This window comes from Streptomyces xiamenensis (assembly GCF_000993785.3).
Taxonomy (GTDB): Bacteria; Actinomycetota; Actinomycetes; order Streptomycetales; family Streptomycetaceae; genus Streptomyces; species Streptomyces xiamenensis.
In genome coordinates this window covers 3739104-3793238 of sequence record NZ_CP009922.3, presented here as the reverse complement: position 1 = coordinate 3793238, position 54135 = coordinate 3739104, and the positions used below count along the sequence as shown (strand labels likewise).

Annotated in this window: 59 protein-coding genes and 1 pseudogene (2 of these 60 running past the window's edge); 29 read left to right on the top strand and 31 right to left on the bottom strand. The window is 72.1% G+C overall.

The genetic code is table 11. The features are described from left to right. Positions 1-36 carry the 3' end of an ABC transporter permease gene (locus SXIM_RS17635; protein WP_030728526.1) on the top strand. 795 nt of this gene lie to the left of the window's left edge, so 36 of the gene's 831 nt are visible here — the last part of the coding sequence; its start codon lies beyond the left edge, outside the window; the stop codon is at positions 34-36. A 277-nt stretch (positions 37-313) separates the two neighbouring features. Here the strand turns inward: SXIM_RS17635 and greA are convergent, their stop codons facing one another. Then, complete coding sequence (gene greA / locus SXIM_RS17630) at positions 314-811, bottom strand: transcription elongation factor GreA (RefSeq protein ID WP_030728529.1); 498 nt, start codon at positions 809-811, stop codon at positions 314-316. Between the two features lie 210 nt (positions 812-1021). Then, the gene (locus SXIM_RS17625) at positions 1022-1432 is read right to left on the bottom strand and encodes a DUF4307 domain-containing protein (protein ID WP_046724653.1); all 411 of its coding nucleotides are present in this window, start codon (positions 1430-1432) and stop codon (positions 1022-1024) included. Positions 1433-1559: 127 nt separating this feature from the next. On the opposite strand from SXIM_RS17625, the gene mca reads away from it, so the two are divergent. Together mca and SXIM_RS17615 are read left to right on the top strand one after the other, a co-directional pair. Further along, complete coding sequence (gene mca / locus SXIM_RS17620; RefSeq protein ID WP_030728534.1) at positions 1560-2444, top strand: mycothiol conjugate amidase Mca; 885 nt, start codon at positions 1560-1562, stop codon at positions 2442-2444. Next, the gene (locus tag SXIM_RS17615) at positions 2437-2736 is read left to right on the top strand and encodes a hypothetical protein (protein WP_043177049.1); all 300 of its coding nucleotides are present in this window, start codon (positions 2437-2439) and stop codon (positions 2734-2736) included. Before mca ends, SXIM_RS17615 begins: the two co-directional genes overlap by 8 nt. Positions 2737-2892: 156 nt before the next feature. Here SXIM_RS17615 and SXIM_RS17610 read toward each other — a convergent pair whose 3' ends face one another. The 4 genes and pseudogenes from SXIM_RS17610 to ilvA form a co-directional block, all read right to left on the bottom strand. Then, a complete protein-coding gene (locus SXIM_RS17610; protein WP_046724652.1) occupies positions 2893-6204 on the bottom strand; it encodes a tetratricopeptide repeat protein in 3312 nt (1103 codons plus the stop codon). A 167-nt stretch (positions 6205-6371) separates the two neighbouring features. Continuing rightward, on the bottom strand, positions 6372-7238 hold the full coding sequence (locus tag SXIM_RS17605) for an ABC transporter permease (protein WP_030728540.1): 867 nt from the start codon (positions 7236-7238) through the stop codon (positions 6372-6374). 103 nt (positions 7239-7341) lie between these two features. Beyond that, positions 7342-8340: pseudogene (locus tag SXIM_RS17600) on the bottom strand (ATP-binding cassette domain-containing protein); the annotation flags it as partial. Positions 8341-8538: 198 nt separating this feature from the next. Then, a complete protein-coding gene (gene ilvA / locus SXIM_RS17595) occupies positions 8539-9762 on the bottom strand; it encodes a threonine ammonia-lyase (RefSeq protein ID WP_030728546.1) in 1224 nt (407 codons plus the stop codon). A gap of 193 nt (positions 9763-9955) precedes the next feature. On the opposite strand from ilvA, the gene SXIM_RS17590 reads away from it, so the two are divergent. Continuing rightward, positions 9956-10423, top strand: coding sequence for a MarR family winged helix-turn-helix transcriptional regulator (locus SXIM_RS17590; protein ID WP_030728549.1), 468 nt, complete (start codon positions 9956-9958; stop codon positions 10421-10423). Positions 10424-10452: 29 nt separating this feature from the next. Here the strand turns inward: SXIM_RS17590 and SXIM_RS17585 are convergent, their stop codons facing one another. Further along, positions 10453-11607, bottom strand: a complete 1155-nt coding sequence (locus tag SXIM_RS17585) for a cystathionine gamma-synthase (protein WP_030728553.1) — start codon at positions 11605-11607, stop codon at positions 10453-10455. A 100-nt stretch (positions 11608-11707) separates the two neighbouring features. Here SXIM_RS17585 and SXIM_RS17580 point away from each other — a divergent pair, with 100 nt between their 5' ends. After that, positions 11708-12907, top strand: a complete 1200-nt coding sequence (locus SXIM_RS17580; protein WP_030728556.1) for a hypothetical protein — start codon at positions 11708-11710, stop codon at positions 12905-12907. A gap of 14 nt (positions 12908-12921) precedes the next feature. Continuing rightward, on the top strand, positions 12922-13584 hold the full coding sequence (gene msrA, locus SXIM_RS17575) for a peptide-methionine (S)-S-oxide reductase MsrA (RefSeq protein ID WP_046724650.1): 663 nt from the start codon (positions 12922-12924) through the stop codon (positions 13582-13584). Between the two features lie 205 nt (positions 13585-13789). Here the strand turns inward: msrA and SXIM_RS17570 are convergent, their stop codons facing one another. Beyond that, a complete protein-coding gene (locus SXIM_RS17570) occupies positions 13790-14167 on the bottom strand; it encodes a DUF6228 family protein (RefSeq protein WP_234306789.1) in 378 nt (125 codons plus the stop codon). A 347-nt stretch (positions 14168-14514) separates the two neighbouring features. Between SXIM_RS17570 and SXIM_RS17565 the strand changes: the two genes are divergently transcribed. Beyond that, on the top strand, positions 14515-15156 hold the full coding sequence (locus tag SXIM_RS17565) for a ClpP family protease (protein ID WP_046724649.1): 642 nt from the start codon (positions 14515-14517) through the stop codon (positions 15154-15156). Position 15157: 1 nt separating this feature from the next. After that, complete coding sequence (locus SXIM_RS17560; RefSeq protein ID WP_030728567.1) at positions 15158-15775, top strand: ClpP family protease; 618 nt, start codon at positions 15158-15160, stop codon at positions 15773-15775. 12 nt (positions 15776-15787) lie between these two features. Here the strand turns inward: SXIM_RS17560 and SXIM_RS17555 are convergent, their stop codons facing one another. From SXIM_RS17555 to SXIM_RS17545, 3 genes are all read right to left on the bottom strand, one after another. After that, on the bottom strand, positions 15788-16135 hold the full coding sequence (locus SXIM_RS17555; RefSeq protein WP_030728570.1) for a helix-turn-helix domain-containing protein: 348 nt from the start codon (positions 16133-16135) through the stop codon (positions 15788-15790). An 81-nt stretch (positions 16136-16216) separates the two neighbouring features. Then, entirely contained in the window at positions 16217-17494 is a 1278-nt protein-coding gene (locus SXIM_RS17550) for a L,D-transpeptidase (protein ID WP_174864325.1), read from the bottom strand. A 143-nt stretch (positions 17495-17637) separates the two neighbouring features. After that, positions 17638-17967 carry a hypothetical protein gene (locus tag SXIM_RS17545; RefSeq protein ID WP_030728576.1) on the bottom strand — a complete coding sequence of 110 codons (330 nt, stop codon included), beginning with the start codon at positions 17965-17967 and terminating at the stop codon, positions 17638-17640. Positions 17968-18103: 136 nt separating this feature from the next. Between SXIM_RS17545 and SXIM_RS17540 the strand changes: the two genes are divergently transcribed. Next, positions 18104-18283 (top strand): hypothetical protein, encoded by a 180-nt coding sequence (locus tag SXIM_RS17540; protein WP_030728578.1) that lies wholly within the window; start codon positions 18104-18106, stop codon positions 18281-18283. Between the two features lie 13 nt (positions 18284-18296). Here the strand turns inward: SXIM_RS17540 and hutH are convergent, their stop codons facing one another. The 5 genes from hutH to SXIM_RS17515 all read right to left on the bottom strand — a co-directional run bounded on the left by hutH (position 18297) and on the right by SXIM_RS17515 (position 24057). Further along, complete coding sequence (hutH, locus tag SXIM_RS17535; protein WP_078846961.1) at positions 18297-19871, bottom strand: histidine ammonia-lyase; 1575 nt, start codon at positions 19869-19871, stop codon at positions 18297-18299. A 109-nt stretch (positions 19872-19980) separates the two neighbouring features. Continuing rightward, the gene (locus SXIM_RS17530) at positions 19981-21081 is read right to left on the bottom strand and encodes a GGDEF domain-containing protein (protein ID WP_030728582.1); all 1101 of its coding nucleotides are present in this window, start codon (positions 21079-21081) and stop codon (positions 19981-19983) included. Positions 21082-21150: 69 nt separating this feature from the next. Continuing rightward, a complete protein-coding gene (locus SXIM_RS17525; RefSeq protein ID WP_030728584.1) occupies positions 21151-21963 on the bottom strand; it encodes an enoyl-CoA hydratase/isomerase family protein in 813 nt (270 codons plus the stop codon). A gap of 8 nt (positions 21964-21971) precedes the next feature. Continuing rightward, on the bottom strand, positions 21972-23039 hold the full coding sequence (locus SXIM_RS17520) for an adenylate/guanylate cyclase domain-containing protein (RefSeq protein ID WP_046724647.1): 1068 nt from the start codon (positions 23037-23039) through the stop codon (positions 21972-21974). A gap of 160 nt (positions 23040-23199) precedes the next feature. After that, positions 23200-24057 (bottom strand): biotin--[acetyl-CoA-carboxylase] ligase, encoded by an 858-nt coding sequence (locus SXIM_RS17515; protein WP_030728589.1) that lies wholly within the window; start codon positions 24055-24057, stop codon positions 23200-23202. A gap of 180 nt (positions 24058-24237) precedes the next feature. Between SXIM_RS17515 and SXIM_RS17510 the strand changes: the two genes are divergently transcribed. The 3 genes from SXIM_RS17510 to mmpB all read left to right on the top strand — a co-directional run bounded on the left by SXIM_RS17510 (position 24238) and on the right by mmpB (position 26338). Beyond that, positions 24238-25836: an acyl-CoA carboxylase subunit beta gene (locus SXIM_RS17510; RefSeq protein ID WP_030728592.1), complete on the top strand. Its 1599-nt coding sequence runs from the start codon at positions 24238-24240 to the stop codon at positions 25834-25836. Between the two features lie 59 nt (positions 25837-25895). Next, positions 25896-26105, top strand: a complete 210-nt coding sequence (locus tag SXIM_RS17505) for an acyl-CoA carboxylase epsilon subunit (protein WP_030728595.1) — start codon at positions 25896-25898, stop codon at positions 26103-26105. A gap of 89 nt (positions 26106-26194) precedes the next feature. Then, the gene (mmpB, locus tag SXIM_RS27495) at positions 26195-26338 is read left to right on the top strand and encodes a morphogenic membrane protein MmpB (protein ID WP_158707986.1); all 144 of its coding nucleotides are present in this window, start codon (positions 26195-26197) and stop codon (positions 26336-26338) included. A gap of 52 nt (positions 26339-26390) precedes the next feature. Here the strand turns inward: mmpB and SXIM_RS17500 are convergent, their stop codons facing one another. From SXIM_RS17500 to SXIM_RS17490, 3 genes are read right to left on the bottom strand one after another with little or no spacing between them, the layout of a single operon-like run. Continuing rightward, positions 26391-28181, bottom strand: coding sequence for a CotH kinase family protein (locus tag SXIM_RS17500; RefSeq protein WP_046724646.1), 1791 nt, complete (start codon positions 28179-28181; stop codon positions 26391-26393). Then, positions 28181-28858, bottom strand: coding sequence for a DUF4956 domain-containing protein (locus tag SXIM_RS17495; RefSeq protein ID WP_030728601.1), 678 nt, complete (start codon positions 28856-28858; stop codon positions 28181-28183). The genes SXIM_RS17500 and SXIM_RS17495 overlap by 1 nt, the downstream gene beginning before the upstream one ends. Further along, entirely contained in the window at positions 28848-29693 is an 846-nt protein-coding gene (locus tag SXIM_RS17490) for a polyphosphate polymerase domain-containing protein (RefSeq protein WP_046724645.1), read from the bottom strand. Before SXIM_RS17490 ends, SXIM_RS17495 begins: the two co-directional genes overlap by 11 nt. A 239-nt stretch (positions 29694-29932) precedes the next feature. On the opposite strand from SXIM_RS17490, the gene SXIM_RS17485 reads away from it, so the two are divergent. Next, a complete protein-coding gene (locus SXIM_RS17485; RefSeq protein WP_030728606.1) occupies positions 29933-30571 on the top strand; it encodes a Maf family protein in 639 nt (212 codons plus the stop codon). Here the strand turns inward: SXIM_RS17485 and SXIM_RS17480 are convergent. Next, positions 30500-30979 (bottom strand): hypothetical protein, encoded by a 480-nt coding sequence (locus SXIM_RS17480; RefSeq protein ID WP_148236131.1) that lies wholly within the window; start codon positions 30977-30979, stop codon positions 30500-30502. The two genes, SXIM_RS17485 and SXIM_RS17480, sit on opposite strands and share 72 nt — an antisense overlap. 341 nt (positions 30980-31320) lie before the next feature. Between SXIM_RS17480 and SXIM_RS17475 the strand changes: the two genes are divergently transcribed. Then, entirely contained in the window at positions 31321-33099 is a 1779-nt protein-coding gene (locus SXIM_RS17475) for an acetyl/propionyl/methylcrotonyl-CoA carboxylase subunit alpha (RefSeq protein WP_046724644.1), read from the top strand. Between the two features lie 74 nt (positions 33100-33173). Here SXIM_RS17475 and SXIM_RS17470 read toward each other — a convergent pair whose 3' ends face one another. Continuing rightward, complete coding sequence (locus SXIM_RS17470) at positions 33174-33818, bottom strand: TetR/AcrR family transcriptional regulator (protein ID WP_046724643.1); 645 nt, start codon at positions 33816-33818, stop codon at positions 33174-33176. Between the two features lie 99 nt (positions 33819-33917). Here SXIM_RS17470 and SXIM_RS17465 point away from each other — a divergent pair, with 99 nt between their 5' ends. Then, positions 33918-34850 carry a zinc-binding dehydrogenase gene (locus SXIM_RS17465; protein WP_030728618.1) on the top strand — a complete coding sequence of 311 codons (933 nt, stop codon included), beginning with the start codon at positions 33918-33920 and terminating at the stop codon, positions 34848-34850. A gap of 92 nt (positions 34851-34942) precedes the next feature. On the opposite strand, the gene SXIM_RS17460 is transcribed toward SXIM_RS17465, so the two are convergent. Then, positions 34943-35863 (bottom strand): DeoR/GlpR family DNA-binding transcription regulator, encoded by a 921-nt coding sequence (locus SXIM_RS17460; RefSeq protein ID WP_030728620.1) that lies wholly within the window; start codon positions 35861-35863, stop codon positions 34943-34945. A gap of 169 nt (positions 35864-36032) precedes the next feature. Next, a complete protein-coding gene (locus SXIM_RS17455) occupies positions 36033-37463 on the bottom strand; it encodes an NAD(P)H-quinone dehydrogenase (protein ID WP_078846960.1) in 1431 nt (476 codons plus the stop codon). A 131-nt stretch (positions 37464-37594) separates the two neighbouring features. Between SXIM_RS17455 and SXIM_RS17450 the strand changes: the two genes are divergently transcribed. The 3 genes from SXIM_RS17450 to SXIM_RS17440 all read left to right on the top strand — a co-directional run bounded on the left by SXIM_RS17450 (position 37595) and on the right by SXIM_RS17440 (position 40652). After that, positions 37595-38047: a gamma-glutamylcyclotransferase family protein gene (locus tag SXIM_RS17450; RefSeq protein WP_030728623.1), complete on the top strand. Its 453-nt coding sequence runs from the start codon at positions 37595-37597 to the stop codon at positions 38045-38047. Positions 38048-38148: 101 nt separating this feature from the next. After that, a complete protein-coding gene (locus tag SXIM_RS17445; protein WP_030728624.1) occupies positions 38149-38955 on the top strand; it encodes a purine-nucleoside phosphorylase in 807 nt (268 codons plus the stop codon). A 29-nt stretch (positions 38956-38984) separates the two neighbouring features. Then, positions 38985-40652 (top strand): phospho-sugar mutase, encoded by a 1668-nt coding sequence (locus tag SXIM_RS17440; RefSeq protein ID WP_046724641.1) that lies wholly within the window; start codon positions 38985-38987, stop codon positions 40650-40652. A 57-nt stretch (positions 40653-40709) separates the two neighbouring features. Here the strand turns inward: SXIM_RS17440 and SXIM_RS17435 are convergent, their stop codons facing one another. Then, the gene (locus tag SXIM_RS17435) at positions 40710-41159 is read right to left on the bottom strand and encodes a GNAT family N-acetyltransferase (RefSeq protein WP_218941162.1); all 450 of its coding nucleotides are present in this window, start codon (positions 41157-41159) and stop codon (positions 40710-40712) included. A 154-nt stretch (positions 41160-41313) separates the two neighbouring features. Here SXIM_RS17435 and SXIM_RS17430 point away from each other — a divergent pair, with 154 nt between their 5' ends. After that, positions 41314-41988, top strand: coding sequence for a class I SAM-dependent methyltransferase (locus SXIM_RS17430; RefSeq protein ID WP_046724640.1), 675 nt, complete (start codon positions 41314-41316; stop codon positions 41986-41988). A gap of 77 nt (positions 41989-42065) precedes the next feature. Here SXIM_RS17430 and SXIM_RS17425 read toward each other — a convergent pair whose 3' ends face one another. Together SXIM_RS17425 and SXIM_RS17420 are read right to left on the bottom strand one after the other, a co-directional pair. After that, a complete protein-coding gene (locus SXIM_RS17425) occupies positions 42066-42281 on the bottom strand; it encodes a DUF397 domain-containing protein (RefSeq protein ID WP_046724639.1) in 216 nt (71 codons plus the stop codon). Beyond that, positions 42265-43104 (bottom strand): helix-turn-helix domain-containing protein, encoded by an 840-nt coding sequence (locus SXIM_RS17420; protein ID WP_046724638.1) that lies wholly within the window; start codon positions 43102-43104, stop codon positions 42265-42267. Before SXIM_RS17420 ends, SXIM_RS17425 begins: the two co-directional genes overlap by 17 nt. A 143-nt stretch (positions 43105-43247) precedes the next feature. On the opposite strand from SXIM_RS17420, the gene SXIM_RS27490 reads away from it, so the two are divergent. From SXIM_RS27490 to SXIM_RS17410, 3 genes are read left to right on the top strand one after another with little or no spacing between them, the layout of a single operon-like run. Beyond that, positions 43248-43424, top strand: a complete 177-nt coding sequence (locus tag SXIM_RS27490) for a hypothetical protein (protein WP_168222774.1) — start codon at positions 43248-43250, stop codon at positions 43422-43424. Next, the gene (locus tag SXIM_RS17415) at positions 43421-43675 is read left to right on the top strand and encodes a hypothetical protein (RefSeq protein WP_046724637.1); all 255 of its coding nucleotides are present in this window, start codon (positions 43421-43423) and stop codon (positions 43673-43675) included. Before SXIM_RS27490 ends, SXIM_RS17415 begins: the two co-directional genes overlap by 4 nt. Beyond that, positions 43672-44028, top strand: a complete 357-nt coding sequence (locus SXIM_RS17410; RefSeq protein WP_148236130.1) for a hypothetical protein — start codon at positions 43672-43674, stop codon at positions 44026-44028. Before SXIM_RS17415 ends, SXIM_RS17410 begins: the two co-directional genes overlap by 4 nt. Here the strand turns inward: SXIM_RS17410 and SXIM_RS17405 are convergent. Further along, the gene (locus tag SXIM_RS17405) at positions 44020-44904 is read right to left on the bottom strand and encodes an SDR family oxidoreductase (RefSeq protein WP_046724635.1); all 885 of its coding nucleotides are present in this window, start codon (positions 44902-44904) and stop codon (positions 44020-44022) included. The two genes, SXIM_RS17410 and SXIM_RS17405, sit on opposite strands and share 9 nt — an antisense overlap. A 40-nt stretch (positions 44905-44944) precedes the next feature. Then, positions 44945-45340: a winged helix-turn-helix transcriptional regulator gene (locus SXIM_RS17400; RefSeq protein ID WP_046724634.1), complete on the bottom strand. Its 396-nt coding sequence runs from the start codon at positions 45338-45340 to the stop codon at positions 44945-44947. Between the two features lie 108 nt (positions 45341-45448). Between SXIM_RS17400 and SXIM_RS17395 the strand changes: the two genes are divergently transcribed. Then, positions 45449-45814 carry a DoxX family protein gene (locus SXIM_RS17395; protein WP_046724633.1) on the top strand — a complete coding sequence of 122 codons (366 nt, stop codon included), beginning with the start codon at positions 45449-45451 and terminating at the stop codon, positions 45812-45814. Positions 45815-45884: 70 nt separating this feature from the next. Here SXIM_RS17395 and SXIM_RS17390 read toward each other — a convergent pair whose 3' ends face one another. Beyond that, positions 45885-46517, bottom strand: coding sequence for an FMN-dependent NADH-azoreductase (locus SXIM_RS17390; RefSeq protein ID WP_046724632.1), 633 nt, complete (start codon positions 46515-46517; stop codon positions 45885-45887). A gap of 112 nt (positions 46518-46629) precedes the next feature. On the opposite strand from SXIM_RS17390, the gene SXIM_RS17385 reads away from it, so the two are divergent. Then, entirely contained in the window at positions 46630-47247 is a 618-nt protein-coding gene (locus SXIM_RS17385) for a TetR/AcrR family transcriptional regulator (protein ID WP_046724631.1), read from the top strand. Positions 47248-47529: 282 nt separating this feature from the next. Here SXIM_RS17385 and SXIM_RS17380 read toward each other — a convergent pair whose 3' ends face one another. Continuing rightward, positions 47530-48168, bottom strand: coding sequence for a PH domain-containing protein (locus SXIM_RS17380; protein ID WP_046724630.1), 639 nt, complete (start codon positions 48166-48168; stop codon positions 47530-47532). A 263-nt stretch (positions 48169-48431) separates the two neighbouring features. On the opposite strand from SXIM_RS17380, the gene deoC reads away from it, so the two are divergent. From deoC to SXIM_RS17360, 4 genes are read left to right on the top strand one after another with little or no spacing between them, the layout of a single operon-like run. Further along, positions 48432-49382 (top strand): deoxyribose-phosphate aldolase, encoded by a 951-nt coding sequence (gene deoC, locus SXIM_RS17375; RefSeq protein ID WP_030728655.1) that lies wholly within the window; start codon positions 48432-48434, stop codon positions 49380-49382. Between the two features lie 26 nt (positions 49383-49408). Then, on the top strand, positions 49409-50845 hold the full coding sequence (locus SXIM_RS17370; RefSeq protein WP_030728658.1) for an aldehyde dehydrogenase family protein: 1437 nt from the start codon (positions 49409-49411) through the stop codon (positions 50843-50845). Continuing rightward, positions 50838-51749, top strand: coding sequence for an aldehyde dehydrogenase family protein (locus tag SXIM_RS17365; RefSeq protein WP_046724629.1), 912 nt, complete (start codon positions 50838-50840; stop codon positions 51747-51749). Before SXIM_RS17370 ends, SXIM_RS17365 begins: the two co-directional genes overlap by 8 nt. Before the next feature lie 29 nt (positions 51750-51778). Continuing rightward, a complete protein-coding gene (locus tag SXIM_RS17360) occupies positions 51779-52438 on the top strand; it encodes a uridine kinase family protein (RefSeq protein WP_078846959.1) in 660 nt (219 codons plus the stop codon). Between the two features lie 563 nt (positions 52439-53001). Here SXIM_RS17360 and SXIM_RS17350 read toward each other — a convergent pair. Next, positions 53002-53772, bottom strand: coding sequence for a SigE family RNA polymerase sigma factor (locus SXIM_RS17350; RefSeq protein ID WP_030728669.1), 771 nt, complete (start codon positions 53770-53772; stop codon positions 53002-53004). A gap of 172 nt (positions 53773-53944) precedes the next feature. On the opposite strand from SXIM_RS17350, the gene SXIM_RS17345 reads away from it, so the two are divergent. Beyond that, positions 53945-54135: the start of a response regulator transcription factor gene (locus SXIM_RS17345; protein WP_030728672.1), read on the top strand. 487 nt of this gene lie beyond the right edge of the window; 191 of the gene's 678 nt are visible here — the first part of the coding sequence; its start codon is at positions 53945-53947; its stop codon lies off the right edge, out of view.

Genomic DNA, 54135 nt, shown 5'->3' with positions numbered 1-54135 from the left:
CTCGCCGCCTATCTGCTCAAGCGCCGCGACGCCTGACCCACCCTGTCGGGCGGCACCTCCCGGGCCGTGGTGTCCCACCGGACACCACGGCCCGGTGCTCTCGGCCGGCGCGGATGTGCCGCCGCCCCCGCGGTATTCCGGAAAACGCACCGGCACACGGGCGGCGGTGTTAAGGGCCGGGGCGAAAAACCGCCCCGGCGGCACCGCAACGCGCAGCCGCGCCGGTACGTTTCCCGGACGCAGATATGCCCCCGCGCGGCGGGCGCGGAGGCATTCCACGGTGTTCTGCGGGTTTCAGCGGGGCGGGCGGGACTCACGCCTGATAGGGCTTGGCCTCCAGGACCCGCACGGTGGCGACGGAACCGTTCGGCAGCTCGTACTGCGCGTCCTGTCCCACCTTCTTGCCATTGACGCCACTGCCCAGCGGTGACTTCGGCGAATACGTCTCGATGTCCGAGGTGGCGAATTCGCGGGAGGCGAGCAGAAACGTCATGGTGTCGTCCTCGTCGCCGTCGAAGGCGATCGTGACGACCATGCCGGGGGCGACCACGCCGGTGTCCGCCGGAGCCTGTCCGACCTGCGCGCTTTCCAGCAGCTGGGTCAGCTGGCGCACCCGCGCCTCCTGCTTGCCCTGCTCTTCCTTCGCCGCGTGATAACCGGCGTTCTCCTTGAGGTCGCCCTCTTCCCGGGCGGCCTCGATCTTCCTGGCGATCTCGATGCGCGCGGGACCCGACAGATACTCCAGCTCCGTCTTCAGCTGGTCATACGCCTCCTGGGTCAGCCAGGTGACAGTGTCGCTGGTCTGGGTCACAGGTGCTCCTCGGGTACGGGTGATGATGGATACAACGGAGGGTCGATACAAAAACATCGCCCGCCCGGAAGGCAGCGCTCCTGGGTGGGCGAATCAGCGATCGAAACGTCGACCCTAACAACGCCGATCGATTTGCGAAAGGATTTACCCCGTCCGGACGTGGGCAAACCCACACGAGCCGACCCCGGCGGGGACGGGGGTCAGGACCGGTCAGCCCTCGGCGCAGCCCATCAGCTCGGCCGAGGTGGCGAGTTCGGTGGTCCTCAGCACCACGGAACGGTGCACCGAGTCGCTGTTCTCCTCGAAACGGAACTCGGCCCGGCCGACTTCGAGACCGTCGGCGGCCTGCGAGCGCACGGTGCAGACGCCGGTGACGGAGGCGGGCTTGCGCACGGCGATATTCACCGAGACCTCGGTGTCGGAGGTGACCGTGAATCCGGTCACCTCTGCGGTGACCTTCTGCCCGGAGATGTAGGAGACGCCCGCCCAGCCGACGAAGGCGAGCAGCAGCACGCCGAGCACGAGGCCGGTGATCTTCAGCCGCCGGTCGGTGCGAGCGTCGGCGTCGGTGCCGGTCCGGCCGTAGCGCCCCTCGGGCACGCCGTCACGAACGGTAGCCATGGTGCGTCCTCCGGCGGTGGGCGTGGGATCGGCGGGGTGTCTTGGGCGGGACGGACGGGAATATCCCGAGCCGGTCCATCAGTCACTATAGAAGGCGACTCCAGGACCAAGACACGAGGATCGAGCCTTGACCAAGCAGCTGCGGCTCATGGCCGTGCACGCCCACCCCGACGACGAGTCGAGCAAGGGCGCCGCGACGATGGCGAAGTACGTCTCCGAGGGGGTGGACGTCCTCGTCGTCACCTGCACCGGCGGCGAGCGGGGTTCCATCCTCAACCCGAAGCTCCAGGGTGACGCGTACATCGAGGAGAACATTCACGAGGTACGGGCGAAGGAGATGGCCGAGGCCCGGGAGATTCTCGGGGTGCGGCAGGAGTGGCTGGGGTTCGTGGACTCCGGGCTGCCGGAGGGCGATCCGCTGCCGCCGCTGCCCGAGGGGTGCTTCGGGCTCCAGGATGTCGAGGCGGCGGCCGAGCCGCTGGTGGCGCTGATCCGCTCGTTCAAGCCGCACGTGATCACCACGTACGACGAGAACGGCGGTTACCCGCACCCGGACCACATCATGACGCACAAGATCTCGATGGTGGCGTACGAGGCGGCGGGCGACCCGGAGCGCTACCCGGACGCGGGTGAGCCGTGGACGCCGCTGAAGCTGTACTACAACCAGGGCTTCAACCGGCCGCGCACGGTCGCGCTGCACGAGGCGCTGCTGGCGCGCGGGCTGGAGTCGCCGTACGGGGAGTGGCTGGAGCGCTGGGACGAGATGGAGCGGGTGGGGCGCACGCTGACGACGTTCGTGCCCTGCGCGGAGTTCTTCCCGGTGCGGGACAAGGCGCTGATCGCGCACGCCACGCAGATCGACCCGGAGGGCGGCTGGTTCCGGGTGCCGATGGACGTGCAGCAGGAGGTGTGGCCGACGGAGGACTACGAGCTGGCCCAGTCGCGCGTGCAGACCTCCATCCCCGAGTCGGACCTGTTCGCGGGCATCCGCGACAATGACCGGTATGAGTGAGCTGCTTCCCCTGGCCGAGCAGGCCGAAAAGAAACTCACCGAGTACACGGTGACGCCCGGCGTGCTGGGCTTCATCGTGTTCGCGGTGCTGGGGCTGGCTGTCTGGGTGCTGCTGAAGTCGATGAGCCGGCAGCTGGGCAGGATCGACTTCAAGGAGCAGGAACGCGCCCAGCGGGGCGAGGGGACGGACGGCCCGGACGGCGACGGGAACGGTGGCGGCGGTGCCGGGGAGGAGCCGAAGGGCTCCGGCCCGGCCGCCGCCGACCGGGATCCCGCCTCCTCGCGGGCCTGACCCCGGCGTTCCCCGGGGTCCTTCCCGGTCCTCGTTCCGGCTCCCGGCGGTCGGTCGGCGGCGGGCCTCGGGCTGCCGCCGCGACCACGGCGGCCGTCGGCCGGGCCGGGAGCCGCCCGTAGGCCGCGCACCCCGCCCTGCCGGTGGGCCGTACGGTCAGGCCGGCACGCCCAGGACGTCCCGGGCGCCGCGGCGCGGCACCATGCCCATCCGCCACGCGGTCCAGCCCGACTCGGGGCCGTGACCGCGTTCCAGCATCAGGACGTACGAGGAGGCCGCGTCCGTCAGCCGCGGATCGCGCAGCGGATGCTCCGCCTCCAGCAGCTCGCTCAGCTCCTGCTGCGCCACCGCCTCGCCGATCTCGGAGCCGCCCGGTGAGGCGAGCGGCAGCAGCGTGCAGCGCAGGAACTGCGCCCAGTCCGCGCCGCGCCGGTCCGGCTCCCCGTCGCCGTAGCCCTCGGTGAACAGCCGCAGCGCCTCGTCGGCCAGCTCCAGTGCCTGCCCGGCCCGCTCGTTGCCCGCGTCGATCACGGCCAGTTCCAGCGCCGACCACGCCTCGCCGTGCGTCACCCCGGCCCGCTGGAAGTCGCGCCGGGCGTCGGTGAGCAGCTGGCGGGCGAAGCCCGAGTTGCGCAGCGAGCCGGTGCTCTGGGCCCTGATGTCGCGGGTCACCCGGGCCGAGTGGTGCCGGGCCCAGGCCAGCCCGTAGATGTCCCGCATCCGGCTGAACATGGTGCGCGCCTGTTCCAGCGAGCGCAGCGCGCTCTCCGGGTCACCACCCTCCTCCTGCGCCTGCCCCAGGTAGTACAGGCTCCAGGCCTCGCCGCGGGCGTCCTCGGTCTCGCGGTGCTGGGCGAGCGCGGCCCGCAGCTGCTCCTGGGCGGAGGTCGTGTCGCCGTCGTGGAGCCGGGCCAGCCCGAGCTCGGTGGTGGCGAAGGCGACGCCGCGGACGTCCTGGGAGCGTTCGTACAGGTCGAGCGCGGTCCGCAGTTCCTGCTCGGCGTCGGGGATGCGGCCGGCCCACAGCAGGGTCTGGCCGAGCTGGAACCTGGTCCACGCCTCGCCGTGCACCGAGCCGCTGCCCTGGTGCAGGCGCAGGGCCTCGGCCAGCATGCCGCGGGCGGAGCCGAGCCGGCCGCGTTCGCGTTCGACGGCGGCCAGCGCGTGGAGGGTCCAGCCCCGGTCACCGGCCAGTTCGCGCGCCTGCTGGAGGTCGAGTGCCTCGCGCAGCTTGCTCTGCGCCTCGGGCAGCTGGCCCTGGTGCTGGAGGGTGATGCCCAGATCGCGCAGCGCGCGGGCGGTGCCCGCGTTGTTCTGGGCCTCCTGGTAGAGGGTGACCACCGAGGACAGGGTGGAGCGGGCCTTGTCGAGCTCGCCGAGCTGCCGGGCCGCGACGCCGGTGCGCCACTGCACGGAGCGGGTGAGCAGGCCCTGGTTGACGGCCTGGGTGAGTTCGTTCAGCTCGCCGAGCCGGTAGAGGTCGCCGCGCAGCAGGCAGTAGTCGCACAGCGCGCCCAGCAGGTGCTGGACGGCCTGCCGGTCCACGCGTTCGTCGGCGTAGCGCAGGGTGGCGGTGATGAAGCTGGTCTCGTCGTCCAGCCAGCGCAGGGCGGAGTCCAGGGAGCTGAAGCCGTGGCCGCCGGCGGCGGCGGGCAGCAGGTCGGCGCGGGTGGAGGTCTTGCCGTCGACCAGCCGGATCACGGTGTCGGCGAGTTCGGCGTAGCTGCGGATGAGCCGTTCCTGGGCGGCCGAGCGCTCCTCGTGGCTCTCCTCGTCGAAGAGGCGGACGCGGGCGAAGCGGCGCACCAGGTCGTGGAGGCGGTAGCGGCTGCCGCGCACGTTGTGGAGGAACCCGGCCTGGTTGAGTTCCTCCAGGCGCTGGGCGCCCTCGGACTGGCCTACGTCGAGCAGGGCGGCGGCGGCGCGGGCGCCGAGGCTGGCACGGCCGGCCAGCGCGAGGCGGCGCAGCAGGCGGCGGGCCGGCTCGCTGAGGTCGGTGTAGCGGGTGCGCAGGACGCGCTCGGCGGGGTCCTCGCCCGGCCCTTCCGGGGTGGCGGCCTCCAGGGCCTCGATGAGCTGGGCGGGGGTGCGGTGGGTGAGGGCGGAGGCGACCAGCTGGAGCAGCAGGGGGCGGCCGTCGCACAGGTCGGCCAGGCGCAGCCACTCGGACGCGTTCCCGGGTCCGGCGCCGGGGGCCGGGCCGTCCGCCTGCTCTTCGAGCAGGGGGGACCCCAGGCCGACATTGGCGCGCAGGAGTTCCTCGGCGCTGGTGGGGTCCAGGGCCTCCAGCGGGAGCTGGTGCACGGAGGCGGGCAGCTCCGGGTCGAGGTCGAGGGGCTCGGCGGCGGTGACCAGGACGAGGGAGTCGGAGCGTTCGGGGATGAGGGTGCGCACCTGTTCGGCGTCGGTGGCGTCGTCGAGGATGATCACGACGGGGAGCCCGGCGAGGTGCTGGTGGTAGCGCTCGGCGAGGCGGCGCAGCTGTCCGGCGTCGGCCTCGCGGCCGGCGCCCTCGCGGAAGAGCAGCTGGTCGCGGGGGGCGCCGAGGCGGTTCATGAGGTGCAGGATGGCGTCGCGGGTGGGCAGCGGGTCGACGCTTTGGCCGCGCAGGTCGACCAGGCAGGCGCCGCGGAAGAGTTCGCGCAGTTCGTGGGCGGCCCAGCGGGCGAGCATGGTGCGCCCGGAGCCGGAGGGTCCGTGCAGGACGACGACGGTGGGCCGGGTGTCGGTGCGGGCCCGGTCGCGGTTGACCCACTGGGTGATCTGGGTGAGATGGCGGCGGCGCCCGATGAAGGGGTGTCCCGGTTCGGGCAGCCGGCCGAAGGATTTGGTGAGGACGGAGCGGGTGCGGGCGGCGGCGCTGCGGTCGGGCCGGCGCTGCTGCTGGGGGGCGCGGCGCGGGTCGCGCTGTTCGGGGACGGCGCTCTCGCGGTGCGGGGTCAGGGCGCGCTGCTGGTCGAGGTAGGGGCGGATGCCGCGTACCTCGACGGCGGTGAGCCATTCCAGGCGCAGCGCCTCGACGCCGCCGGGCTGGTGCCGGTCGCCCGCGTGCCGCTGGATGGCCCACTGGTGGGCGAAGACGGCGTACAGGGCGTAGCCGAGGAGCCCGGCGGCGATGGTGACGACGGCGTCGAAGAAGGCCACGGAGGTGGCCAGGTCACTGCCGCCGACGAGGATGAGGACGGCGACCGAGGCGGCGACGGTCGCGGCGATGGCACCACCCAGGGCCTGGGGGCGGAAGCGGTCGGACAGCCGGCCCGGGGAGAACTCGTCCTCGGCGCGCCGGTAGACGGCGTACTCCTCCAGGGCCGGCCGGTGGATCTCGTCGATGGTGCTGCGGGCGCGTTGGAGCAGTTGCCTCCCGTCGACGCGGCCGTCGGAGCGCCGCACCTCTTCTTCCGCGGCCCGCACCAGGAGCCGGTCGATCTCCGCCCGGTGCTCCTGGGTCAGTGCCAGTTGTGTCGCCATGTGTCCCCCTCCCGTGGTGTCTGCCTCCAGACACCCGGACGCCTTCCCCGCGCCCGCCGCCTCACGCTGTTATTGGCCGAACCGTGCCGTTCTGCGTGATGAATTGAATACGCAACTTCCCTGTGGGCCAAGGGGGCTTGGACGGGAGTTCGTGCCGCTGGGTGGCGTCAGCCCGTGGCGCGCTGGTACTTGCGCACCGCAAGCGTGCGAAAGATCACGATGATGAGGACGGACCAGAGGATCGACGCGAGGGCCGGATGCTGCATGGGCCACACGTCGGGGGCCTGGTAGCCGGGCGGCAGGTTGCCGAACAGATCGCGCACGGCCAGCACGGTGGCGCTGAAGGGGTTCCACTCGGCGACGGGCTGGAGCCAGCCGGGCATGTTCTCGGAGGGGACGAAGGCGACGGAGATGAAGGTGAGCGGGAACAGCCACACCAGTCCGCCGGAGGTGGCCGCCTCCGGGGTGCGTACGGAGAGCCCGATGAGGGCGCCGATCCAGGTGAAGGCGTAGCCGAGCAGGAGCAGCAGTCCGAAGGCCCCCAGGGCGCTGAGCGGCCCGTGGTGGATGCGCCAGCCGACCAGGAACGCGACGATGGCGAGCACGACCAGGATGACGGCGGTCTGGGCCAGGTCGGCGAAGGTGCGTCCGGTGAGGACGGCGCCGCGGGCCATGGGCAGGGAGCGGAAGCGGTCGATGATGCCTTTCTGCATGTCCTCGGCGATGCCGGCGGCGGCGCCGGCGGTGGCGAAGGTGACGGTCTGGGCGAAGATGCCGCCCATGAGGAACTCGCGGTAGGCGGAGGCGCTGAGCCCGGCGCCGGGGATGCTGATGGAACCGCCGAACACGTAGGCGAACAGCACGACGAACATGATGGGCTGGATGAGCCCGAAGACGACGGTCTCCGGGATGCGCAGCATGCGCAGCAGGTTGCGTTTGGCGACGACCAGGGAGTCGCGCAGGTTCTGCCGCAGGGTGATGCGGCCTCCGGGCGGGGCGGCGGGCGGCGGGGTGCGCAGTGTGTCGGTGGTCATGCGGCACCCTCTTCCCGGTGGTCGTCCGTGCCGCGGCCCCGGTGGCCGGGCGCGCGTTCACCCTCCCCGCGCGGCCCGGGTCGCCGCCCCCACCCGGATCGGTGCCGTCGCCCGTGGGGCCCGCGCCCTTGGCCCGGCCGCCCTCGTTCCCGTTCAGCTCGAACTCGGCGCTGTGCCCGGTGAGGGAGATGAAGACATCGTCGAGCGTGGGGCGGCGCAGCCCGATGTCGTCGATCTCGATGTCCCGTCCGTCGAGTTCGCGGATGACCTCCGCCAGCAGCTTCGCGCCGCCGCTGGCGGGGACGGTCAGCCGGCGGGTGTGCGCCACCAGGCCCGGCTCGCCCTCGCCGAGCCGGCGCAGGATGTCCTGGGCCTCCGGGATGCGTGCGCGGTCGTGCACCACCAGCTCGATGACGTCGCCGCCGCTGCGGGTCTTCAGCTCGTCGGAGGTGCCGCGCGCGATGACCTGGCCGTGGTCGACCACGGCGATGGTGTCGGCGAGGTGGTCCGCCTCCTCCAGGTACTGGGTGGTCAGCAGCAGCGTGGTGCCGCCCGCCACCAGCTCCTTGATGAGCTCCCACAGCGCCTGCCGGTTGTGCGGGTCGAGACCGGTGGTGGGCTCGTCCATGAACATCACCGGCGGGCTGACCACCAGAGAGGCGGCCAGGTCGAGCCGGCGCCGCATGCCGCCGGAGTACGTACGGGCGGTGCGCTCGCCCGCGTCGGCGAGGTTGAACCGCTCCAGCAGCTGCCCGGCCCTGGCCTTCGCGTCGCGCGCGGACAGTTGGTACAGCTGTCCGACCATCTGGAGGTTCTCCCGGCCGGTCAGATAGTCGTCCACGGCGGCGAACTGTCCCGAGAGCCCGATCGCGCGGCGTACCTCGTTGGGCTGTGTCGCGACATCGAGCCCGGCCACCTCGGCCCGTCCGCTGTCCGCCCGCAGCAGCGTGGTGAGCACCCGTACGGCGGTGGTCTTGCCCGCGCCGTTGGGCCCCAGCAGCCCCAGAACGGTGCCTTCGGGTACGTCGAAGTCGACGCCGTCCAGTGCTCTGACGTCGCCGAAGGTCTTCACCAGCCCTTCGGCATAGATCGCGCCCGGCATGTGGTCTCCCCGTGATCGGTGGCCGACGTTCAGCGTCGCCCCGGTGGAGCGACTCCGCCAGTTTTACGGCTGTCGCGATATATCGCAAGCCTTACGCGACAGCCTGTGGAAAACTCCCGATCGATCCACTCTCACCTGGGATAACACCATCGCCGCGAAGACTCGCGACAGATCGCGACGGTGGGCGCGGTGGGCCCCTCAGTCGAGAATCCGGTACCCGGCCTCCCGCAGCCCCGCCGCCACCGCCGCACAGTGCCGGGGCCCCTGCGTCTCCAGGTGCAGCTCCACCTCGGCCTCGCTCACCCCGAGCCGCGGATCGGTCCTGACGTGGTTGACCGCCAGCACATTGGCGTCCGCCGACGACAACTCCCCCAGCAGCGCCGCCAGCACGCCCGGCCGGTCCGGCAGCCGTACCCGCAGCGACAGATAGCGTCCCGCCGCCGCCATCCCGTGCTGCAGTGTCCGCTGCAGCACCAGCGGATCGACGTTCCCGCCCGACAGCACCGCCACCACCGGCCCCTCGAACGCCTCCGGGTCCGACAGCAGCGCCGCCACCGGGCTCGCCCCGGCCGGCTCCACCACCAGCTTCGCCCGCTCCAGGCACAGCAGCAGCGCACTGGAGAGCGCGTCCTCCGACACCGTGCGCACCTCGTCCACCAGCTCCGCGATGATCCGGAACGGCACGTCCCCGGGGCGCCCCACCTTCATCCCGTCCGCCATCGTCGACACCGACTCCAGCGCCACCGGACGCCCGGCCGCCAGCGAGGGCGGATAGGCCGCGGCCCCCGCCGCCTGCACCCCCACCACCTTCACCTCGGGCCGCACCGACTTCACCGCCAGCGCCACCCCCGCCGCCAGTCCGCCGCCCCCGATGCCCACCACCACCGTGCGCACCTCCGGGCACTGCTCCAGAATCTCCAGCCCGATGGTGCCCTGCCCGGCCACCACCGCAGGATGGTCGAAGGGGTGGATGAACACCGCGCCCGTGGCGTCCGCGTACTCCCGCGCCGCCGCCAGCGTCTCGTCCACCACCTGCCCCGCGGTCCGCACCCGCGCCCCGTACTCCCGGGTCGCCGCCACCTTCGGCAACGGCGCGCCCGCCGGCATGAACACCGTGGACCGCACCCCCAGCAGCGCCGCCGCCAGCGCCACCCCCTGCGCGTGGTTGCCCGCGCTCGCCGCCACCACCCCGCGTGCCCGCTCCTCTTCGGAGAGCGCCGCGATGCGCACATAGGCACCGCGCACCTTGAACGAGCCGGTGCGCTGGAGGTTCTCGCACTTGAAGTGAACGGGGGCGCCGACCAGCTGGGTCAGATACCGGCTCCCCTCCATGGCGGTCACCCGCGAAACACCGGACAACACCTTCTGCGCGGCGCGTATGTCATCCAGATTCGGCGCGCCTGCGGGGGGATTTGTGGCCATAGAGCCAGTCTGGCAGGCGTTTGGCGGCCCGGCACGGCCGGTGTCGTACCCCGTTCGGCGACGGGTCTCGGCCACCGGGCTCCGCACCGGCGCCCGGCCGCGTACGCTGTGGCGCGAGCCATCCCCCCCGTACGCCCCCAGGGACGCATCCCGTACGCCGTTCGCCGCTCCCGGCACCGACCTCACACGAGATATGACGCCTGAATCCACCGACCTGTACGACGGGCTCCAGCACGAGGTGGCCGTCTTCGCCCGCCGCGCCGAACAGACCCGCCTCGGCGCCCTCGGCCCCGCCCGCAACTCCATGGACCGGGCCGCCTATCTGCTGCTCAGCAGGCTCGATCAGGAAGGGCCCACCGGAGTGAAGGCCCTCGCCCACGGCATGGGCATCGACTCCTCCACCGTCACCCGGCAGGCCGCGCCGCTGGTGGACGCCGCCCTGGTGCGCCGCACCGCCGACCCCGACGACGGGCGCGCCGTGGTGCTCCAGCTCACCCCGCGCGGCAGCAGCCGCCTGGAGGAGGTCCGTTCCTCACGGCGCGAACTGATGGCGCTGCTGACGCAGGAGTGGACCGAGGGGGAACGCGAGCAGTTCCACACCCTGCTGCACCGCTTCAACCGCGCGATGGGGCAGTGGCAGAGCGGTGGCGGCCCCGCCTGAACCGGCGGGCCCGCCACCTGCGGCCGGCCCTACCCGAGCGCCTGCCGCAGATCCTCCAGCAGGTCGTCGACCGCCTCGATCCCCACCGAGAGACGCACCAGATCGGCGGGCACCTCCAGCGCGGAGCCGGCCACCGAGGCATGCGTCATCCGCCCCGGGTGCTCGATCAGCGACTCCACGCCGCCCAGCGACTCACCGAGGGTGAACACCTTGGTGCGGTCGCACACCGCCACCGCCTCCTCCTCGCCGCCCGCGACCCGGAAGGACACCATCCCGCCGAAGTCCCGCATCTGCTTGGCCGCCGTCTCGTGCCCCGGGTGCGAGGCCAGACCCGGGTAGTACACCTGGGTGACCTTCGGGTGCGCGGACAGCGCCTCCACGATCCGCTGGGCGTTCGCGCTGTGCCGGTCCATCCGCACCGCCAGCGTCTTGATGCCGCGCAGCACCAGCCAGGAGTCGAACGGCCCGGCGATCGCGCCCATCGCGTTCTGATGGAACGCCAGCTCGTCGCCCAGTTCCTCGTCGGCCGTCACCAGCGCACCGCCGACGACGTCCGAGTGGCCGCCCATGTACTTGGTGGTGGAGTGCACGACCACGTCGGCGCCCAGCGCCAGCGGCTGCTGGAGGTAAGGGCTGGCGAAGGTGTTGTCCACCACCAGGCGCGCGCCGGCGCCGCGCGCGATGTCCGCGATCAGGGCGATGTCGGTGATGCCCAGCAGCGGGTTGGAGGGGGTCTCCACCCAGATCACCTTGGTCTGCGGGCGCAGCGCCTCCCGTACGGAGGCGGGGTCGGAGGTGTTGGCCACCGACCACTCCACGCCCCACTTCTCGACGACCTTGGCGATCAGCCGGAAGGTGCCGCCGTACGCGTCGTCCGGGATGACCAGGTGGTCGCCCGGCCTGAGCAGCGTCCGCAGCAGGCAGTCCTCGGCGGCAAGACCGGAGGCGAAGGCGAGGCCGCGCCGGCCGCCCTCCAGCGCCGCGAGGTTCTCCTCAAGAGCGGTACGGGTCGGGTTCGCCGAGCGGCTGTACTCGTAGCCGCCGCGCAGGCCGCCCACCCCGTCCTGCTTGAAGGTGGACACCTGATGGATGGGGGGCACCACCGCGCCGGTGGCGGCGTCCGGCTCCTGCCCCGCGTGGATGGCCAGCGTCTCGAAATGCCGCGTGCTGACGTGCTCATTCATGCGTACACCGTAATGGGCCGTACGGTGGAGAGAGCCCGCGACAGCGGGGGTCATAGGCTGTCCGCACCGTAGAAATCCTTTCCGGGGGAGCCGCGCCGCCATGGAAGCCCTTCTTTTCCTCATCGCCGTCACCGCCATCTTCGGCGTGGTCGTGATGCCCGCCCTGCGCCGCCGCAAGGAGCGCCAGGAGCTGGAACGCGCCGCCCAGCAGACGGCCGGCGGCGCAGGTCCGGGGCCCGGACCCGGTCCCGGCGGCCGGTGGCGCGACGGCGGAGCGGGCGAGGAGCCGTACCACGACACGGGCCTGGTCCCCGTCGATCAGCTCGATCTGCGACTGCCCGGGCCCGACCCGGAGCTGGTGACGACGCTGGAGGAAGTACGCCGCACCCAGAACTGGCGTCCGGCGGGGCAGCTGCTCGCCCTCACGGACGACAGCGAGCTGCGCTGGCAGCGCGTGCAGTCCCTGGCGGGCGCGGCGGCCATGGAACTGGCGCACTGGCGGGCCTCCGGGCAGCCCATGGAGGACGCCCCGGCGCCCGGCGACGGCCGCCTCTCGCTGTCGAAGGAGGCGCCCCGGCACGACGCCGGCTGGCTGCGCCGCTGGCGGCAGGAGGAGCCCGCCGATGTGGGCGGCGCGCAGGTGTACGCGCAGTTCCTGGTGTGGCAGGCGATGTCCGACACCGGCTCCGCCGATCACCGGATCGTGCTGGAGGAGGCCCGGACGGTCGCGGGCGAGGCGGCGCGGCTGGCGCCCTCGGACCCGATCCCGTACATCACGGAGCTGTTCATCGCCCGTGGGCTGAGCTACCGGCGCGCGGACTTCGAATCCCTGTGGGCGAACGTCACCCAGCGTGACCCGCAGCACATGGGGGCACACCTGGCCGCCCTGCCGTACTGGGCGGAGAAGTGGCACGGCTCGCGCCAGGACGCCGAGGGCTTCGCCCGGTCGGCGGCGGGCGCGGCCCCGGCGGGCAGCCTGCTGCCGGCGCTGCCGCTGTTCGCGGTGTACGAGCACCTGCCCGAGGTGCAGCTGTCGGCCGGCATGTACCAGGGCGCGGTGATCAAGGACGCGATCGAGGCCGCGCAGTTCGCGGTGAACAACGTGCGCCCGGGGCACCCGGTGGAGGCGCACGTGCGGCATCTGCTGCTGTGTTTCCTGGTGCGGGCCGAGAGGTACGCGGAGGCGGCGGAACAGGTGCGGGCCGTCGACGGTTATGTGGGGGCGATCCCCTGGGTGGACGGGCAGCACCCGGCACAGGAGTACGCGGCGTACCGCGCGCTGGCGATCACCCGTCAGTAGGAGAGAAGAGAAAGATGACGCTGAACAGTTTCAAGACCCGTCTCCCGGGCCCCGAGGACGCGCTCCGGGGCCGTTCCGAGCCGATCTGGCCCAACCCGGGACGGCACACCGTCCTGGAGACCCCGCTGGCCCCGCCGTACCCGGAGCACCTGGAGGTGGCGGACTTCGCGCTGGGCTGCTTCTGGGGCGCCGAGCGGCGCTTCTGGCAGACCGAGGGAGTCTGGACGACGCTGGTCGGCTACCAGGGCGGGATCACCCCGAACCCGACGTACGAGGAGGTGTGCAGCGGGCTGACCGGGCACACCGAGACGGTGCGGGTCGTCTTCGACCCGTCGCGGGTCTCGTACGCGGAGCTGCTGAAGGTCTTCTGGGAGTCGCACGACCCGACCCAGGGCTTCCGCCAGGGCAATGACGTGGGCACCCAGTACCGCTCGGCGATCCACACCCACTCACAGGCGCAGCGGGACACGGCCGAGGAGTCACGGGCCGCGTACCAGCAGGTCCTGGAGTCCTCGGGCTACGGCGCGATCACCACCGAGATCCTCCCGGCGGCCGACCGCCCGTTCTACGTGGCGGAGGAGTACCACCAGCAGTACCTGGACAAGAACCCGGCCGGCTACTGCGGCCTGGGCGGCACGGGCCTGTCCTGCCCGATCGGGGTGGCGAAGGCCGGCTGAGCCGTCCGACGCGTACCGGCCGCCCCGGCGGACGGGCGGCCACGACATCCCCCGGCGGGCACGGAGCCTCCGGGGGACTGTTCTGTCCGGACCTCGGCGGGGCGACAGGCGACACGGGCGTCCGCTCCCGGCGGCCGGTCAGTGGCTGTCCGAGTGTGCTCCTGGCGAGCCGGCAGGTACGGCGGGTCGGTGGGGGTGTGCCCGGTTATGGGGCGACGCTTGTGAGGAAGGTGTGGATCTCGGCGGCGAGGGTCCGCATCTCCTCGCCGGCGGCGTGCACGGTGGTGGCCTCGAACTGCCACCCCTCGTCCCAGGGCCGGTCGCAGATGCTCCACGTCAGGTGGACATGGCCGCCCGAGTGGTGCTCGGCGGAGATGCTGAGGGCATGATCCAGGCAGCGCCACGTGCGCGCCCCCTCCCACCCTCGGAAGTCTTCGGCCAGCGAGGAGAAAAAGTCGTCGAGGCCATCGCCGCCCCACGTCCCCACCGACGTCTCCACGCTCACCCCGGGTCCGCACGCTGTGACGAGGAAGTCCACCGCCGGTTCCTTCGGGAACGGCCGTATCGGCTCCGAGAACGTCATGAGTACGGGCCGAGGTCCGGGGTCACCGACACGGACCACAGGGCTGCCGGAATCGTCATAGTCGATCACCCCGCACAGGCTAGAAGACCAAGCGTGACAGCCGAACTTGTTTTCGCCACAGGTCACCACAGCCCACCGGTTCGTCGACACGGGCCTGTGCTGCCCGATCGCCCGATCGGGGTGGCGGAGGGCCGGCTGAGCCGGCCGACGCGTACCGGCCGCCACGGACGCCGATCTGCCGTTGGCTAATTCGCCGCCGGCAGATCGGGCTCCCGGTGCGGGGCCCGGCGCCCGATGGTGGGAGGCGAGCGTGGCGAACGGCGCCGCGCCCCACCGCAGGAGGCCCGATGGTTCCCACCACCTCACTCGCCCCACCACGCGCCCGGGAGGGGGAGCGCGCACCGTCGGCGTTCGACGACCGGCTGGCCGCGCAGTTGCTGGAGCAGCGGATCGTCATGCTGGGCACCGAGGTCGACGAGGGGTCCGCGAACCGGGTGTGCGCGCAGTTGCTCGTGCTGTCGGCGGAGAATCCGCGGGACGACATCCTGCTGTACATCCAATCCCCCGGTGGTTCCGTGCACGCCGGGCTGGCGATCTACGACACCATGCGGCTGATCCCGAACGATGTGGCCACCCTCGCCGTGGGGTTCGCGGCCAGCATGGGGCAGGTGCTGCTGAGTGTCGGGGCGGCCGGGAAGCGGTTCGCGCTGCCGAACGCGCGGATCATGATGCACCAGCCGTCCGCCGGGATCGGCGGGACCACCGCCGACATCGCGATCCAGGCGGAGCACCTGGAGCACACCAAGCGGACGATGGAGCGGATCATCGCCGAGCACACCGGGCAGAGCGAGGAGACGATCCACCGGGACGGGGACCGCGACCGCTGGTTCACCGCCGAACAGGCCAGGGAGTACGGGATGGTGGACCGGGTGGTGTCCTCGCTCGCCGAGGTACGGCCGGCCGCCGCGTCGCGAAGGGCGGGGTTCTGAGATGGGCCAGTACACGATTCCGACCGTCGTCGAGCGCACTCCGAACGGGGAGCGGGCGTACGACGTCTACAGCCGGCTGCTGTCCGAGCGGGTCATCTTCCTGGGTACCGAGATCGACGACGGCGTCGCCAACGTCGTCATCGCGCAGCTGTTCCATCTGGAGGCGGAGGCCCCGGAGCAGGAGATCTCGCTGTACATCAACTCGCCCGGCGGCTCGTTCACTTCGCTGATGGCCATTTACGACACCATGAGCTTCGTGACCGCGCCGGTCTCCACGTTCTGCGTGGGGCAGGCCGCGTCCACGGCGGCCGTGCTGCTGGCCGGCGGGGAGCCGGGGCGGCGGGTGGTGCTGGAGCACGCGCGGGTACTGCTGGGGCAGCCGGCCAGCGGCGGGCGGCAGGGGATGATCTCCGATCTGAGCCTGGAGGCCAAGGAGATGCTGCGGGTCCGCTCCCAGGTGGAGGAGGTGCTGGCCCGCCACACCGGGCACGACGTGGCGGCCCTGCGGGCGGACATGGACCGTGACCGGGTGTTCACGGCGGGCGAGGCCGTGGCGTACGGGCTGGCCGATCAGGTGCTCAGCCGGCGGGCGGTGCCGCCGATGTCGCTGAGCACCTGAGGATGCGTGCCGTCAGGCGGCCAGGAGCAGCGCCTCGCCGTTGCGGTGGGCGTGGATGTTCCGGCGGCTCGTCAGTGAGGTGACCGAGGCGATCCGTGGTGGCCCGGCGAGTTCGCGGTGGGCCAGGGCGAGGAGGTCGGCGAGAGTGAGGCCGAGCGCGCCCGCGGCGGCCGCGAGCACCTCGGAGGAGGCTTCCTTGCGGCCGCGTTCCAGCTCGGAGAGGTACGGCATGGAGATCCGGGCGGCGTCGGCCACGTCCTTGAGGGTGCGTTCCTGTGCCTGCCGCTCCCGGCGCAGCACATCACCGATCAGATGCCGCAGCAGGGGCTCGCGGGCCGGTTGATACGGGTCGCTGGTCATCTCCTCAGCGTAGGAGGCGGACGGAGGGCGGACACCCCCGCGGGTGTCCGCCCGGCGCGAAATCCGCCCCGCCGCAGGCCCTTAGAGGGCGGATCCGGCCACCCACTGGTTCCAGTCCATGTTCCAGCCGTTGAGGCCGTTGTCGGGCTGGATGGTCTGGTCGGGGGAGTTGACCACGACGACCACGTCGCCCAGCAGGGACTGCTCGTAGAACCAGGCGCCGTCGGTGCCGGGGTCGTCGGCGCCCTGGGCGTCCGCGAGGCCGACGCAGCCGTGGCTGGTGTTGGTGGTGCCGAAGATGTCGGTGGAGCTCCAGTAGTTGCCGTGGATGAAGGTGCCGGAGTTCGACAGGCGCATGGCGTGCGGCACGTCGGGGATGTCGTACTCACCCTTGCCGTCGCTGTCGGTGAAGCCGACGGTGGCGCCGTTCATGCGGGTCTCGTCGTACTTCTCGGAGATCACCATCGCGCCGTTGTAGGTGGGGTTCTCGTCGCTGCCCGAGGAGATCGGCACCGTCTTGAGGGTCCTGCCGTCGCGCACGACCGTCATCTGGTGGGTCGCGGCGTCCACCGTGCTGATCTGCGAGCGGCCGACGTCGAAGCTGAACGTGCGGTCCTGGACGCCGGTGATGCCCGGGGCGGCCTCCAGGCCGTTGAAGTCCAGGGTCACGGTGACGTGCGTGCCGGCCTCCCAGTAGTTCTGGGGGCGGAAGTCCAGGCGCTTGTCGCCGAACCAGTGGCCGACCACGTCCTGGCCGCTGCTGGTGTTGATCTCCACGGCCCGCTCGACGGCCGCCTTGTTGGTGATCTCCTTGTCGAAGTTCAGCGAGACGGGCATGCCGACGCCCACCGTGGAGCCGTCCTCGGGGGTGAAGTTCCCGATGAAGCTGTTGTCCGGGGAGATCGTGGTGAAGGTGGCGTTCTGGTGGGCCTGGCGGCCCTCGCTGTCGCTGGCCCGGACGGCCAGCTCGTAGCGGGTGGCCCGCGAGAGCTGCCCGTCCGGGGTCCAGCCGGTGCCGTCGGCGGATATGGTGCCGGCCACCTCGGTGCCGCTGTCGGTGGCCTTCATGGTGACGGTGTCGAGCGTGCCGTCCGTCACACTGACGGATACACCGTCCGTGATGGCGACGTTGTCCGCCATGTCACCCGGGGTGATGGAGATCTGTGCCGCGGAGGTGTCGGCGGCCTGCGCCGCGTCGGAGGCGCTCTGCGAGGCCGTCGGATCGGCGCCCTTGGCGTCGCTGTCCCCACTGCCACCGCTGAGGCTGCAGGCCCCCAGCGTGAGCATTCCGGACAGCAGCACCGCCACACCGGCGGCGCCCCTGCGCCGCATGCCGTCCTTCATCGTCAGCCACTCCATCCCCGCCGGGGCACCCTTGTGGCACTCGCCCTGGCGGCGTTGCGTTGCGGGTATTCGGACGCGCATGGGACGTTTCGTCCCGGCGTCCTGCGTGACAACGTGGGCGGCGTTCGAAGCGTTCCCCCTTTTAGGGAAACTTTGTCCTATTCGTCGTCACTGTCCCACGTCTCCTCCGGATCGTACTCCGCCAGCTCACTGCTCCACGAAGCCTGCGCCAGCTCGATCCCCGGCACCTCGGTCACCAGATCGACGGGGTCCAGGAGGTACGCGATCGCCTCGGCCGGGTCCTGCGCCACCGCGTCCGCCGCCTGCCGCCGCTCCTCGTCGGGCATCAGGTCGTCCTCGTGAATCCGCGCCCAGGCGGCCCGGATCACCTCGTCCGCGTCCGTCAGCTCCAGCACCATTTCCACCCGGACGCGTACGTGCTGTGCCGCCTCGGCCGTGACCGGGCGCATTTCCTCGCTGCTACTCATGACACGGAGAGTAACCGGCCCCTCGGACAGCCCTTCCCCGCGACCCGCATGGGCCCCTAACATCGCCTTGGCACCACCCCAGCCACCGCGTCACCCCCCACCCCGCTCTCCCCGCCCCGCCCCCCAGGAGCCCCCCGTGGCCGAGCACCGTGCTACCCCCAACACCCCGCCCCTGCTCACCGGCATCGTCGCAGCCGCCGTGCTGGGCCTGGTCTGGCTGATGCCCACCGCGCACGCCGGGAACGACGCCGCCGGCGAGGACGCGGTGGGCAATGACGCCGTCAGCGAGCACCAGGTGCCCGCCGAGGAGCACTGACGGACGGCGCCGGTCAGCCCAGCGGTCCGGCCACCGTCTCGGCGGCGCTCACCAGGGCGCCGTCCCGCACGAACGCCTCGGCCGCCGCCAGGTCGGGCGCCAGGTAGCGGTCCTCCCCGGCCCCGCCCACTCCGGCCGCCCGTACCGCGTCGACGACGGCGCGGGCGGCGGGCCCGGGGCGCAGCCCCTGCGCGGCCAGCCCTTCGCGCAGTTCCAGGGCGCGGGTGGCCGCGCACAGCTCCACCGCGATCACGCGGGTGAGCCCGGCCACCGCCGTGCGCAGCTTGCGCGCCGCCGACCAGCCCATGGAGACGTGGTCCTCCTGCATCGCGGAGGACGGGATCGAGTCCACCGAGGAGGGGACGGCGAGCCGCTTCAGTTCGCTGACCAGGGCCGCCTGCGTGTACTGGGCGATCATCAGCCCGGAGTCCACCCCGGCGTCGCCGGCCAGGAAGGGCGGCAGGCCGTGGGAGCGGTTCTTGTCCAGCAGCCGGTCGGTGCGGCGTTCGGTGATGGAGGCGAGATCGGCGACGGCGATGGCGAGGAAGTCCAGCACGTAGCCGAGCGGGGCGCCGTGGAAGTTGCCGTTGGACTCGACGCGGGCCGGACGGCCACCGGCCGCCGGTACGACCACCGGATTGTCGACAGCGGCGGCCAGTTCGCGCTCGGCGACCTGCCGGGCGTGCGCGAGGGTGTCCCGGCCCGCGCCGTTGACCTGCGGGGCGCAGCGCACGGAGTACGCGTCCTGCACACGCGGGGCGTCGTCCTGGTGGTGTCCGGTCAGTCCCGAGCCGGCCAGCACGCGCGCCATGTTGGCGGCGCTGACGGCCTGGCCGGGGTGCGGGCGGATCGCGTGCAGTTCGGGGGCGAGCACCCGGTCGGTGCCCAGCAGCGCTTCCAGGGTGAGGGCCGCGGTGATGTCGGCTGCGGTGAACAGCGCGGCGAGGTCGGCGCAGGCCATCAGCAGCATGCCGAGCATGCCGTCGGTGCCGTTCAGCAGCGCGAGCCCTTCCTTCTCGCGCAGGGCGAGCGGGGTGATGCCGTGCTCGGCGAGGAGGTCGGCGGCGGGGCGGACCCGGCCGTCTGGCCCTTCGGCCTCGCCCTCCCCGATGAGGGTGAGCGCGCAGTGCGACAGGGGCGCCAGATCGCCGGAGCAGCCGAGCGAACCGTACTCGTGGACGAGGGGGGTGATGCCGACGTTCAGCACCGCGGCCATGGTCTCGGCGACCTCGGGCCGCACCCCGGTGTGGCCGGAGGCCAGGGTCTTCAGCCGCAGGAACATCAGCGCCCGGACGACCTCGCGCTCCACCCGCGGGCCCATGCCGGCGGCGTGCGAGCGGACGATGTTGCGCTGGAGGCGGGCGCGCAGCTCGGGGCTGATGTGGCGTACGGCGAGGGCGCCGAAGCCGGTGGAGACGCCGTAGACCGGCTCGGGGCGGGCCGCGAGGTCCTCCACGGCGGCGCGGGCGGCGGCCATCGCGGTACGGGTGGCGGTGGACAGTTCGACGCGGGCGTCGTGCCGGGCGACGGCGAGGACGTCGGCGGGGGTGGTGCCCGAGGGGTCGACCACGATGGGATGCATAGCCATATTCACAGAGCCTACGAAGTGAATCGATAATCGTCACGAACGGGGTGGCACAGCGGATGTGCGGACACGGACCCCGATACGGGGACGGACGGCGACGGCCGCCCCGCCGTCACTCCCGGCCCCGGAAGCTGCGGCGTTCCGGTTCCCCGGGCGCGGCCGGCGGCGGGGCGTCGGCCATCCGCAGCGCCGCCCGGCCCTCCTCGCCCCGGCCCGCCACCACGGGGCCCGGCGCGTGCGCGGCCTTGGCCCGGTACTGGGCGGCGTCCGCCAGCCGGAACAGCCGGCGCGCGGTCGGGGGCGGCCCGATGCCCTCGCCCGTGCCCGCGATCCCGCAGGCCACCCCCTCCCCCAGCGCGAGATCCGCGGCACCGCGGCACATCCCGGCCACCGCGCGCTCCACCTCGGCGTCCGGATGCCCGGTGACGACGAGCGCGAACTCATCGCCGCCGAGCCGGGCCGCCAGCGCCCCGGGGAAGGCCGCGGCGCACAGCGACAGCAGCCGGCCGAACCGTTCCAGCAGCCGGTCCCCGGCGGCGTGCCCGTAGGTGTCGTTCACCTGCTTGAGACCGTTGACGTCGCACACCACCAGCACCAGCGGCTCTCCCGTCGCCCGGTGCGCGGCCACCGCCCGCGCCAGCCGCTCGTCCACCGCGCGGCGGTTGCCGAGACCGGTCAGCGGATCGGTGAACGCCAGCCGCCGCACCCGCTCCAGACGCTCGTACTGGGCCAGGCCGGTGGCCGTGACGGATGCGAGGACCGCCGCGAACTCGGCGTCCGAGGGCGAGAAGACGGGGGCGCCCATGTCCCGCGCCACGTACAGCTCGCCCCACGCCCGGTCGGCCAGCACGAGGGGCGCGGCCACGCAGCAGCCCCGTCCCTGGCGGCGCAGCGCGGACCCGCGCCGGGGGCCGTCCGCCCGCTCCACCCAGGCCCGCGGTTCGCGCGGCGAGGACAGCGCGATCTCCGGGAAGTCGTGGACGGCGTAGGACTCGTCGGCCGGGTACTCCTCCTCGCCGGCCACCAGCCGCCCGGTGTTGACCAGCACCCGCAGCCGGCCGCGCTCGCGCTCCCACACGGACAGCGCGGCGAACGACCCGTCCAGCGCCAGCCTGGCGCCCTCGGCCGCCGCCCGCGCGACCTCGGGCAGCCGCGTCGCCTGGGCCATCCCGGCGACCAGCGCCGCGACGGCCCGCACCCCGGAAGCCTCCATGCGCCCCAGGCTATGCGGGGCGGATCGGGCCCGCCCGGCGATGATCGGCCCATCGAGCGGCGGGAGCGGCTACTCCCCCGGCCAGGCGGGGCGGCGCTTGGCGTTGAAGGCCGCCACGCCCTCGGCCCGGTCGGCGGAGAAGGCCACCGTGCGCCAGGCCGCGTCCTCCACCTCCAGGCCGGTGGCGAGGTCGAGGCCGTGCCCGGTGCGCAGGGCGCGCTTGGCCGCGCGCAGGCCCACCGGCGAGTTGGCCGCGATGCCCGCCGCCAGCTCCAGCGCCCGGGTACGGTCCTCGCCGCGCTCCGCCGCCACGTCGATCAGGCCCAGGGCCAGCGCCTCGTCCGCCGCCACCCGGCGGCCGGTGAAGATCAGTTCGGCCGCCCGGGCCGCGCCCACCCTGCGCGGCAGCAGCTGGGTGCCGCCGCCGCCGGGGATCACGCCGACCGTCACCTCCGGCAGCCCGACCACCGCCGTCGGGTCGGCCACGATCACGTCGCAGGACAGGGCCAGTTCGAAGCCGCCGCCCAGGGCGTAGCCGTGCACGGCCGCGATCACCGGCATCGGGAGGTTCAGCACCCCGCCGTACGCCGCCCGCGCCACCGGCCGCTGCCGGCCGAGGTCGGCGTCGGTGAAGCCGTTGCGCTCCTTGAGGTCCGCGCCGACGCAGAACGCCCGCTCGTGCGTCGAGCTGAGCACCACCGCCCGTACCTCCCGGGCCGGTGCCGCCGCCAGGGCGGCGCACGCCTCGGCGATGCCGCGCGCCATGGCCGAGGAGACGGCGTTCATCGCCGGCACCCGGTCCAGGACCAGCTCCGCCACCCCGCTGTCCGCGTCCCGCCGGACGGCGACCCACTCCCCGAAGCGTTCCTCGCTCGTGCTCACGCCGTCGCTCACTCCCCGCCCCTTCTCGACAACAGCCACGGTTCCACTATCCCCAGACCGCGCACGGGCCGCTGGTACAGCGGCTGGAGCGCGAACCGGTACCCGCGCCCGTCCCGCCCGCCGGCCGCCTTCTCCGACTCCGGAGCCAGACCGGCCGAGGTGAGTTCGTCGCGCAGCGCGCCGTCCACCAGCACCATGTCCTTCGGCGCTATCGAGGTGAGCCGGCTCGCCAGGTTCACGGTGTTGCCGAAGACATCGCCCATCCGGGTCGTGACCGTGCCGAACGCGATTCCCACCCGCAGCTCCGGCATCATCGGGTCATCGCCCAGGGTCTCCACCAGCCGCAGGCCGATGTCGGCGGCGGTGCCCGCGTCGTCCGCCGCGAACAGCACCTCGTCGCCCAGCGTCTTGATCAGCCGCCCGCCCTGGGCGGCGACCTGGTCGGCGGCGGTGGTCTCGAAGGCCTCCACCAGTTCGCCGAGTTCCTCTTCCTCCAGGCGCCGGGTCAGCCGGGTGAAGCCCACCAGGTCCGCGAAGCCCACCGCGAGCCGCCGGTCCACCATCTCCGCGTCGTCCTGGGCCTGCACCACCCGCCCGGTGGCCGCCGCCAGCTGTCGCCGCCACACGTACACCAGGAACTCTTCGAGCTCCGGCAGCAGCAGCTCCACCAGCGGGTACGCCACCTCGGTGCGGGTCATGCCCGGCTCGGGGGGCTCGATCAGGCCCTCCAGGAAGGAGTCGATCTGCCAGTCCGCCAGCCGCGCCGTGGTCTGCCCGGTGGACCGCGCCACCTGGATCGCCATCGGCTCGCTCAGCAGCCCCGCCTCGACCAGACCGCCCAGGCGCCGCAGCGCGAGCACGTCCGCCTCGGTGAGGACCTTCGCCTGTCCCACGTCGGGGAAGCCCATCGCCCGCCAGAAGCGGGTGCCCAGGTCGAGCGAGACGCCGGCGGCGCGCGCCGCCTGGAAGGGGGTGTACTGCCGTTCGGACCCGATGATCAGCTGTTCGATGCGCAGCGCGATGGTATCGTCACCGGTCTCATCGGGCGGGGTTCCCTCCGCATCAGCCACGGCCACTGCCCGCCCTCGCCCACGCGAACGCCACCGGGGTGGGGTTACCTCCGCTGCGCACTTGCCGCCGCCCTACCGTTCCTGCTCGTTCACGCCCATCGCGTGGTGTCCATCGCACAACCCTACGGCAGGTGTGCCCTAAGTCACGCGGGGCGTTGCCGGGCAATCACCGCAGGTGCACGATGTCGGCCGCGTCCACCGGGCGCTGTACGCCCTCGGCGTCGGCGATCACCAGCCGGCCGGTGCCGTCCACCGCCACGGCCTCGCCGCGTACCTCGGCGCCACCCGGCAGCAGGGCGCGCACGTTGCGGCCGAGGGTCGCGCAGCAGGCCGCGTACGCCGGGAGCAGTCCGCCGGCGCTCGCGTCCCCGCCCGCCACCGTCCAGCGGCCGTACCACTCGGCCAGGGAGCGCAGGACGGCGCGCAGCAGGGGATCGCGATCCGTGGTGGCCGCCCCGGCCAGCAGCAGCGAACCGGCGGTGGGCACCGGCAGTTCCTCGGCGCGCAGCGACACATTGATCCCCATGCCCAGGACGACGGCCGGTGTGCCGTCGGCCAGGGTCACCCGTTCGGCGAGGATGCCGCCGAGCTTGCGCTCCTCCCCGTCCACCGGCACCAGCAGATCGTTGGGCCATTTCAGCGCGGTGGCGACCTCGGTGACCGGGGTGAGCGCGGTGACGGCGGCGACACCGGCCAGCAGCGGCAGCCAGCCCCAGCGCTCGGCGGGCACCTCGGGGCCGGGGGCGAGCAGCACGGAGCAGAACAGGCCGGAGCGGGCCGGGGCACTCCACTGCCGGTCCAGCCGGCCGCGCCCGCGCACCTGCTCCTCCGCCACCCGTACGGTGCCGGGCGCGGCGTCGCCGGAGGCCGCGGCGGCGGCCAGGTCGGCGTTGGTGGAACCGGTGGACTCGACGACCGTGAGGCCGGTCCACAGACTGCCGGGCCGCACCAGGGCGGTGCGCAGGGCCCGGGCGTTCAGCGGCGGGCGGTCGAGGTCGGACCAGCGGCCGGGGGGAGGGGTCATGGGGTCACCCTAGGTGGTCGCCGGGGCGCGGGCCGGTCGCCGTCCGTTCGCCGGGGTCGGCCGATCTTTGGCCGGTTCGCGCTGTGATCCACGCCGCACCGGCCGGTCGGCCCGCCGCTGGTTAGGCTACTTTCCGGTAGCCCACCCGAGGACGAGTAGGAGCCGCGAACCGTGCCCGAACTGTCGCCGCAGGAAACCACCCCCGACCTCCATACGACGGCGGGCAAGATCGAGGACTTCCGGCTGCGAGCGGCCGAGGCGGTGCGGGCCGGCTCGGACCGGGCGGTGGCCCGGCAGCACGCGAAGGGCAAGGGCACCGCGCGCGAGCGGGTGCTGGCGCTGCTGGACGAGGGCTCGTTCACCGAGCTGGACGAGTTCGCCCGGCACCGCTCCACCTCCTTCGGCATCGAGCGCAACCGCCCGTACGGGGACGGGGTCGTCACCGGCTACGGAACGGTCGACGGCCGCCCGGTCGCCGTCTACTCCCAGGACTTCACGGTCTTCGGCGGCTCGCTCGGCGAGGTGTACGGCGAGAAGATCGTCAAGGTCATGGACTGGGCGATGAAGACCGGTTGCCCGATCATCGGCATCAACGACGGGGGCGGGGCCCGGATTCAGGAGGGCGTGACCGCGCTCGGCCTGTTCGCCGAGATCTTCCGCCGCAATGTGCACGCCTCGGGCGTGGTCCCGCAGATCTCGCTCATCCTGGGCCCGTGCGCGGGCGGCGCCGTCTACTCCCCCGCGATCACCGACTTCACGGTGATGGTCGATCAGACGTCCCACATGTTCATCACCGGGCCCGACGTGATCAAGACCGTCACCGGCGAGGACGTGGGCTTCGAGGAGCTGGGCGGGGCCCGTACCCACAACGCCGTCTCCGGTGTCGCGCACCACCTGGCGGGCGACGAGAAGGACGCCATCGAGTACGTCAAGGCGCTGCTGTCCTACCTGCCCTCCAACAACCTCTCCGAGCCCCCGGCCTTCCCCGAGGAGGAGGCCGACCTGGAGCCGGACGAGGAGGACCGGCAGCTCAACACCCTCGTCCCGGACTCCGCGAACCAGCCCTACGACATGCACCAGGTCATCGAAGGCGTGCTGGACGACCGGGAGTTCCTGGAGACGCAGCCGCTGTTCGCGCCGAACATCGTCACCGGCTTCGGCCGCGTCGAGGGCCGTTCGGTGGGCGTGGTCGCCAACCAGCCCCTCCAGTTCGCCGGCTGCCTGGACATCAACGCCTCGGAGAAGGCCGCCCGCTTCGTGCGCACCTGCGACGCGTTCAACATCCCGGTGCTGACCTTCGTGGACGTCCCCGGCTTCCTGCCCGGCACCGACCAGGAGTACGGAGGCATCATCCGGCGCGGCGCCAAGCTGATCTACGCCTACGCCGAGGCGACCGTCCCGCTGATCACCGTGATCACCCGCAAGGCGTTCGGCGGCGCCTACGACGTGATGGGCTCCAAGCATCTGGGCGCGGACCTCAATCTGGCCTGGCCCACCGCGCAGGTGGCCGTCATGGGCGCGCAGGGCGCGGTGAACATCCTGTACCGGCGCACCCTCGCCGCGCTGGAGGACCCGGCCGAGCGCGAGAGCGAACGGGCCCGGCTGACCACCGAGTACGAGGAGACGCTGCTCAACCCGTACGCCGCCGCCGAACGCGGCTACGTGGACGCGGTGATCATGCCGGCCGACACCCGCCGGCACATCGTGCGGGGGCTGCGGGCGCTGCGCACCAAGCGCGAACAGCTGCCGCCGAAGAAGCACGGCAACATCCCGCTCTGAACCGCCGCCACGAGGTACGTCACGAGGTCCGTCACGCGGACGACAACAGGGAGCAGCCCATGATGATCCGGGTGGTCCGGGGGAACCCGACGCCGGAGGAACTGGCCGCGGCCGTGGCGGTGGTGCGGGCACGGGTCGCCGCCGCGGCGGGCACCAAGGGCGCCGAGGCGCCGGCGCCGGGCGGCTGGGCGGCCCGGGGCGGGGCCGTACGGCGCCCGCTGCCGCCGCCGGGGCCCGGCGCGTGGCAGGCCGGGTACCGGGGATACTGACCGCCCGGGCGACGGCGGCCGAAAGTCTCCCGCCAGGTTGAGTACGCGTACTCAGGCGGACGGCCCCCGCGGCGCGGGACCATCGAAGGATGCTGTGGTCCGACTTGCGCCGTCAGGAGCTGTCCCGGGAGGCCCGGACCACCCGCGCCATGCTGCGCCGGGTGGGATGGGTGATCGCCCTGGCCGGGCTGATCAGCACGTCTTTGGTGATGCTGTCGCAGCCGCCGACCTGAAGAGGCGGGGAGCCGGGGCGGCGGCTGCGGCAGCGGGGCCGGCGGCGGGGGCTCAGCCGCCGACCGTCTCGTCGGCGGCCAGCGCGGCCGCCCGCTCGGTGAGCGTGGTGCGCAGCTGGTCGGCCGTGACGGCGAGCGCGTCCATGTCGGCGCCGTTGGTCTCGGCCGCCTCCAGCACCGCGTCCAGGGCCTCCAGCGCGCTGCCGGAGGCGAACCACTGCTGGTACAGGTCGCGGTAGGCGTCGAGGTAGACGTCCTCGAAGGCGTCCGACTCCAGGAAGCGTTCCTTGAGCGTGTTGCCGCCCATGCTCGGCATCCCGCCGTCGCTGCCCAGGTCGATCTCCTCGCCGTCCGGGCCGATGAGCCGCGGCCCGCCGTCCTGGCCGCCACCCGGGCCGCCGCCCGGTGGCATCCGGCCACCACCGCCGGGGCCCGTGCCGCCCGCGGCCGTACCGTCCTCGGGAAGACCCTCCGGAAGCGCGCCGTCGGGGAACGCGCCGTCCTCGGGCAGCCCTTCGGGAAGGCCCTCGGGGAACCCGCCCTCGGGGAACCCGCCCTCGGGGAACCCGCCCTCGGGGAGCATGTCCCGCGTGCTCTCCCCGGCACCCTCCGGAACCTCCGCCCCCTCCGGCAGCGTGTCCATCGCGGGCCCGCCCATCGAGGACTGGTCGTGCGGCCCCGCCGTGGCGTCCCCGCTCAGCGACAGGTTGAAGTCCCAGCCCAGCACCGAGAACTTCTTGGTGTCCAGGTCGTACCAGAGCAGGTAGTTCTGCCCCGGGCCGCTCATGTCGTCGAAGTTCATGAGCAGGTTCTGGGTGGCCACGTAGTCCGCGAACGAGTCGAGGTCGACCCAGTCGCCGAGTTCCGCCGCGAACTCCTCGTCGGTGGCCTCCTCCGCCCACTTGATCAGGTTCATCACCGGCTGGAGGTCCTGACTGCCCTTCTTGGTGATCTGCTTGAACTGGTCCTTGTAGTCGGTCGGGTCGTCCCCCACATAACTGAAGCTGGAGGAGGCCCGCGCCTTGTACAGCACCCCGTTGCCGTCGATCTGCTCGGTGGCGTAGCCGGTGCTGGGGTTCTCCACCAGCAACCGGGTCGAGGTGGGACGGTTGTTGACGGTGAAGGAGGAGAACGCGTACCGCTCCGCCACCTGACCCGAGGAGTCCATCAGCGACAGCATCAGGGCCTCGTTCAGCGGCGTGGTGTCCTCCGTGCCCGGCCGCACCGAGATCTCGGTGTGGCCCTGGTACGCGCGGCCCTCGATGTACTGGTCGATCTTGATCAGCCAGGGCAGATTCTCGGGCTCGTCGACGGAGAGCTCGGCCATGTTCATCCCGGCGCCCATCGCACGGCCGCCCTCACCGGTTTCCCCCGCCCCTTCGGGCAGTTCGAAGCCCTCCAGGTCGATCTCCTCGCCGTCGGGGCCGACGATCCGCATACCGGGGCCCCCGCCCATGCCCTCGCCGCGCAGGCTGCTGAGGGTGGAGTTGCCCTTGAGCCGGACGCCGACGGACTCGATGAAGGTGCCGTCGATGGTGAGGTCGGCCTCCATCCACTCCTTGTCGCCGTCCTCCTCGTAGGCGGTGATCAGCCGCTGGTAGTCGGCCTCGTCGTACTCCAGGGACACCGCGTGGCTCTCCCCGCTGTCGTAGAGGTCGGTGATGCCCTCGATGTTCTGGGTGATCTGCTCGCCGTCGTTGCTGGCGGCGCTGGTGACCATCGCCGAGACGCGGGTGTCGCCGAAGGCCAGCAACAGCACCGTCAGGGCCACCACCAGCGCGGCCATCGGCTTCCAGTGCTGCCGCAGCGGCACGGGCAGCCGGTGTACGAGCCGGGCCGTCATCACAGATCCGTCTGGTCGTAGCCGGTCAGGACGGTGACCCGCTGGCCCATGGTTCGGTCGCGCAGCGCCTCGACCAGCGCACCGGGTTCGCGGCCCTTCTTCAGCCGGACGGTGTAGAAGACCTCGGTGAGTGCTCCGCCGCGTATCGATTCCGTGCTGACCAGCTCGAACTCGTTGGTGAAGTCGATCAGGACGTCCTGGATGACCTGGGTGTAGTCCTCACCGGCCGGCACCTGCACCTTGACGACCTGGCGCTGCACGTTCAGCTGGAACATGTTGAACTTGTGCATCACCAGGATGATCACGCAGATGGTGATGCCGGCGATGACGGCCAGCGCGTAGAACCGGGCGCCGCAGGCCATGCCCAGGCCCATCACCAGGAAGATGAAGCCCACGTCCCTGGTTTCCTTGATGGCGTTGCGGAACCGCACCACCGACAAGGCGCCCACCAGCGAGAACGCGCGGGCCAGGTTGGAGCCGACCACGAGCAGGATCATCGCCACGATGACCCCGATGATCACCAGCGTCTGCACATACGACTGGCTGTAGGAGACGTTGCGGTGGGTGGCGCGGTAGACGTAGCCGACCATCATGCTCAGGGCGAAGGAGATCACCAGCGAGAGCACGATGTCAGCGACGCTGAACGTTCCGCTGAGATCCTGGAGTTCAGAGAACACGGGCGTTTTCCTTCGTGAGAACGGTGGTGGGGGTGGTGGGGGTTTCCGGGAGTGCTTCCTCCCGGACGTGGAAAACGGAGCGCGGGGCCTTGCCGTGCGCCTCGACGCTCTGGACGTACTTGGAGATGCGGACCACGCTCAGGCTGCGACGGGCCATCAGATCGGTGATCCAGTACGGGACGCGCTCGTTGACCTTGACCTCCATCACGGTCAGCCGGGGCGGGATGATGTAGCGGTTCTCCGCCGGCGCACCGAGGTGGAAGTCGCGGTCGCGGCCCCGTACCCGGCTGTCGAAGGTCACCCGCAGGCCGACGTCCTGGTCGCGTCCCTTGAGCGCCTCGCGCTGGTAGCCGGTGATGACGGTGGGCTGGAGATTGAGCCGGACGATGAGGTCGAGCACCTCGTTGCCGAAGGGGCCGGTGTCCACCAGCTCGCGCCGGTCGCACAGCGCCCGCGCGGTGTCGTACGGCATGCGCACCCGCCGCTTCTGGGTGACCCGGTTCACGCGCTGTTTGATCTCGACGAAGACCGGGCTCTCGTCGGTGATCGCGCCGAGGTCTCCGTAGTGCCGTATCCGCAGTTTGCGGCGGAACTTCAGGCCCTCGATCTTCTCCCAGTAGAAACGGAGCGCCGGGGTGTCGTAGTAGAGACTCCACACTCCGTATCCGCCGGGCGGGCAGTGCTCGTCCCGGTCCATGCGGCGCGCCAGTTCCTCGCGGATCGCGGGTACGTCCTCGTTCGCCACCAGATATTTGATCTCGTAGCGGTTGAACGCGTGCAGCCTGCTGGCCACGCCCCGGGTGAGTCCGGCTGCGTCGTCGTCATCGGCGGCCATCCCGTTCCCTTCGTTCGATCGGCTTCGAAACGCCAACCAACAAGGCGAAGATGAGAACCGCGTAAGAACCGTCTATGAACGAGCTGAAGCGTTCAGATGAACGGGAACGCGCGGGAAACTCCCCGGGAACCCCGGCGCGCTCCACGGCGAAGCCGCCGGGCGTCCGCGCCGGGGAGCCCGGGGTGCCCTTCCGGGTAGGGCAGGCTTGGCCGCCGTCCGCGCTGGATACGCTGACCGGCATGGACCACGCGCCCCACCTCGCCTCCCACGCCACCGGCCGCCGCCGGCTGGTGCTCGCCTCGCAGTCACCGGCCCGGCTCGCCCTGCTGCGGCAGGCCGGGTTCACCCCCGAGGTGATCGTCAGCGGCGTGGACGAGGAGGCGCTGAGCGCCGCGAGCCCGCGCGCGCTGGCCCAGGTGCTGGCCGAGGCCAAGGCGGGGGCGGTGGCGGCCCTGCCGGAGGTGGCCGGGGCGCTGGTGATCGGCTGCGACTCCGTCCTCGAACTGGACGGGGAGGCGCTGGGCAAGCCGGCCTCCGCCGAAGAGGCCGTCAACCGCTGGAAGTCGATGCGCGGCCGGTCCGGGGTGCTGCTCACCGGGCACCGGGTGGTCGACACCGCCACCGGTCGGGCCGAGTCGGGGGTGGCGGCGACCACCGTACGGTTCGCGGACCCCGACGACGCGGAGATCGCCGCCTATGTCGCCACCGGTGAACCGCTGCACGTGGCGGGCGCGTTCACACTCCAGGGCCGCTCGGCGCCGTTCATCGACGGCATCGACGGCGACCCGGGCAATGTGATCGGCCTGTCAATGCCCCTGCTGCGGACGCTGCTCGGCCGTCTCGGCGTCTCCGTCACCGAGTTGTGGGACCAGCGATGAGACGGCGGGCGCCACGGGCGGGTACATCGTGAGCGTGAGCACCACCAGGCCGAACACGGTCATGACGGCGGTGAACACCCACCAGCCCAGCAGCGCGGCCGACAGCGCCCCGAGCCCGGCGTGCAGCACCGCGCAGCTGATCAGCGCCACCCGCCGCCACCGGCCCGGCGGCCGGTCGGTGACGGCCGTACGGGCCAGCGCAGCCGCGCACAGCAGCAGGAAGACGGCGAGCAGGGCACCCGCCGTCCAGGTCGACACCGTCATGGTGGTGGGCGACACGCCTGCCAGGGACATGCGCTGTCGATCCACGACAACACCGAGAATCCAGTGCAGCGCCCCGAGCGCCGCCGCCCCCGTGATCACCGCGGCCGCCGTGACGGCCGCCACGCTTCGTCTGCCCCGGTTCACGCAGCGCACGCTACTGCTGGGTATCGAGGGCGGCAACCCCCCGCGGAACGCCGGCGCCCGGCGGGCGCGGGCGAAGGCCGTACCGAAAAAGAATCCGGGCCGCGCTTATGGGGTTTCCACAACAGCAACGCCTCTGGGCGCCCCACCGGACCGCATCACGGCCTCCCGCGAGCACCGCTCAAGGCCGTGTCCCACAGGCCGCGTACCGTGGAACCGCAGGGCAGCAGGCACCTCACAGCACGCTCCCTCACCCACCGTGCGGAAAAGCTCACTCATCCGGGCGACTCGGCGCGGGGTGTCGTCAGTACCTAAACTCGGCTTGTTCCAAGGAGGGAGCCATCGTGCGTAAGGTGCTCATCGCCAATCGCGGCGAAATCGCCGTCCGCGTCGCCCGGGCGTGCCGGGACGCCGGCATCGCCAGCGTCGCCGTCTACGCCGAACCGGACCGGGAGGCCGTCCATGTACGCGCCACCGACGAGGCGTTCGCGCTGGGTGGTGACACCCCGGCCACCAGCTATCTGGACATCGACAAGGTGCTGAAGGCGGCCGCCGACTCCGGCGCCGACGCCATCCACCCCGGCTACGGCTTCCTCTCCGAGAACGCCGAGTTCGCGCAGGCGGTGCTGGACGCCGGGCTGACCTGGATCGGTCCGCCGCCCTCGGCCATCCGCGACCTGGGCGACAAGGTCGCCGCGCGGCACATCGCGCAGCGCGCCGGCGCCCCGCTGGTGGCCGGTACCCCCGACCCGGTCGGCGGCGCGGACGAGGTGGTGGCCTTCGCGAAGGAGCACGGGCTGCCGATCGCGATCAAGGCGGCGTTCGGCGGCGGCGGGCGCGGCCTGAAGGTGGCCCGCACGCTGGAGGAGGTCCCGGAGCTGTACGAGTCGGCGGTCCGTGAGGCGCAGGCCGCCTTCGGGCGCGGCGAGTGCTTCGTGGAGCGCTACCTGGACCGTCCGCGGCACGTGGAGACGCAGTGTCTGGCGGACGTCCACGGCAATGTGGTCGTGGTCTCCACCCGTGACTGCTCGCTCCAGCGCCGTCACCAGAAGCTGGTGGAGGAGGCCCCCGCCCCGTTCCTGAGCGAGGCGCAGAACGCCGAGCTGTACCGCGCCTCGAAGGCCATCCTCAAGGAGGCCGGCTATGTGGGCGCCGGCACCTGTGAGTTCCTGGTGGGCCAGGACGGCACGATCTCCTTCCTGGAGGTCAACACCCGGCTCCAGGTGGAGCATCCGGTGACCGAGGAGGTCACCGGGATCGACCTGGTGCGCGAGCAGTTCCGGATCGCGGACGGCGAGGCGCTGGGCTACGAGGACCCGGCGCTGCGCGGGCACTCCTTCGAGTTCCGCATCAACGGCGAGGACCCGGGCCGCAACTTCCTGCCGGCGCCGGGCACGGTCACCACCTTCGTGGCGCCCACCGGCCCCGGTGTCCGTCTTGACGCGGGGGTCGAGTCGGGTTCCGTCATCGGTCCGGCGTGGGACTCGCTGCTGGCGAAGCTGATCGTCACCGGTGCGACGCGGCAGCAGGCGCTGCAGCGCGCGGCGCGGGCGCTGGCGGAGTTCCAGGTGGAGGGGATGGCGACCGCGATCCCGTTCCACCGGGCGGTGGTGGTCGATCCGGCGTTCGCCCCCGAGGTGTCGGCCGAGCACGCGGGCGAGCCGTTCACGGTGCACACCCGGTGGATCGAGACCGAGTTCAAGAACACGATCGAGCCCTTCGGTGCCGCCGCCACGGCGGAGGAGGAGGCCGACACCCGCGAGACGGTCGTCGTCGAGGTCGGCGGCAAGCGTCTTGAGGTGTCGCTGCCCGCCACGCTGGCGATGCCGCTGGCGCGGGCGGCGGTCGCGGGCGGTGCGAAGCCGGCCCGGCGCAAGGCCGGCCGCAAGGCGGCAGGCGGGGCCTCGGGCGACACGCTGGCGTCGCCGATGCAGGGCACCGTGGTGAAGGTGGCGGTGGAGGAGGGGCAGCAGGTCGCGGAGGGCGAGCTGATCCTGGTGCTGGAGGCGATGAAGATGGAGCAGCCCATCAACGCGCACCGGGCCGGCACCGTCACGGACCTGAAGGCCGAGGTCGGCGGCGCGCTGTCGTCCGGCGCGGCGATCTGCCTGATCAAGGACTGACCGGTGGCGGCGCGGCAGCGCGCCGCCGCCGTACGGAATCCCCCGGCCCTGACGGCCGGGGGATTCCGGCGTTTTCAGGGGGCGGGCGGCGCGGGCGCGGTGGTGAGCGTCAGGCTGCCGGGAAGGGCGGCGACGGCGCCGCGGAACCGTTCGGCCAGCGCGGCGGCGGTCTCGGGGGGCCGGGCCTCCGCCCAGCCGGCCAGCGCCCACTGGAACGCGGCCAGCAGCATGTCGAGGGCCAGCCGGGGCCGTGGGTCCGCGGGGTCCGGCTCGGGGCCGAGCGCGGGGTGCAGGATCTCCAGCAGGGTTCCGGTGGTGCGGTCGCAGAACTGCCGGTTGTGCGCGGCGATGGACGGATGGCGGTCGGCGAGCAGCAGGCTCAGCCGGGCCCGGTGGACCCATCGCTCGTCCGCCACCTGGTCCAGGGCGGCCAGGAGGACGTCCTCGGCCAGGGCCAGCAGCGGGGCGCCGGGGGGCAGTTCGCGGGTGCGCAGTTCGGCGGTGAAGGCCGTCCACAGGTCTTCGAGCGGCGCCATCGCGACATCCTCCTTGCCGGCGAAGTACCGGAAGAAGGTGCGCTTGGAGACCTGGACCGTGTCGCACAGTTCATCGAGGGTGACGGCGCCGTAGCCGCGTGCGGTGAAACGTTCGAGGGCCGCGTCGATGAGCGCCTGGCGGGTGTGCTGCTTCTTGCGTTCGCGCAGCGTGCTGGTGCCCATGGGGGGAGTGTAGCCGAGCAGCGTTTGCCACTGGATGACACATGCCACTCAGTGGCATTACGCTGAGGGTTCCCCGCCCTCCACGGAAAGGGGACGCCCGTGCGCGCCCTTGTTGTCGATCGGTCCACCCCCTCCGGCCTGCGGCTCGGCGAAAGCGCCGACCCCGTACCCGCGCCCCATCAGGCGCTGGTCCGGGTCACCGCCGTCTCCCTCAACCACGGCGAGGTCAGCCATGTCACCGATGCCCCGGACGGCACCGTGCCGGGCTGGGAGGCGGCCGGCGTGGTGGCCCGCCCCGCCGCCGACGGCTCGGGCCCGGCCGCCGGAACGCCTGTGGTCACCGCCGGCTGGGCGGGAGGCTGGGCCGAACTGCGCGCCGTTGACACCGCGATGCTCGGCGTCGCCCCGGCCGGCGCCGACGCGGGCGCGCTGAGCACCGTCCCCATCGCGGGCGGCAGCGCGCTGCACGCGCTGCACCGGCTCGGCCCGCTGCTCGGCAGAAGAGTCCTGATCACCGGGGCGACCGGCGGCGTGGGCCGGTACGCCGTCCAGCTCGCCCGGCTCGGCGGCGCCCACGTGATCGCCTCCACCGGGGACCCGGCCGCTCACGGGGACGCGCTGCGCGCGCTGGGCGCCGACGAGGTGATCGCCGGCCCCGCCGCTCTCGACGGGCCCGTGCACGGGGTCCTCGACTGCGTCGGCGGTCCGCAGCTGGTGACGGCATTCGACCGGCTCGCCGCCCGGGGCGTCCTGGTCGCGCTGGGGCATGTGACGGGCGAGCCCGAACACTTCCCGCTCGGCTCCTTCCTCGGCGACGGCGGGCGGCACGAGCGCTCGATCGTCACCTTCTTCCTCTTCGACGGCGCACCGCTCGCTCCCTCCTTCGAGTGGCTGGCGAGCCGGGTGGCGGCGGGCCGTCTGGATCCGTCGATCGCCTGGCGCGGCCCCTGGGAGGCGGCCGAGGAGGCCGTCGCCGCCCTGCTGGGGCGCCGGTTGCACGGCAAGGCCGTCCTGGAGCTCGGCCCCGCGTAACCGGACGCGGTCCCGGACCCCTTCCCCGGCCCCGGCCCAGGTGCCGTGGGGGGACGGGTGTGCGCGCGCCGACGGCTCAGTGCGCCAATGGCTCAGCGGCGGCGCTGGGCGGCCAGGTCGGACAGCCGCTGCTGGGCGGACGGTGGGGTGATGGGCGGTGGCCCCGACAGGGGCGGCTTGCCCCCCTGCTGCTGGACCGTACGCGGCGCGGGCAGCGTCCGTTCCCGCTCGCGCTCCCGCTCGCCGGGCTGGGCCCGGTGCCCCGGGCCGCCGCCCGCCACCGAGATCCGCACCCCCTGGTCGGCCAGCGCCTCCAGCTCCGCGCCCGCCCGCGAGGAGTCCGGTGGCGGCTGGTCGGTGACCAGATGCGTGATCATCTCGGTGGGCACCGTCTGGAGCATGGTGTCGGCGCCGATCTTGGAGTGGTCGGCGAGCACCACCACCTCCGAAGCCGCCCTGGCCAGCGCCCGGTCGACGCTCGCGGAGAGCATGTTGGAGGTGGACAGGCCGCGTTCGGCGGTGAGGCCGGCCCCGGACAGGAACGCGCGCGAGACGCGCAGCCCCTGGAGCGACTGTTCGGCCCCGCTGCCCACCAGCGCGTAGCTGGAGCCGCGCAGCGTGCCACCGGTCATGACCACCTCGACCCGGTTGGCGTGGGCCAGCGCCTGGGCCACCAGCAGGGAGTTGGTGACCACGGTCAGGCCGGGCACCCGGGCGAGGCGGCGGGCGAGTTCCTGCGTGGTGGTGCCCGCACCGACCACGATGGCCTCACCCTCCGTCACCATGGAGGCGGCGAGTTCGGCGATCGCGGCCTTCTCCGCCGTGACGGCGAGCGAGCGTTGAGGGAATCCGGACTCCCTGGCGAAACCGCCGGGGAGGACCGCACCACCGTGTCTGCGGTCCAGCAGTCCTTCGGCCTCCAAGGCGCGGACATCGCGCCGCACGGTCACTTCGGAGGTCTGGACGACGCGGGCGAGCTCGCGGAGCGACACGGCCCCGTTGGCTCGCACCATTTCGAGAATCATCTGACGACGTTCTGCAGCGAACACGGAACCGACAGTAACCCCAATGACCGTCTGGTTTCAGCAGGTTGCGGGGAATTACCGAAGTTGTCTGTACGTGCGCCCCCGGCGTGATATGTGCCGGGAGCGCCTGCGGCCCGCAACGCGCGCTGACCTGTGTCTACCGCTCCTCGGCGGCCTTGCTGGTCTGCAACTGCCGTGCCGTCTCGGCGAGCGAACCCGACAGAGACGGGTACACCGTGAACGCTTTTGCGATCTGTTCCACGGTCAGACTGTTGTCAACGGCGATCGAAATCGGATGAATCAACTCGCTCGCCCGCGGCGACACCACCACTCCGCCGACGATGATCCCCGTCCCGGGACGCGCGAACAGCTTCACGAAACCGTCCCGCACCCCCTGCATCTTCGCCCGCGCGTTGCGCAGCAGCGGCAGCTTCACCACCCGCGCGTCGATCCGGCCCTCGTCCACGTCCGACTGGGTGTAACCGACGGTGGCGATCTCCGGGTCGGTGAAGATGTTCGCCGAGACCGTCTTGAGGTTCAGCGGGGCCACGGCGTCACCCAGGAAGTGGTACATCGCGATCCGCCCCTGCATCGCCGCCACCGAGGCCAGCGCCAGCACCCCGGTCACGTCCCCCGCCGCGTAGACGCCGGGCGCCGACGTACGGGAGACCCGGTCCGTCCAGATGTGGCCCGAGTCCTTGAGCCGGACCCCGGCCTCCTCAAGACCCATGCCGGCGGTGTTCGGGATGGCGCCGACCGCCATCAGACAGTGCGTGCCGGAGATGACCCGGCCGTCGGCGAGGGTCACCTCCACCCGGTCCCCGACCCGCTTGGCCGCGGCGGCCCGCGAGCGCGCCATCACGTTCATGCCGCGCCGCCGGAAGACGTCCTCCAGCACGGCGGCGGCGTCCGGGTCCTCGCCCGGCAGCACCCGGTCCCGGGAGGAGACCAGGGTGACGCGGGAGCCGAGCGCCTGGTACGCCCCGGCGAACTCGGCGCCGGTGACGCCCGAGCCCACCACGATCAGCTCCTCGGGCAGCTCGCCCAGGTCGTACACCTGGGTCCAGTTGAGGATCCGCTCCCCGTCCGGGCGGGCGTCGGGGATCTCGCGCGGGTGGCCGCCGGTGGCGATCAGCACGGCGTCGGCGACCAGCTCCACCTCGGTGCCGTCCGGGTGGGTGACGGACACCCGGCGCGAACCGTCGGGCGCCTGGTGCGGTTCGAGGCGGCCACGGCCCGGCAGGACGGTGACCCCCGCCCGGGTGACGGAGCCGGTGATGTCCTGCGACTGCGCGAGCGCCAGCCGCTTCACCCGCCGGTTGACCTTGCCGAGATCGACCTCCAGCGCGCGGCCCTCCGCGCCGTCCAGAAGGATCCCCAGCTCGTCGTGGGAGGTGTCGAAGCTGGTCATGACCTCGGCGGTGGCGATCAGCGTCTTGGACGGCACGCAGTCGGTGAGCACCGAGGCGCCGCCCAGCCCGTCCCGGTCGACCACGGTCACCTCCGCGCCGAGCTGCGCGGCCACCAGCGCCGCCTCGTAGCCGCCAGGTCCGCCACCGATGATCACGATCCGAGTCACGTCCTCCAGTGTCTCTTATGACCGGGCCGGAGGAACGTTCGACCCCCTGACTGTGACCTGTCATGCGAAAGGCGCTCCGGGGGCGGAACGTGGTGAACGGCTCAGGCGATGACCCGCGCCACTCCCGTACGCTCGGTTCCATGTCGCTCTACGCCGCATACGCCGGAAACCTCGATGCCCGGCTGATGGCCCGCCGTGCCAAGCACTCCCCCCTGCGCGGCACCGGCTGGATCACGGGCTGGCGGCTCACCTTCGGGGGTGAGCACATGGGCTGGGAGGGGGCGCTGGCCACCCTCGCGGAGGAAGTCCCCGACGACGGTCCCGGGCCCGGAGTCTTCGTGGCGCTGTATGACATCGCGCCGATGGACGAGGACGCCATGGACCGCTGGGAGGGGGTGGGCCTGAGCATCTACCGGCGGATGCGGGTCAGGGTGCACACCCTGGACGGCGACGTGCAGGCGTGGTCCTACGTCCTGAACGGGTACGAGGGCGGGCTGCCCTCGGCGCGCTACCTCGGCGAGGTGGCGGACGCCGCCGAGTCGGCCGGGGCCCCCCACGACTACGTGATGGAACTGCGCAAACGCCCCTGCTGAAACCTCGCGTCCGGCGCCCGCACCAAGCGGCGGGGCCAGGTGCGTACGTTCGGTCAGCCGTCCGTCTACGCGCGTAGGCCAAACTCGGCTAGGCTCGGCCCGTGACTGTTTCAGAGATTGAGGGCATCGCGTCGGCCGACGACGCGGCGGCCCGGCTGCGCGAGTTGACCGGTGTGGACAGCCACGACGTGGCCCTGGTGATGGGCTCGGGCTGGCTCCCGGCGGCGGACGCGCTCGGCGAGACGGTCGCCGAGTTCCCGGTCACGGAGCTCCCCGGCTTCCCGCCCCCGGCCGTGGCCGGCCACGCGGGCACCATCCGCTCCTACCGGATCGGTGACAAGCGCACCCTGGTCTTCCTGGGCCGCACGCACCTGTACGAGGGCAAGGGCGTCGGCGCCGTGGTGCACGGCGTGCGGACGGCCGTGGCCGCCGGCTGCAAGGTGGTCGTGCTGACCAACGGCTGCGGCGGCCTGCGCGAGGGCATGCGCCCCGGCCAGCCCGTCCTCATCAGTGACCACATCAACCTCACCGCCACCTCCCCCATCGTCGGCGCGAACTTCGTCGACCTGACCGACCTGTACTCGCCCCGGTTGCGGGCGCTGTGCAAGGAGGTCGACCCGAGCCTGGAGGAGGGCGTGTACGTCCAGTTCCCCGGGCCGCACTACGAGACGCCGGCGGAGATCGGCATGGTGCGGGCGATCGGCGGCGACCTGGTCGGCATGTCCACCGTCCTGGAGGCCATCGCGGCCCGCGAGGCCGGGGCCGAGGTGCTGGGCATCTCCCTCGTCACCAATCTGGCGGCCGGAATCACCGGCGAACCGCTGAACCACGCCGAGGTCCTGCAGGCCGGCCGTGACTCGGCCACCCGGATGGGCACACTGCTGTCGCGGGTACTCGGCCGCATCTGAGTTCCGGGATCTGAGGAGAGCGAGAAGCGATGACGACGCAGGAGCTGAGGGCGGCGGCCGAGGCATGGCTGGCCGAGGACCCCGACCCGGACACCCGCGCCGAGCTGGCCGCCCTGCTGGCGGCCGGCGACGACGCGGCGCTGGCCGAGCGCTTCGGCGGCACCCTCCAGTTCGGCACGGCGGGCCTGCGCGGCGAGATGGGCGCCGGCCCGATGCGGATGAACCGCGCCGTGGTGATCCGCGCGGCGGCCGGACTCGCCGCCTACCTGCGCTCGCGCGGCCAGGGTGAGGGCCTGGTGGTCATCGGGTACGACGCCCGGCACAAGAGCCTGGACTTCGCCCGCGCCACCGCCGCCGTCATGGTCGGCGCCGGACTGCGCGCCGCGCTGCTGCCGCGCGCCCTGCCCACCCCCGTCCTCGCCTACGCGATCACCCACCAGCACGCGGTGGCGGGCATCGCGGTCACCGCCAGCCACAACCCGCCGCAGGACAACGGCTACAAGGTCTACCTGGGCGACGGCAGCCAGATCGTGCCCCCGGCCGACACCGACATCGCCGCCGAGATCGCGGCCGTGGGCGCGCTGGCGGACGTACCGCTGGCCTCCGACGGCTGGGACTTCCTGCCGGAGTCGCTGGTCACCGACTATCTGGCGCGCGCGATGTCCCCGCTGACGGCGGACACCCCGCGCACCACCCGCGTCGTGTACACGCCGATGCACGGGGTCGGCCGGTCCGTGCTGACGGCGGCCTTCGAACGGGCCGGATTCCCCGCCCCCACCCAGGTCCCCGCCCAGGCGGAACCCGACCCCGACTTCCCGACCGTGGCCTTCCCCAACCCCGAGGAACCGGGCGCGATGGACCTGGCCTTCGAGACGGCCCGCGCGGTCCACCCCGACCTGGTCATCGCCAACGACCCGGACGCGGACCGCTGCGCCGTCGGGGTGCCGGACGCGTTCGCCGAGGGCGGCTGGCGCATGCTGCGCGGCGACGAGGTCGGCGCGCTGCTCGCCACCCACCTGGTGCGCGGCGGCCGGCGCGGCACCTTCGCCGCCTCCATCGTGTCCTCCTCGCTGACGGGGAAGATCGCCGCGGCGGCCGGGCTGCCCTACGAGGAGACCCTGACCGGCTTCAAGTGGCTGGGCCGGGTCAAGGACCTGGGCTACGGCTACGAGGAGGCCCTGGGCTACTGCGTGGACCCCGAGGGCGTCCGCGACAAGGACGGCATCACGGCCGCCCTGCTGATCGCCGAACTGGCGGCGGTGGAGAAGAAGCACGGCCGTACCGTCCTGGATGTCCTGGACGACCTGGCCGTGACCCACGGGCTGCACGCCACCGACCAGCTGTCGGTACGGGTGAACGACCTGGCCGAGATCGCCGCGGCGATGCGGAGCCTGCGCGAGAACCCGCCCACGGAGCTGGCCGGCCTGCCGGTCACCGCGGCCGAGGACCTGACCCGGGGCACCGCCACCCTGCCGCCGACCGACGGCCTGCGGTACACGCTGGCGGGCACGGGCAGCGGCCCGGTGCGCTCGGCCCGGGTGATCGTGCGCCCCAGCGGCACGGAGCCGAAGCTGAAGGTCTACCTGGAGACGGTCCTGCCCGCGCCCGACCTGGCCACCCTCCCGGGGGTCCGGGAGACGGCGCACACCGTCCTGACCCGGCTGAAGAAGTCCGTGGCGGAACACGCGGGGCTGTAGGACCGGGCTTCAGCCAGGTCTCCCCGTCGCGGCCCGGATGGTTCCGGGCCGCGACGGCTACAGCACCCGGAACCTCTCCTCCAGACCCGCCACACGCTCGGCCCGGCGGGCCATCAGAAAAACCTTCGCGCGAGTGCGCTGCACCTCGTGCACCAGCTCGAAGCCCTGGTCCTGGTAATACCTTGCCAATGCGGGGAAGTGGCAGCCCCGGCGAACCCATGTACGCCCGTGCGCTGCGGCCCGGTCCACCGCCCACAGACTCATCACGCTTCCCGGCTTCTTCGCACGGTGGGCCGGGTCGGTGACGGTCGAGTACAGGTAGTGAGCCGGCTCGGCCAATTCCTCGTCCGTCCATCCCCAGGCAGGAGTCTGCTCCTGAATGGTGGTGCACCCGATGATGCGCCGGGCCCCCTCTGCGAGAACCCACACGTCACCGTCGGGGTTCGCAGCCTGTCCCGCGAGTTCGGCAGCGCTCTCCCGCCAGCTCGGCAGCCCGCCCTGCTCCATGAAGTTGATCCGCTGCTGTGGGCCGTGCTCCCCCGGCGGCGACGCCCACTGGCTGCCTGTCAGCCGGGCTAGAGGTCCGAGACTTCTTGGTCCCGGCCTGGGTGGGTTTCCGCGAACCGGCCCGGGTCCTGACCGTTCCCGCCAGGATGGGCGGGTGACCACCACCGCAGACCTCTGGTACCACTACGGCCGCACCCGCGCCGCCACGGACCGGGGCGTGCCCGAGGCCTTTCGCTGGAGCTGGGGCCAGGACAGCGGGCCCGGCCCCGAGATCCTGGGCGCCCTGAACGGGAGGATCGTCGGCGATCTCGGAGCCGGATCAGCGCGGCACGCCGCGTATCTGGCGGCCCACCGCCAACCCGCCGGGATCGACGCGATCGATGCCTCCCCTGCCCAGTGCGACATGGGCACCAGCTTGTACGGCCACCTCGCGCCCCGGCTGCGTGTCGTGCGGTCCGACGTGATCGCCCACCTGCGTACGGCAGTCGGAGTGTGCGACGCGCTGTACAGCGTCTTCGGCGCGATCGACTTCACCGATCCACGCAAGCTGCTGCCGGCCGCCGCAGCGTCCCTGCGACCTGGCGGCCGACTGGTGTTCGCGACCCTGAGCACCTACCTCAACGGCGAGCCTGCCCAGCCCGACGTAGACCCCGCCGACATCCCGGCGCGGACGCCGGGCGGCGAACCGGCCACGATGCCTCGCTGGGTACTCCAGGAACAGGTGTGGACGAAACTCCTCGACCATGCCGGGTTCACCCGGATCAACGTGGACGTGCTTCCAGGCAGTCCGGAGACCCTGCTGGCGAGCGCCCACCGCGCACCGGGTTGATCCCCGTGTCACACGATGTTTCCCCCTGAAACACGGTGGCCCCGTACCGGTGTCCGGTACGGGGCCGAGTGCGCTGCTCAGAGGGGGAGTTGGCCGTCCTTGACGGCGGAGACGAAGCGAGACCAGTCGCCCAGGGGGAAGACGATCGCCGGACCGGCGGGGTTCTTCGAGTCGCGGACGGGCATCACACCGGGGTGGCCATCGGCCACTTCGATGCAGCCCCCTGCCCCATTGTCGCTGTAGCTCGACTTACGCCAACCGACCAGAACCGATGCGTCAGGAATCCTTGTCACCTTCGTACTCTTTCAAGTAATCACGGATGAGATCCAGGGACTTGCTCTGGGAGAGAGCCATAGAACGCGCCAGGTCAAACCGTTGCGTGAGTTCGACGATCCGCCGGGGTGATTGTACTGCGTCACCCGAATCGAAGCTCTCGACCAGCCCAACGGTCGCACCCGTGCGCAGAGTCAGCAAGGTGAGGCTGCCGCCCAGCACCGGATGCAGTCCCTCCTCAAACGGCAGGACCAGCACGGTGACATACGGATTGCCCGCGTAACTCAGCAGATGGCCCAATTGCTCACGCATCACGGCTTTGTCGCTCGTGGGGCGGCGGAGCGCGGCCTCATCCAGGATGCCCCAGAAGAATGGGGGATCAGCCCGCTCGAAGATGCGCTTCCGGAACATCCGGCTTGCGACGCGGGCATTCAGATCTTCATCATCGGCTTCGGGAAGCCCGGCCCGAATGAGTTCCCGTGCGTACGCCTCAGTCTGCAACAGCCCAGGAATGACACTGCTCGCGAAGACCTGAATCCTGATCGCGTCATTCTCGCGCCGCACAATGTCGCGACTGTACCGCGCGATGTACATCTCCCGGGACAGGCCATACAGCTCGGCCAGAGTGCCGCATGTCCCGAAAAACTCATCCAGCGTGCGGACCAGGGCGCTGGATGGCTTCTGCCTTCCTGACTCAACTCGGTGGATGTAGCTGTACGAGTAACCACCCACCTCCTTCGACAGCCCACGCAGCGACAGGTTCCGCTGCTCCCGCAACTCGCGGACCCTGCGCCCCAGTCGCTCCTCCGGTGTCAGCCCGTTCTCTTCGCCGGTCAGCTCCATTTCGCCCGCCCCTCCTCCTTGTTAACCAACAGCGGGCCAAGGCCGTTCAGTAACAGCCTCCACGTGCACAAACCCGCCCCAACTGGAGATGATGTAACCAGAATCACACGATCGGCTGCAATGAGTTACGGAAGGTGATAGCCATGGCCACGGCCACGAATGCGCCCCCTCCACCACCCGACCCGGAAGAGAGTGAAGTGTCGGCAAAATCGGGTGAGTTGACCGATCCGCTGGATGTTCTGCTCCACGAGGTCCGGCAGCATCTCAAGGACGTCGGCTATGAGCGCCCGAACGAACGTCCTCGTCGGGAGGCGTCGTGAGGGGCGTCGAGGAGAGCGGGTGGAACCGCGCCGTCGAGGTCACGGCCGACAGTGTGCGGGTGGGCGACGCGGTCACCCTGGGCGGGCGGACGTTGACGGTCGCCGATCTGAACGGGCTGCCGAACGGCGCCAAACAGCTCCGCTTCGCGACGGGCGAGATCCTGACGCTGCACTGCCGTTCCGCGCTGACCGTGACGCGGCTCAGCCCGCCCCCGCCACGTGCGTACCGTCGCCGGAGGGAGGACCGATGAGTGCGGCGACTCCCGTGCCCTCGCTCCAGGTGTGGGCGAGCACGCACTTCCTGACCGGGTGGACCGAGCGCGGCCGTTGTCTGATGTGCCGGCGGCGGGACGCGCCGGTGAAGTGGCTCGGGCCGGTGATCAGCGGCGGACGGCACGCGCCGTTTCTGGCCTGTGAGACCTGCACCGGGCATCTCGCCCAGTGGGTGCGCACCTACCCCGATCCCGTTGCCCCGCCGCCGATCGGGCGCACCGCCCGTACCGTCGGCCGGGCCACGTTCCGCGCGGGGCGGCTCGCTGTCACCTGCACGGTGACGACCGCGGCCATGGCGGCGGTCGCCGCGCTGTGGTGGACATCAAGGTGACAGATAGCGGCCCTGGTCGATGTCCTCGATGAGGCCGGGACCGACCGGCTCCCAGCCGAGGAGTTCGCGGGTCGCGGCGGCCGAGGCCGGCTGGTCGAGGGCGAGCAGCGGGCCCAGGAAGCCGAAGTCCTCACGCGGCACGGAGGCGGTCGGCAGGTTCAGCGCGCCGCCGATGGCGGTGGCGATGTCACGGGTGGGCACTCCCTCGTCGCCCACCGCGTGCAGCACGCTCCCGGCCGGGGCGTTCTCCAGCGCCAGCCGGTAGAGATGGGCGGCGTCCCGTACGTGCACGGCGGGCCAGCGGCTGGAGCCGTCGCCGACGTAGCCCGCCACGCCCCGCTCGCGGGCGGTGGCGGTCAACCGGGCGACGAAGCCGTGCCGGTCGCCCGCGCCGTGGACGGAACGGGGCAGCCGCAGCACGGCGGAGCGGACGCCCCGGTCCGCCGTGGTGAGGGCCAGGGCGGCGTTCTGCTCGCGGCCCGCCGCCATGGAGCCGGGTTCCGCGGTGTCGCGTTCGGTGGCGACCCGCCCGGCCACGGCCGGGGTTCCCGCCGTGACGACGAGCGGTTTGCCGGTGTTCTCCAGGGCCGCGCCGAGTGCCTGGACGGCGAGCGCGTCGGCCCTGACCGCGCCCTCGAAGTCCGTGAAGTCGTGGACGAACGCCAGATGGATGACCCCGTCGCAGCCGGCGGCCCCGGCGCGCAGGACGACCGGGTCCTTCAGGTCACCGCGCAGGACGTCGGCGCCCGTCGCGGCGACGGTGGCGGCCGAGGCGTCCGAGCGGGCGAGGCCGAGGACCTGGTGTCCGGCGCCGATCAGCTCGGGGAGGACGGCGGAGCCGATCCAGCCGGACGCCCCTGTGACGAACACCCGCATGACAGAACCTCCCGGTCACCCGCCGTTTTCGCGGATCGTGTCACGCGCCGGCGGCCCCCGCACCCGGACGCTCGCCGTATGCTTCCCGGCTGGCCTCGATCTCCTCGATGTGCTCCATGGCCCAGCCGGCCAGGCCGAGCGCGGGCGGGATGAGGCTGCGGCCGGTGGGCGTCAGCTCGTACTCGACGCGCGGCGGAACCTCCGCGTAGGCCGTGCGGGAGACCAGCCCGTCGCGCTCCAGGTTCCGCAGGGTCAGGGTGAGCATGCGCTGGGAGATGCCGGGGATCTGCCGGTGCAGATCGGTGAAGCGCAGGCACCCCTCGTCCAGGGTCGCGACGATCAGCAGCGTCCATTTGTCGCAGATCCGGTCGAGCACGGCGCGGATCGTCCGTCCGCCGTCGCCCCGGATCATGCAGGTGTGTTGGTACCGCGACATGACAGCCCCTTGTGCGTAGGGCACATCGGTGTGCCTTTTGTAAGCCGTTCCATGGTGACTCACGATGAGGCAACTTACGTCCGGTAACTATTGCCGCAAGGGGTTCTCGTGACCGTCGCCTACTGGATCGTCGCCGCGCTGCTCGCCGTGTTCTACCTCTACGCCGGGGGCAAGAAGATCGCCCAGAGCCAGGAACAGCTCCGGCCGATGATGGGCTGGGTGGACCGGGTTCCGATGCCGGCCGTCCGGACCATCGGGACGCTGGAAGTGCTCGGGGCGGTGGGTCTGATCCTGCCTCCGCTGACCGGGGTGGCGCCGTGGCTGGCCTTCGCTTCCGCGATCGGGCTGTTCCTGGTCCAGGTGGGAGGCATCGTGGTGCATCTGTCGCGTGGCGAGGCCCGGCTGATCGGGCTCAACATCGGGTTGCTGGTGGCGGCGGGTGCGGCGGGCGGGCTGGGGACCGTCTGGCTGTGACCTGGTGGCGGACGGCTCACGGGGGGGGTGGGACGGCGGGCCGCGCCGGGCCGTCCCACCTCTGAGCCGGTCAGCTCCCGGCGAGCGCCTGCCCGGCCTCGCGGGCGGCGGCCAGGGCCTGGGTGTGCTGCTCCTCGGCCAGGTCCTTGAGGCTCTCCATGCCCGGGGTGGTGGCGGCGAGAGTGAGTTCGCGCTTGATTACGGTGAGGTCGGCCTGCCAGATGTCGGCGAGGACGCGCCGCAGGTACGGGGTGGAGTGGTCCCAGCCCTCGCGCGGGGTGCCCGGGCCGTAGCCGCCGCCGAGGGTGGTGACCAGCACGGTGGGGGTGCCCTTCAGCAGCGGAGTGGTGGGCCCCGCGCCCGCGATGACGAGGTCCACCCAGGTCTTGAAGTGCTGGGAGACGCCGTAGTTGTACAGCGGTACGGCCAGGATGGCGGCGTCGGCGTTCTCCAGTTCGGCGGCCAGCGTGGCACCCAGGGCGACGGCGTCGCGCTGCCCGGCGCTGCGGTCCGCCTCGGGGGTGAAGCCCGCGGCGATGGCGGTGGCCCAGGCATCGGCCGGGAGCGCGTCGGTGGCCAGGTGGCGGCGGGTCACGGCGGCGCCGGGGTGGGCGGCGGTCCACTGCGCCTCGGCGATGTCGGCGATCTCGGCGCTGCCGGAGGTGCCGGGGAAGATGCTGGCGTCCAGACGGAACAGGTTCATGGGGTGGCTTCCTCGCAGGGTCGGGCGGCCCGCGGTGGCGATCGACCGCGGCCTGGGTTCACTATAAACGGACTTCACCCCGGTTATATGCCCCGGGCGGTAGATTGGACCCGTGGACCCCTCTCTCGTCCCCTTCGGGAAACCGCGCGCCGAGCGCGCCGACGCCGTGCGCAACCGCGAGCATCTGCTGCGCACCGCCCGCGAGATGCTCGCGGAACTGGGCGCGGACAAGGTGACGATGGACGGCCTCGCCGAGCGGGCCGGCCTGGGCAAGGGCACCGTCTTCCGCCGCTTCGGCACCCGGGCGGGTATCTTCCGCGCGCTGCTGGACGCCGACGAGCGGCACTTCCAGGAACAGGTGCTCTCCGGACCCCCGCCCCTGGGCCCCGGCGCCGACCCGGCCGAGCGCCTCATCGCGTACGGCCGGGCCCGGATCGCGTTCATCCTGGATCACCACGCCCTCGCCCGGGCCAGCATGGAACGCCATCAGTCCATGCCACCCGGCGAACCGGGGGTCTCCCAGCTCCACATCCGCGCGCTGCTCGGTCAGGCCCGGATGGAGGGACCCGGCCTGACCGCCCTGTCCCTCCAGCTCACCGCCGCCCTGGAGGGACCGCTGCTGCTCCCGGCCTCCCGGATGTGGGACGCGGAGAACCCGCCGGACGCCGACGAGATCGAACGCTTCCTCGGCGACGGCTGGCAGACCCTGATCGAACGCGTCATGCGCTGAGCGACACCCGGAGGGGCGGACCGGGGCGGAACACGTACGCACCCGCGTCGTCACCTGACCGGGGCGCTCCGGACGATGTGCAGTGCTTGGCCAGTGGATCGTGAACACGCCAGCGGTGCCCGCGTGGTCTCTCGGCACGCGGAGCACGTCAACGGGGAGGGGCCGGGTGACCTCAGGTCGTACGGATCGCTCCGGACGGACGCTCCCGCTTCGGCATGCGCGAGGACGCGTCGTCCGGCGGCATGCCCCTCAGCGTCCTTCCGCTCCGTCCGGGAGAGGCGGTCAGCCGGTGATCCACAGGATCAGCAGGCCCACCGCGCCCACCGCCGCGGGGGCGAGCGTCTCGTAGGACCAGCGCACCGTGACCTCGCCCTGGGCGCCCGGGTCGCCCGCGTGGCGCTCGGCCAGGTCGCGCAGCTCCGCCACCGCCACGTCGGAGGGAGCGGTACGGGGCTGGTCGGCGTCCTGGCCGATCCGGTCACGGCCGCCCAGGCCGAACATGCCGCCGCGCGGCTGTTCGCCGGCGGCGAGGCGCTCGTTGTGACGGGTCGCCTTGCCACGGGCGCGCAGCGACACCGGGATCGCCCACAGCTGATAGGTGGCACCGCCGGCCCGCAGCTCGCACGAGTAGGCGGCCTTCACGCTCTCCACCGCGGCCCAGGGGGCCACCACGGTACGGAAGGGGTTGCGCACCCGCAGCCGCTCGGCACCGGCGAAGACCGCCGGGCGGAAGGTGAACGCGGAGACCAGCGGCACGAACAGCAGCAGCGCCGCCGCCGCGACCACCGGCGTCCGTCCGTCCCCGCGCAGGATGGCGTCGCCTCCCAGCCAGACGGCCAGGCCGATCAGCAGCACACCGGCGGCGAGCGCCGAACCGGAACGGTAGACGCGGTCGGCGTACTGGGGGGGCTCACTCGTCATGCCCACGATTCTGCCGGACACCCGCTGCTTTCCGGCCTCCGAGGGGTTCGCGCTACGGGAAAACGCTGTCGGTCCGCGAGTCGTGGATCAGCTCGCCCCCTCGTCCGGATTCCCTCCGCCCCACGGGCAACCGCATCGCGACGCCTGGTGCTCCAGGGGGTGACCGGGGTGGTCATCGGATGAGGCCCGAGACGAGGGAGAGTTCCAGAGGGGCCGTGGGGGTGGCCTCCCACTACGCGCGTAGATATGCTCGTCTGGTGAGCATGCCACCCACCGCCCCCGCCGCCCTCGCGGATGTCACCGCCTCCGACGCGGCCCTGCGCCGCCACCTGCACGGCCTGCCAGGAGTCGACACGGTCGGCCTGGAAGCCCGTGCCGCCACCCTCGGCACCCGCTCGATCAAGACCACCGCGAAGGCGGAGGCCATCGATCTGGCCATCTCCATGATCGACCTGACCACCCTGGAGGGCGCGGACACCCCGGGCAAGGTGCGCTCGCTGTGCGCCAAGGGCGCGCGGCCCGAGCCGAGCGACCCGAGCGCACCCCAGGTCGCCGCCATCTGCGTCTACCCCGACATGGTGAACATCGCCAAGGAAGCGCTCGCCGGCACGCCCCTCAAGGTCGCCTCCGTCGCGACCGCCTTCCCGGCCGGCCGCGCCGCCCTCCCCGTCAAACTGGCCGACACGCGCGACGCCGTGGCCGCCGGCGCGGACGAGGTGGACATGGTCATCGACCGGGGCGCGTTTCTCTCCGGCCGCTACCTGAAGGTCTTCGAGGAGATCACCGCCGTGCGCGAGGCCGCCGGGCCCGCCCATCTGAAGGTGATCCTGGAGAACGGCGAGTTGTCGACCTACGACAACATCCGCCGCGCCTCCTGGCTGGCGATGCTGGCCGGGGCGGACTTCATCAAGACCTCGACGGGGAAGGTATCCGTCAACGCGACCCTCCCCAACACCCTCCTCATGCTGGAGGCCGTGCGCGACTTCCGTGCCGCCACCGGCCGCCAGATCGGGGTCAAGCCGGCCGGCGGAATCCGCACCACCAAGGACGCCATCAAGTACCTCGTGCTGGTGAACGAGACCGCCGGTCCCGACTGGCTGTCCCCCGACTGGTTCCGGCTCGGCGCCTCCAGCCTGCTGAACGACCTGCTCATGCAGCGCCAGAAGCTGGCCACCGGCCGCTACAGCGGCCCCGATTACGTCACCGTCGACTGACCGAGGACGCAAGGACACCCCAACAGATGAGCATCTTCGCGTACGCACCCGCGCCCGAGTCGCGCGCCGTCGTCGACATCGCACCCTCCTACGGCCTGTTCATCGACGGCGAGTTCCGGCCCGCCGCCGAGGACAAGGTCTTCCCCACCCACTCCCCCGCCACGGAGGAGCGGCTCTCCGAGGTCGCCCACGCCGGGGCGGCGGACGTGGACGCGGCGGTACGGGCCGCCCGCACCGCCTTCGGCCCCTGGTCGGCGCTGCCCGGCGCCGAACGCGCCAAATACCTCTTCCGCATAGCGCGCCTGATCCAGGAGCGCTCGCGCGAACTGGCCGTCCTGGAGTCGCTCGACAACGGCAAGCCGATCCGGGAGTCCCGCGACACCGATCTCCCGCAGGCCGCCGCGCACTTCTTCTACTACGCGGGCTGGGCGGACAAGCTGCGGTACGCGGGCTTCGGACCCGACCCCCGCCCGGTGGGGGTCGCGGGCCAGGTCATCCCGTGGAACTTCCCGCTGCTGATGCTGGCCTGGAAGGTCGCGCCCGCGCTGGCCACCGGCAACACGGTCGTCCTCAAGCCGGCCGAGACGACCCCGCTGTCGGCGCTGTTCTTCGCCGACATCTGCCGCCAGGCCGGACTGCCGCGCGGTGTCGTCAACATCCTCACCGGGGACGGCTCCACCGGCGCCGAGCTGGTCGCCCACCCCGGCATCGACAAGGTGGCCTTCACCGGATCGACGGAGGTCGGGCGGGCCATCGCCCGTACGGTCGCCGGCACCCACAAGCGGCTCACCCTCGAACTGGGCGGCAAGGCCGCGAACATCGTCTTCGACGACGCGCCCATCGACCAGGCGGTCGAGGGCATCGTCAACGGCATCTTCTTCAACCAGGGCCATGTGTGCTGCGCCGGATCGCGGCTGCTGGTCCAGGAGTCGATCCAGGAGGAGCTGCTGGACGCCCTCAAGCGGCGCATGGAGACGCTGCGGGTGGGCGACCCGCTGGACAAGAACACCGACATCGGCGCCATCAACTCCGCCGAGCAGCTGGCCCGCATCCGGGAGCTGGCGGCGGCCGGTGAGGCGGAGGGCGCCGGTCGCTGGCAGCCCGCCTCGTGCGAACTGCCCTCCCAGGGCTACTGGTTCGCGCCGACGCTGTTCACCGAGGTCCAGCAGTCGCACCGCATCGCCCGCGAGGAGATCTTCGGCCCGGTGCTGTCGGTGCTGACCTTCCGCACCCCCGAGGAGGCGGTGGCCAAGGCGAACAACACCCCGTACGGGCTGTCCGCCGGCATCTGGACGGAGAAGGGCTCGCGGATCCTGTCGGTGGCCGACAAGCTGCGGGCGGGCGTCGTCTGGGCCAACACGTTCAACAAGTTCGATCCCGCGTCGCCGTTCGGCGGCTACAAGGAGTCCGGCTTCGGGCGCGAGGGCGGCCGGCACGGGCTGGAGGCGTACCTCAATGTCTGACAGGTCCGACAAGAAGAAGACCGCGAAGGCGGCGCCGGCTCCCGCGCGGCTGAGCGTGCTCAAGACCTACAAGCTGTTCGTCGGGGGCAAGTTCCCCCGCTCCGAGAGCGGACGGGTGTACGAGGTGACCGACTCCCGCGGCGGCTGGCTGGCCAACGCCCCCCAGTCCTCCCGCAAGGACGCCCGCGACGCGGTGGTCGCCGCCCGCAAGGCGTTCGCCGGATGGTCCGGCGCGACCGCCTACAACCGGGGCCAGGTGCTGTACCGGGTCGCCGAGATGCTGACCGGGCGGCGCGAGCAGTTCGCCGCCGAGGTCGCCGACGCCGAGGGGCTGTCGGTGGAGGCGGCGCTGGCGGCGGTGGACGCCGCCGCCGACCGCTGGGTCTGGTACGCGGGCTGGACCGACAAGATCGCCCAGATCGCCGGGGGCGCCAACCCGGTGGCCGGGCCGTTCTTCAACCTCTCGGTGCCCGAGCCCACCGGAGTGGTCGCCGTCCTGGCTCCGCAGAAGTCCTCGTTGCTGGGCCTGGTGTCCGTGCTGGCGCCGGTGATCGCGGGCGGCAACACGGCCGTGGTGGTGACCAGTGCCGCCGCGCCGCTGCCCGCGCTGTCGTTCGCCGAGGTGCTGGCCACCTCCGACGTACCGGGCGGGGTCGTCAACATCCTCTCCGGCGACACGGCGGAGCTGGGTGTGCCGCTGGCGGCGCACCAGGACGTCAACGCGATCGATCTGACCGGCGCGGGCGGTGACGCCGAGCTGGCCACCCAGCTGGAGACGGCGGCGGCCGACAACCTCAAGCGCGTGCTGCGGCCCGCCGACGAGGACTGGACGGCCGACCCGGGCACCGGGCGGCTGCTGACGTTCCTGGAAACGAAGACCGTCTGGCACCCCATCGGCGTCTGAACGGCGCGCATACGGGACAATGGGGTCCCGTGACCGTTACGCCGCAGACGCCGCCGATACCCCCCACGTCGCAGGCGGATCCGGAGCCCGGACCCCGGGCCCGGGTCATCCTGCTGACCGGCCCCTCCGGATCCGGGAAGTCCCGGCTCGCCGTACGCTCCGGGCTCCCGGTGCTGCGGCTCGACGACTTCTACAAGGAGGGCACGGACCCCACCGTGCCGCCGCTGCCCGACGGCTCCGGCACGGACTGGGACGACCCCGCCTCGTGGAACGCCGACGCGGCGCTGGACGCGGTGCGCCGGCTGTGCGCGGCGGGCAGCGCCACCGTCCCGGTGTACGACATCTCCACCTCCGCGCTCACCGGCAGCGCGCCGCTCGACCTGGGCGGCGCGCCGCTGTTCATCGCGGAAGGGATCTTCGCGGCGGAGATCAGCGAGCGGTGCCGGCGCGAGGGCCTGGCGGCGGACACCCTGTGTCTGCGCAACCGGCCGCTGACCACCTTCCGGCGCCGGCTGACGCGCGATGTGCGGGAGTCCCGCAAGTCGCTGGTGTTCCTGCTGCGGCGCGGCTGGAAGCTCATGCGGGCGGAGGGCCGGATCGTGGCCCGGCACGTGGAGCAGGGGGCCCACCCGTGCGGCCGGGACGAGGCCCGCGCGCGCATCGCGCGGCTGAGCGGCGCGACGGTCTAAGGCACGGGGCGGCCGGCCCTGCCCGACGGGCGACGATTTTTCGGCTCGGCGGAGATCTGTACCTTCTCGGTATGAGTGACACCTACACGATGACGGAGGCCCCGGATGCCCTCGGGACGCTCGTTCATCGGGTCGCACGTTCGCACGTTCGCACGAACGCATCACGATCACGGAACACGGCCGCGCCGCGGCGGTACTCATCCACCCCGAGGATCTGGCGGACCTGGAAGACGCCTTGGCGGTAGCCGAGTACCGACGCCGGAAGGCCGAAGGCACGCTGGAACTCATCCCCCACGAGGAGGTCCGGCGGCTGCTGGGGCTGAACGAGGAGGACGGCGCGTGATGGCCGCTCCGTGCGAGAGGCTCCGTCCCTCCATCAAGTGGTGAGGGTCCCTCGGTCAGAGCTCCCAAGCCTCTGAGCACCAGCCGCGAACGTCAGCGGGGTCCGGCGCCCCCCAGGCACCGGACCCCGTTCTTTCCCCCGTGATCCCCCGTGTTCCCCCGTTCCCCCTTCCCTCGGGTTCCCCCGTGTCCCCCGGTTTCCCCCGTGTCCCCCCGCCCCCTCAGGCCACCAGCTCGCCGAAGGACTCCTCCACGTCCCGCCCCATGTTCAGCGAGCGGTCCTCGCGCAGCCGGCGCAGGGTGCGCCAGATGCTGCTCTTGACGGTGCCGACGCTGATGTTCAGCGTCTCCGCGATCTCCGGGTCGGTCTGACCCTCGTAGTAGCGCAGCACCAGCATGGTGCGCTGCTGTTCGGGCAGCCGCGCCAGCGCCTGCCACAGCACGGTGCGCAGTTCGGTGCCGCGCATCGTGTCGTACTCGCCGGGGGACTCGGGCAGTTCCTCGGTCGGGTACTCGTTCAGCTTGCGGCGGCGCCACGCGCTGATGTGCAGGTTGGTCATGGTGCGGCGCAGGTAGCCGCCGACCGCCGCCTTGTCGGTGATCCGCTCCCAGGCGCGGTACGTGGACAGCAGCGCGCTCTGGAGCAGGTCCTCCGCCTCGTGCCGGTCACCGGTGAGGTGGTAGGCGGTGGCGTACAGGGAGGCGCGGCGCTCTCGCACGTAGGCGGTGAACTCCGCCTCCGTGACCCCCTCGCGCCGCGCTCCCCGCACGGTTCCCCCGTTCCCCCCGGTCTCCCCCGTCTTCCCCCCCACCGCGTCCACCGCACTGAGGTGCGCCGGACGCGCATGACCGGTGCCGCGATGGCCCCCCAGCCTGTTCGCGGCGCCGGACGACGTGTTCCCCGTCACGTCGCACCGCACGGGAACCACGGAGGTGCGAGCGCGCGTCGTACCGATGACTGCCGTGTTGCTGATGCTGTGCAGTGCGCTCATCCCGCTGCCCCCATCGTGTCGCCGTGCCGTACTCGGTGTGTCGGGGAATACACTGCCCGGCCAGTTTCATGGGGCCGTCCCCCAACTGTCACAGCGGTGTCACAGGCGCCCGGGACCTCTTCCGGGAACGCACGGTCGAACTCTCCGGGGTCCATAGGCCACAATGAGCCGCGTGGCTTTCCTGTTGCTGATCGAGGACGACGAGGCGGTACGTACCGCCCTGGAGATGAGCCTGTCCCGCCAGGGGCACCGGGTGGTGACCGCCGCGACGGGCGAGGACGGCCTGACCCTGCTGCGGGAACAGCGGCCCGATCTCATCGTTCTGGACGTCAACCTGCCCGGAATCGACGGTTTTGAGGTCTG

What these genes read in the sequence shown, in the direction of transcription:
- SXIM_RS17625 (WP_046724653.1), bottom strand. Translation starts at nt 1,432, where the DNA reads ATGGCTACCGTTCGTGACGGCGTGCCCGAGGGGCGCTACGGCCGGACC.
- SXIM_RS17615 (WP_043177049.1), top strand. Translation starts at nt 2,437, where the DNA reads ATGAGTGAGCTGCTTCCCCTGGCCGAGCAGGCCGAAAAGAAACTCACC.
- SXIM_RS17610 (WP_046724652.1), bottom strand. Translation starts at nt 6,204, where the DNA reads ATGGCGACACAACTGGCACTGACCCAGGAGCACCGGGCGGAGATCGAC.
- SXIM_RS17605 (WP_030728540.1), bottom strand. Translation starts at nt 7,238, where the DNA reads ATGACCACCGACACACTGCGCACCCCGCCGCCCGCCGCCCCGCCCGGA.
- ilvA (WP_030728546.1), bottom strand. Translation starts at nt 9,762, where the DNA reads ATGGCCACAAATCCCCCCGCAGGCGCGCCGAATCTGGATGACATACGC.
- SXIM_RS17590 (WP_030728549.1), top strand. Translation starts at nt 9,956, where the DNA reads ATGACGCCTGAATCCACCGACCTGTACGACGGGCTCCAGCACGAGGTG.
- SXIM_RS17585 (WP_030728553.1), bottom strand. Translation starts at nt 11,607, where the DNA reads ATGAATGAGCACGTCAGCACGCGGCATTTCGAGACGCTGGCCATCCAC.
- SXIM_RS17580 (WP_030728556.1), top strand. Translation starts at nt 11,708, where the DNA reads ATGGAAGCCCTTCTTTTCCTCATCGCCGTCACCGCCATCTTCGGCGTG.
- msrA (WP_046724650.1), top strand. Translation starts at nt 12,922, where the DNA reads ATGACGCTGAACAGTTTCAAGACCCGTCTCCCGGGCCCCGAGGACGCG.
- SXIM_RS17570 (WP_234306789.1), bottom strand. Translation starts at nt 14,167, where the DNA reads ATGACGTTCTCGGAGCCGATACGGCCGTTCCCGAAGGAACCGGCGGTG.
- SXIM_RS17565 (WP_046724649.1), top strand. Translation starts at nt 14,515, where the DNA reads ATGGTTCCCACCACCTCACTCGCCCCACCACGCGCCCGGGAGGGGGAG.
- SXIM_RS17560 (WP_030728567.1), top strand. Translation starts at nt 15,158, where the DNA reads ATGGGCCAGTACACGATTCCGACCGTCGTCGAGCGCACTCCGAACGGG.
- SXIM_RS17555 (WP_030728570.1), bottom strand. Translation starts at nt 16,135, where the DNA reads ATGACCAGCGACCCGTATCAACCGGCCCGCGAGCCCCTGCTGCGGCAT.
- SXIM_RS17550 (WP_174864325.1), bottom strand. Translation starts at nt 17,494, where the DNA reads ATGGAGTGGCTGACGATGAAGGACGGCATGCGGCGCAGGGGCGCCGCC.
- SXIM_RS17545 (WP_030728576.1), bottom strand. Translation starts at nt 17,967, where the DNA reads ATGAGTAGCAGCGAGGAAATGCGCCCGGTCACGGCCGAGGCGGCACAG.
- hutH (WP_078846961.1), bottom strand. Translation starts at nt 19,871, where the DNA reads ATGGCTATGCATCCCATCGTGGTCGACCCCTCGGGCACCACCCCCGCC.
- SXIM_RS17530 (WP_030728582.1), bottom strand. Translation starts at nt 21,081, where the DNA reads ATGGAGGCTTCCGGGGTGCGGGCCGTCGCGGCGCTGGTCGCCGGGATG.
- SXIM_RS17515 (WP_030728589.1), bottom strand. Translation starts at nt 24,057, where the DNA reads ATGACCCCTCCCCCCGGCCGCTGGTCCGACCTCGACCGCCCGCCGCTG.
- SXIM_RS17505 (WP_030728595.1), top strand. Translation starts at nt 25,896, where the DNA reads ATGATGATCCGGGTGGTCCGGGGGAACCCGACGCCGGAGGAACTGGCC.
- mmpB (WP_158707986.1), top strand. Translation starts at nt 26,195, where the DNA reads ATGCTGTGGTCCGACTTGCGCCGTCAGGAGCTGTCCCGGGAGGCCCGG.
- SXIM_RS17500 (WP_046724646.1), bottom strand. Translation starts at nt 28,181, where the DNA reads ATGACGGCCCGGCTCGTACACCGGCTGCCCGTGCCGCTGCGGCAGCAC.
- SXIM_RS17490 (WP_046724645.1), bottom strand. Translation starts at nt 29,693, where the DNA reads ATGGCCGCCGATGACGACGACGCAGCCGGACTCACCCGGGGCGTGGCC.
- SXIM_RS17485 (WP_030728606.1), top strand. Translation starts at nt 29,933, where the DNA reads ATGGACCACGCGCCCCACCTCGCCTCCCACGCCACCGGCCGCCGCCGG.
- SXIM_RS17470 (WP_046724643.1), bottom strand. Translation starts at nt 33,818, where the DNA reads ATGGGCACCAGCACGCTGCGCGAACGCAAGAAGCAGCACACCCGCCAG.
- SXIM_RS17460 (WP_030728620.1), bottom strand. Translation starts at nt 35,863, where the DNA reads ATGGTGCGAGCCAACGGGGCCGTGTCGCTCCGCGAGCTCGCCCGCGTC.
- SXIM_RS17450 (WP_030728623.1), top strand. Translation starts at nt 37,595, where the DNA reads ATGTCGCTCTACGCCGCATACGCCGGAAACCTCGATGCCCGGCTGATG.
- SXIM_RS17440 (WP_046724641.1), top strand. Translation starts at nt 38,985, where the DNA reads ATGACGACGCAGGAGCTGAGGGCGGCGGCCGAGGCATGGCTGGCCGAG.
- SXIM_RS17435 (WP_218941162.1), bottom strand. Translation starts at nt 41,159, where the DNA reads ATGGAGCAGGGCGGGCTGCCGAGCTGGCGGGAGAGCGCTGCCGAACTC.
- SXIM_RS17420 (WP_046724638.1), bottom strand. Translation starts at nt 43,104, where the DNA reads ATGGAGCTGACCGGCGAAGAGAACGGGCTGACACCGGAGGAGCGACTG.
- SXIM_RS27490 (WP_168222774.1), top strand. Translation starts at nt 43,248, where the DNA reads ATGGCCACGGCCACGAATGCGCCCCCTCCACCACCCGACCCGGAAGAG.
- SXIM_RS17410 (WP_148236130.1), top strand. Translation starts at nt 43,672, where the DNA reads ATGAGTGCGGCGACTCCCGTGCCCTCGCTCCAGGTGTGGGCGAGCACG.
- SXIM_RS17405 (WP_046724635.1), bottom strand. Translation starts at nt 44,904, where the DNA reads ATGCGGGTGTTCGTCACAGGGGCGTCCGGCTGGATCGGCTCCGCCGTC.
- SXIM_RS17400 (WP_046724634.1), bottom strand. Translation starts at nt 45,340, where the DNA reads ATGTCGCGGTACCAACACACCTGCATGATCCGGGGCGACGGCGGACGG.
- SXIM_RS17390 (WP_046724632.1), bottom strand. Translation starts at nt 46,517, where the DNA reads ATGAACCTGTTCCGTCTGGACGCCAGCATCTTCCCCGGCACCTCCGGC.
- SXIM_RS17380 (WP_046724630.1), bottom strand. Translation starts at nt 48,168, where the DNA reads ATGACGAGTGAGCCCCCCCAGTACGCCGACCGCGTCTACCGTTCCGGT.
- deoC (WP_030728655.1), top strand. Translation starts at nt 48,432, where the DNA reads ATGCCACCCACCGCCCCCGCCGCCCTCGCGGATGTCACCGCCTCCGAC.
- SXIM_RS17370 (WP_030728658.1), top strand. Translation starts at nt 49,409, where the DNA reads ATGAGCATCTTCGCGTACGCACCCGCGCCCGAGTCGCGCGCCGTCGTC.
- SXIM_RS17365 (WP_046724629.1), top strand. Translation starts at nt 50,838, where the DNA reads ATGTCTGACAGGTCCGACAAGAAGAAGACCGCGAAGGCGGCGCCGGCT.
- SXIM_RS17350 (WP_030728669.1), bottom strand. Translation starts at nt 53,772, where the DNA reads ATGAGCGCACTGCACAGCATCAGCAACACGGCAGTCATCGGTACGACG.